Here is a 57,671-nt window from a genome sequence, read left to right on the forward strand (position 1 = left end):
TTGTCATTCCCGCAAAGGCGAGAATCCATAGGCTTAGTTACAATAAGTATTGTCATTCCCGCGAAGGCGGGAATCCATAGGCTTAGTTACAATAAGTATTGTCATTCCCGCGCAGGCGGGAATCCATTCTCAACGTCTGGAAAAACCTCGAAGCATCACGCTGCGCTCGAGCTATAAGGAGTTTTATGTCTATAAAAATAAGCTATTTCATGCCTTATTTAAAATTGCAGAGTCTATTGGATGCCTTGCACGATGCAGGATATTCCTGCGTTGGCCCTCAAGTACGCGATGGAGCCATCGTTTATGATGTGCTCAATAGTGTAGATCAATTACCTTGGGGGATCCGTGATCAGCAAACTCCAGGAGGCTATCAATTAGAAAAAACTCCGGAACATAAGGCATTTGCCTTTGCCAATGGCCCACAAGCAATCAAACCTCTTTTATTTAAGCCTCAGGAAACGGTATGGAAAGTAAAACGGGACACTGAGGGAAAATTATCGTTCCAACCCCATCAACCGGAGGAACAACCAATAGCGATGATTGGTGCACGCTCTTGTGATTTAGCAGCAATGACCATTCAAGACAAAGTATTTATTAAGGGCGCCCATCCCGATCCACGTTATAAAAAACGGCGTGAACAGTTCTTTATTGTTGCAGTCAACTGCTCTTATTCCTCAAACAACTGTTTTTGTGTTTCAGCAGGAACCGGTCCTGAAGTCAAGAATTCGTTTGATATGCTTATGACTGAAATTGATGATGGATTTGTAGTCAAATCAGGCAGTGAACGTGGACAAGCGATTATTGATAGCTTACAGTTATCTGAAGCAAAAGCGATTCAATGCACCAAAGTAAGTAAAATTATAGAACATACCGCAGCCATGCAAACAAAAAGAATCCCTTTAGATAATAAACAAGGTTTACGCGATTTGTTATTTGCCAACTTAAATCACTCAAGATGGGAGGAAGTGGCAGAACGATGTTTATCCTGTGGTAACTGCACCTCAGTGTGTCCAACATGTTTTTGCCATAGTGAAGTAGAAAAACCCAGTCTGGATGGCACTTGTAGCGAGCATCAACGCGAATGGGATTCTTGCTTTACTGCAGGCCACAGCTATTTGAGTGGAAAAGTACTTCGTGAGGATACGCGTAAACGATATAGACAATGGTTGACTCATAAGGTAGGCAGTTGGTTTGATCAGTTTGACACCAGTGGTTGTGTAGGTTGTGGACGATGCGTTACCTGGTGCCCTGTGGGTATTGATATGACTGAAGAATTAGCCGCTGTTTCTGGTGAATCCAACGTGAGGATTAAAGAAAGTGATTAACCCAAAAATTGATCCTTATTTGCCACTTGAGGCTATCATTGTAGAGAAAACCGAAGAATCCCCTACCATTTTTACCTTGCATTTACGTTTTCTTGATCCCGAACATCAGCAACAATTTCGCTTTTACCCCGGGCAATTTAATATGCTTTATCTGTATGGGGTGGGTGAAGTTGCGATTTCCATTGTTTCTGACCCGGAAAAGAAAAATATTCTGACCCACACTATCCGTGCCATAGGTCGAGTAACTAAAGCATTACAAAAACTCCAACCTGGAGACCGCATTGGAGTACGCGGTCCTTATGGACGCGGGTGGCCGCTTGAACACACAATAGGCAAAGATGTTGTAGTACTCACAGGCGGTCTGGGTTGTGCCCCTTCGGTTTCGATTATCGAATATATTTTAGCGCGTAGAGAACAATATGGTCATCTGAGTATCCTGCAAGGCGTAAAACACAGCGATGATTTTATTTTCAGAAAACAATATGCAATTTGGCAAAAATCACCCAATACTGTAATTCATGTTGCCGCAGATCAAGCAGGGCCTAAATGGCCGTGGGCTGTTGGTTATGTTACGGATATGATTGATAAACTCAATCTAAATCCTGAAAATACAGTTGTCATGATGTGTGGACCGGAAATGATGATGAATACTGCGGTCAAGGTACTCCATCAACGAGGAATTTCAGAAGATAATATTTATTTGAGCATGGAACGAAATATGGAGTGTGGTATAGGACAATGCGGACATTGCCAATATGGAGGTGTTTTTATTTGTAAGGATGGTCCTGTTTTTACCTATTCAAAAATCAAAGAATTATTTAATGAGCCAGGATTTTAACAACCATGAAGCCACGTGTAGCGGTACATAAATTTACGTCATGCGATGGATGTCAATTAGCCTTTTTAAATTCAGGAGAGGCCTTACTCACATTATCTGACTTAGTGGATATGGTGCATTTTTCAGAGGCAGGGGCAGTCGAGTTGGATGCACAAGTGGATATCGCATTTGTTGAAGGCAGTATTTCTACCCCAGACGAAGAGCAGCGCATAAAAAAAATTCGCGAAAACAGCAAATTCATTATTACGATTGGCGCCTGTGCTACTGCAGGTGGCGTTCAAGCATTACGCCATTTCGCCAATACCAAAGAATGGGTAAGCAGTATTTATGCTTCTCCAGAATACATCCATAGCTTAAGCACCTCAACTCCAATTGCGTCGCATGTTAAAGTAGATTGGGAATTATGGGGTTGCCCTGTTAATAGCAATCAAGTATTGGAAGCGATTCGTTTTTTATTATCCAATGCAACGCCACGCATCAAACAAGATTCTGAATGTATGGAGTGTAAACGGAAAGGCAATATTTGTGTTTTAGTCACCCAAAAACAACCTTGCATGGGCCCTGTAACCAAATTAGGCTGTGGCTCCCTATGTCCAACAGTAGGACGAGGATGTTATGCATGTTATGGTCCTAAAGAAAATTCCAACCCTCAATCCTTGGGAAAATGGTTTGAACAGCTAGGCCTGACTCGAGAAGCCATTGCACAAAAATTTTTGCATATAAATAATCAAGCACCAGTGTTTAATAAAGCAGGTACTTATTTCAAGGGAATTAAAATCAGCAATGAGTAATACTATATCTATCAACGTTCCCATTTTAGCGCGCGTCGAAGGTGAAGGAGCGCTAGAACTGCACATTCAAGACAATGCAATCACCAAATTGCAATTAAAAATTTATGAACCCCCTAGATTGTTTGAGAAGTTTCTTGAAGGCAGAAGCTACACCGAGGTGTTGGATCTTGTAGCGCGAATCTGTGGAATATGTCCGGTTGCCTACCAAATGAGTGCGACTCAGGCAATTGAGCATTGTTTTGGGATACAACCCTCCCCTTGGGTACGTGAAATGCGCCGTCTCTTTTACTGCGGTGAATGGCTGGAAAGCCATAGCATGCACATACATTTTTTAGCACTACCTGATTTTTTAGGATTTAAATCAGCACCTGAAATGGCGAAACGTTATCCCGAAGAAGTAAGACGCGGCATCCGTTTGCAGGCATTTGGCAATGATTTAATCAAATTATTTGGTGGCCGTTCGGTGCATCCGGTTGGTGCCTGCTTGGGTGGATTTTATAAAGCGCCTAATCATATGGCAATCAACACACTTTTAGAAAACGCAAAAGCGCGCATCGAAGATTGTGACGCATTAATTCGCTGGCTTGCAAAACTGTCATTTCCGGATAACTCTCATGACTTTACTTGTGTCTCGCTGTATCACCCCACGGAATATCCATTCAATGAGGGACGTTTAGTCTCTGATCACGGATTAAATATCAACATTGAGGAATTTGATGCTTATTTCAAAGAGCACCAAGTCCCCTATTCCACTGCCTTGCATTGTTTATTGCAGAATAAGCCTTATCTGGTAGGGCCTCTTGCACGCATCAATAATTGTTTTGGTCATCTTCCGACACCTATTCATCTTCTGCTTCAAGATTTAAAAATAAATTTTCCTTCTCATAATATGTATCACAGCATGATGGCCCGCGCGGTTGAAATCTATTTTTGCGTTTTGGAGTCCATACGCATTATGGAACAGTATGAAATTCCTAAAGAAGCACATCCAGAGATTAAGCCACGTGCCGGAACAGGATTTGGATGTACCGAAGCTCCCAGAGGGACTCTGTGGCAACATATTCAATTAGATGCTCAAGGACAAGTTAAACTTGCCCGTATTGTGCCGCCAACCAGCCAGAATCAGGCGCGTATTGAGCAAGATTTACGTATTTCTTTGGCGCAATATGGCCTTAATCAAGACGAAGAGTCATTACGCGCCTATAGCGAAATGATTATTCGCAATTATGATCCATGTATTTCATGCTCCACTCATTTTTTAACAATTAAAGTGAATCGAGAATGAACCTCATCAAAGTATTAGGCATCGGTTCCCCTTTTGGCGATGATCAAGCAGGTTGGAAGGTAGCCGCAGAGTTAAGACGACAACTTGCAATCCCAACCCCTATGGCACCTTACGTGCTTATTGAGCACCATGATCGCCCGGGTGTTCGGCTGATAGAGTTAATTAGAGGCTTCAACACGATCTTTATCATTGATGCAGTCAAATCAGGTAGTGAAGTTGGGACTATTCATCGGTTTCACAAAGATGCACTTCTTGATTCGGAGCCCACATTCTCAACTCATGGCATCAGTATTCTCCAAGCCCTGCAATTAGCTGGTGCCCTGAATGAATTACCAGCCAATCTTTTATTTTATGGAATCGAAATTGACGCAATTACCCTGGATGAAACACTATCTCCTCAAGTAGAACAAGCAATTGGGGAGGTGACACGTCTCCTATTAAGTGAGATTGTTATAACTTATAGATTTTAGTTTTCCCTGGCATTCGAGGAATAATAAAAAAACAACTCCATTCAAATTAAAGAGAGCTGCTGCTAATTTTCTACCTTACTCTATCCTGCGGCTTGCTCGCAAGGACCAGGCGCCAAAAGAAATATAATTTGCTTTTCCTAGAAAAAGAAATATTCTATTTTCATGTTTTGCACGCTTTGATTAACTCTTAAAGATTAATGGAGACCAAATATGTCACACGTTGCACTTATTACTGGAGCAAGCAGTGGTATCGGGCGAGCATTAGCTTTAGAGCTGGCATCTAAGGACATCACCGTAATTGCTATTGCAAGAAATAACGATGAATTAATTAAACTAAAGGATAAAAACCCGAATAAGATTAAAATAATACCCGCGGATATTACTACGGATAAGGGTTTAAACAAAATTGAAGAAGAACTTAATGGATTAAAAATCAATTACTTGATCCATAGTGCAGGTATTATTTCTCCTCTTGGTTTATTACATGAAGCAAGGCCTTCTGATGTAAAGAAAATAATTGCAACAAATCTTATTGCACCCATACTGCTCACTCAAAAGACACTGCCTTTCTTCTCCAAAAAAGGCGGTCGAATTTTAAACATTACTTCCGTAGCTTCAGAACATGCCGTCCCAGGTGCAGGTGCTTACTGCATCACCAAATCGGCGCTCAATATGTGGACGCAAGTCTTGCAGACTGAATTGCCTCCTGGGATCGTAGCTACTGATGTTATCCCAGGGGAAGTAGATACTGAAATGCAAAAAAATTTGCGCGAATGTCCTATTGAACAATTCCCATTAGCTAGAGAATTTCAAGAAGCGTACCAAGAAAAAACCTTGATTCCACCCTCTGTATGCGCTGACTTTTTAGCGTTCCTCTTATTAAAAACCACACCGGAAGAATTTTCTGCAAAAAGATGGAATATTTATAAACATTATACAAAGAAAATTCCTCTTCCATTGAATAAAGAAAAACTCAATGATGGGCTAAAAAAACAATAGAATAAAAAAATACAGCTGCGGTTTGCAATTGTAATGGCTTAGAACCAACTTCCTAGAGTTATTCAAAAAGCAAAGCCATGAAAATATGATGTTCATATGTTCCATCGATTCGCACCGCATTTTTATGCACCCCTTCTTTTACAAATCCATATTTTTCATACAATGAAATTGCGGCCTGATTGTGTTCACGCACGGTAAGCTCAATGCGGGTTAACCCCTTTTGCTTAGCCATATGCAATGCGGTACTTAATAACTCTTCCCCAATTCCCTGCCCTCGGTACGGTGCAATTACACCAATTCCTAAAGAACCAACATGAGCAAAAACAGGTCGATCAAGCGGACTAATATCACACCATCCAACTAATTTCCCATCACACATTGCGACTACTTGAGGCCAATTATCTTTGATATGTCCTAAAACAAACGCCTTAGTTAATTCGATAGGAGGTCCTTCCAAAAAAGCTAAAAATTTACGTTCGCGAGCAACACTATCTACAGCGGACCAAAACGCTTCAATGTGTTTTTCCTGAATCGGCATAATAGTAAATTGCATAGGAGGCTCTTAAGGTGGGCATCGATGTATAGTAAAAAGAAGATTTATCTTTGAGTCAATAAGCTGTTACTCATTTTCACTGACAAATTAGGTGCTGTTTGCATTTTGCTCGCTTGAACCCTATCTCATTGATTCGTGTTCATTGCAATTTGATTTATTGGAAATTATTAACCCTTAATGATCTTTTAATGCTCATCAAGTATAATAAACAATTAACCATAAGTCCCACATCGTTTTTATTGGAGATATTATGCTACCACTGAATTTCATAACTCAAGGAAGTCTTGTGGTTCCAGCCAATATTTCAGTGCCTTTGGTCTTCCCTGGAGTTAGAGGAAAAATAAAAAAACCAATTCCATTACCTGGGGACCGATCATTAGAAGCGAATAGCTTGGCAATAATCCAGCCACTGAATTTAGATAAGCCAGAAGAAAAACAGCGATTTAGGTTAACTCCTTATGTCCCCATAGGTTCGAGTCGTGATGATTTGCCTGAAAATCAAAGAAATATTTCTATTGATGAGGAAAATAGCTGTGAAGTCGAACTTGATGATCCTACCCAGTATTTAGAATATATCGAACAATATCAACAAACCGAGGCCCCCTTATTTGGTAAGGGCTCTCCATCTATAGACGATGTTAGACAAGCCAGGGTACCCGATTGCTTTTTATTAGCGTCCATAGCAGCTATTTTGAGTCAACCCGACGGAGCCAGCTACATTCGTAGTATGTTGCGACAAAATAATGATGGGACAACGACCGTTCGTTTATTCAACCCTAAAACATTGGAACCAGTTTATGTCCGAGTAGAAAACTCCTACATCGTAGATCAAAAAGGTAGTTTAAATAACCACACTGCGCTATGGGTCGATATACTTGAAAAAGCAGCAGCCTCGGTTCCCGAGTTTTTTGGAAATACGAACCCTTCCATGAGTGGCGCTCTGAAAGGTGGCACAGAATCTAATGCATTGAAAATATTAACGGGTTGCCATTCGAAAGAAAAATATATTAATAATGATAAGTTTTTCGCTTGGGATATAGGTAACTTTTTTGCTAGTGAGCTTGAACAATTGGAGGTATTAACCCAACAGAAAAAGCTCATGCAAGAACTCGGAGGAGAACACCAATCTGGAATAGATAAAATTATTTCAGAAATGCTCTCAGCAAGAATAAGAGTCTTTGAAGAAATTTTTGATGAGGACGCGGAAAAAATCTGTTTGCAATTAATTGATTTTTATATAAAAAATAGAGATGTATGGGGAAAAAAATACAATGAGTATAGTAATAGCCAACAACGTCTTGAAGAAATCATAAAACATTTTTCACAGGATGAGACAAATCAACAAGCAGTTGATATCTTAAAAAAATTATTTAATTACTATCATAAAGATGTAAAACAAAATGTACGAAGAGATAATCAAGAACTATTCAGCGGAATTTATTCACCTGAAGAGCTCCAAGTTTTTAACGACATTACAAATAAACTCGCTGAGGGTGAATCCTTAACAGCCGGAACTCCCCATAGATACGATGAAAAGGTACCCGGCCTAAGAGCGATGCACGCTTATACGATTGTTGATGCTTTTGAAACGCTACGTCCTGTTAATAAAGATGAGGATGTAATGCGTCCGATTAAAATGATACGCATTAGAAATCCGTGGGGATTCACAGGCAGGATTTATTTGCCTAATATGGAAAATCCTGATCAAATTGAGATTAAAGAAGAGCGTGTTGCAGGTACTTTTGATTTAGAACTTAAAGATTTTTGTCGTTATTATGAAAGTTATACCAGCACCCAAAACTTCACCGAGGTTCGAGTACTGGCTGAAAAAAGAAAGCGGTTAGCCTTAAAAATGCAAAATCTCTTAAACGGAGACCATACATTACCGGGGAAAGACACTCAACATGATTTATCGTCAAAAATAGATGCATATTTTGAATGCAAAGCTGATTTAGTGAGCATCCAAATGATTGCTGTTGAATTGTTAAATGAGGATATTCATAAAAAAATCGCGGAAGTGTTTGAAGATAAGCAAAGAAATTACGAAGATGTTATAGATTCATTAAAGGAAATTATTGAAGCCAATAAAATAACTATGATGAATATTTTTCAAACCTCCGATTGTGAGTTAATCGCTGTATCAATTAATTACTGGTGGCAAAATGCGAATCAACAATGTTCTCCAGAGGATGAGAAAAAATATGAACATCAATTAATTGATTCTGTTATGAAAGATAATTTGCTTTGGCAACATTTCGTTGAAAATTATCAAACGAATGCTTCTCTAGCTTTAAAGCCATTGAATAAATCGAGACGATTAATTGATGACTTATTTAAAAGTATTGAGGAATCAAAAGAATCGCTACAATCATTAGACCCACATGATGAGGGTTATGTATCATTTCTAAAAGCACTATTACTCCAAACCGCTTTGCTGAAACAACATATTGGTTATCTTGAAAAAAACGAACAACTTTTGCTACAGTATGATATTAAAATAGATGCCTTTCGCAAAAAAGCGGCACAACTTGATGCTTATATCGAAGAATTAATGCAGAGCAATCCAAGCGCTTATCATGTTAAAATGCAACTCGAACAAGAATTACCGCAACAAAGTGTATCAATAGATGATTTTACCGCTGATACCGAACGACTTTTAAAAAAGAATTTAGCTGAAATGGGCATAGTTTCAAATGAGTATCATGAAAAAGAACAAATCGCTCATGCTTCAAACCAAGAAAATGAAAGTGAGCCACAAAAATCGCGCTACTTGCCTCAATGGTTAATTTCTTTACAGAACTTATTAGAGCGAGTTCTTGAGGCAATTACGAATTGGAATAGCCCTAATCCTATTAATAACGATCAAAGTTCGTCCCGCGCTGGATATAATCTAAAACCGACAGGTGATAAATATTCCAATCATTTTAAGAGATTGGCATTTTTTGTCCCCGTTGTTCCTGATAATGAGACAATGCATACTGTCGCTGATTTCGTCTTCAAATCCTAATCGCTAGATCTCCTTCCATACAGGAGGTCTAAACATTGCGCGTTATCCAGTGCACCCACAGATGGCCAATTACTTCAAATTTTCCTTAAAGTAAACTCTTTAATTAATTGGACAGGATAAAACCCCAAGAACATGTTATAGTTCAAATCAACAGCAACAACACTTAAAAAATATGCAAAAAATTACAATTTATCATAATCCTAGATGCTCCAAATCAAGGAAAACGTTGGAACTTCTTCACTGCCAAGGTTATGAACCTGTTATTGTTGAATATCTTAAAACCCCGCTTAATCTGGAACAAATAAATAGTTTAAGAGCACATTTCGCGCTTAAGGACTTCGTTCGTACAGAGGAGCCTGTTTTTAAAGAGCATGGATTATCCCTGGACAATGAAGTCCAAGTTTTACAAGCAATGCTTAAATACCCCATATTAATGCAACGTCCAATAGTCACCTATAAAGATAAAGCAGTCATAGGACGTCCACCTGAGCATGTTCTGGAGTTATTTAAGTAGTTGTTTCTTGTAGCCTGCGGGAGGTCCCTCGTTACACCGTTACACTCGAGATGACGAAAACTCCCCTCCCAGTTAAGTGTTTCGTATCGCTTAACTGGGCGTGATAATCCTTATGCTCATTGATAGTTAAGTGGCTTTGAAATGCCCTCGTCAACCTTCATCGTTGATTTTGATTGATGAATACCAAAACTTCCTAAAGTAGTTAAAGGTAGAAATCGGGGCTTATTGAGTGCTTGATTCAGTTCAGAGTCCTGATTTTGAACTGCTTCGTTGAGGTCAGCTCCACTCTTCTTAAGGCTTAATACAGCATCGACAATACCTTGAAGGTTTGTACCACTATTCATCCAATATGGATTCAAACTGTTTTTTCCTTCTTGTAAGCACATTATAGTGTCGATGATTTTTTGGCCAACTAGTCCCTGTTTATTTAAAAAATGTATTGCTTGATTACAGTAAACATCCTCGATTGGATGAAAAAATATCTTTGGATTAAAGATGAGTCCCTCTGTTTTTAAACAAATTGCCAACTGTTGTTTCAGCATCGTATATAAATTGTTTAAATCCCGATCGATAAAAGGGAAATGTGTTTTCAATTCATTGAAAAGTGGAGGGGATAAACTTAAAAAATCAGGAAATGGAGTCATAGAGACGGACTTAAAGAGTTCATTTACTTTAATTATAATCTCAGAGATATCCCCTGCATTTTTATTTTTGTTCAAATTGTTAATAATCTCTGCGAAAGAAGATAAAATTCCAATATGCCTAACGAATGCAATCAGGTTATTATCAGCATCTCGAGCACAGACCTCATCATCGCCTATCTTAATCCTGACATCTGGAGATATTGAAGATGAATCAATTAATTTTTCATCTTGATCTTTACTCATATAAGGTTCGAGCGAATTAAGCATTCCAGTGAACAATGGCATCATATCTGAAAGGTAATGGTCCCGATAGAACAATGCGAATATGAGATAGTTATAAGACTTGATTTGCTCTAATAAAGTCTCTAAAGTCACTGAATGAGAATACTCCTTAAATTCCTCTACAAGTTGTTTTTTTTGTTCTTGACTTAAATCATGGTCATCAAATGCATCTAAAAATAGAGCTAAATTAACTTCATTAACTGTTTCAGGCAAAATGAAATGGAAATGCTCGTGTTTCTCCTTTGCTTTATCCTTTATAAGAAACGATAGGTGCTTATTATGAGTATAATGAGCAAAATCATGCATTAGTCCTTCGCCAATAGACAAAACTTTATATTGTGTTAAAAGCTTATTATATTTATCGAGAAACTTTTGGAGTCCAGCTTCAGGGACATAAACGCTAATAAATGGGCCACTTATTTTAATTTTTTTTATAAGTTGATTTTCAGGAAATCGTTTTAGAAACATAATCCACAGTCCTACTGAAGAAATTGAGGACACAGTGTAACGCAATCGGGCATTTATTTTAATAGTAGCTTTTAAATTCACTCATTTAGATGGCGCTATTTGAGTAGTATTTGTTGTTCTTTGTAGCTTGGGTTTAGCGCAGCGAAACCCAGGCTACAATCTTATAATTCAAGCGTCACTACTATTCAGATACTAATTGATTTGGACAACCTGCTTGATGGAATGCTACAAGTGCAGTATAGATGCCTTGATAATCTGCAAATGCATTTCTATTCGCTTTAATATCATCAAAAACCGCGTCTGTTCGACCACAAGTTCCATATTCTGTAATATTTGCATGATCGCCATTGGCTTTTTTATAAGACATAAACGTTTCACCGCAATGCAAATGAGGTCGTTTGGTCTTATCATTCCCTAGATATTCTACATTGCCACAGTACATTTTCTTAAAGTTCACCTTAAACTGAGGTATATTCGCAAATGAATTTACAGAAACTGCAATAATAAAACCAGCTACGGCCATAAGTGATATTTTATTCATCATAACGCTCCAAAATAAATAGAAAGCGCTAAATTTAACACATATCAATACAGCAACCAAGATTCAATACATAAAATACTAATACCTTGAGTTTACCTTATTTTTGCATCACATAGGCTCCAGGCGCAGAGGGTAGCGATGGATCAAGATGCGGTGGTGAAACATGTCTTTGCGAACCAGTGTTGACTAACCACTCGTGCCAGGCAAGCCACCAGGATCCCTCTTTCCTTTTTGCTTTACTTACCCATTTTTTCGGCCCCAGATAAGGCATGTGTTTCTTGCTTTCACGGATATAATAAAAACGTCCTGGATGATTGGGTTCACTAACAATTCCTGCGTTGTGGCCACCATTTGTTAATACAAAGGTAATATCCGAGTGCATCATCAAATGTACTTTATAAACAGATTCCCAAGGAGCAATATGATCATGTTCGGGACTCACGGCAAAAATAGGCACATGAACATTTTTAGGAGCTACTATTTCATCTTCTACACGAAAATGCCCTTCAGCGAATTCATTTTTTAGAAATAGTTTCTCAAGGTATTCCGTATGCATTTTATAAGGCATACGTGTCGCGTCAGCATTCCACGCCAGTAAATCGATCATACCGCGTTTTTTACCTGTCATATAATCATCAACCATCTTTGACCAAATCAAATCATAAGTACGCAACATTTGAAAAGAACCGGCCATATGTTTGGGATCAAGATACCCCTTTTCCCACATCATGTTTTTGAGAAATGCTATTTCACTTTCATTGATAAAGAGCATGAGTTCGCCTGCTTTTGTAAAATCTCCTTGTGCCGCAAGAAGGGAAAGACTTTTAAGACGACTATCTTTATCTCGTGCCATTGCAGCAGCAGTAATCATAGCTAAAGTTCCCCCAAGGCAATATCCCATCAAATGAATTTTTGTCTTAGGCAAAATATCACTTACCGTATCAATTGCGGCCATTGCACCTTGGCGATAATAATCATCCATGCCTAAATCACGGTCGTTCTCGTCTGGATTGCGCCATGAGACAATAAAGACCGTATGTCCTTGTCCCACAAGCCACTTAACTAGAGAATTTCCTGGTGATAAATCCAGAATATAATATTTCATTATCCATGCAGGCAATATTAGAATGGGCTCTTTAAAAACAGTTTCAGTTTGCGGTTCATATTGAATTAATTCTATTAAATGATTAGTAAATACAATCCTCCCTGGAGTAATTGCAACATTCTTGCCTGGTTTGAACTTTCCTGCGCCTGGAGGTGGCATACCGGCTAATCTTCTCTGCGCATGCTCGATTGCAAGTTCGGTACCTTGAATTAAATTGGCGCCACCAGAGCGAATTGTTTCATAAAAAAGATCAGGATTAGTCATGACAAAATTGGAGGGTGATAACGCGTCGAGTAACTGGCGAATAAAAAAAGAAACCGTGCGCTCTGCTCGACCGAAAAGACCAGGAACTTTTCGTGTGGCATATTGCCACCAATCTTCAATCTGAAGAAAAGTTTCAGCATAAAAACGCCAGGGCATCAATTGCCAATTTTCTTTATGAAAACGAACGTCCTTTCCTTCTCCTGGTTGTTTTTCACATAGCAGACGAGCAAGAAACTCATCCAAGTGTATGCCTGGATAACAAGCCAATGCCAATAGATGGCCTGGTGATTGGGCTAATTGCAAAAGCCAGGCCCAATAAGAAGTTCCTATTACTGCAGGACTCATTCCCATTGTAACCTTACCAAGATTTGCCTGATACCATTTATTGAGATAATAAAAAAATTCATCCAACTCCTTGATATATTTTGCATGATGGGAATTGTTGACCATCTCAGATGGAGGCTCAGGTTGTTTCTTTAAGACTAATCTAGATACGACTTTCGTTTGCTCTGTTCCTTTCATGGTCAATTTCCTTTTGATTCCATCCAGCTAATACTTTGTTGGCGATTTAACCGATGTGCTGCTGTAAATTATAGTATTATTTTCAGTATAATGCGTGAGTTATAAAACAGATCAAGAGAATAAAGACATCTTGAGTTGCTTTAATAATGGAGTATGCTTAAAAAAGGATATAAACCAAATCGAACAGAGGGAAACAATGAAAAATCTATTAGTTATTTTACTATGTGTCATTTGTACTTCAGTGCTAGCTGATGATTTGGGAAAAAGCACCTATCAAGTATCGTGTAAATCGTGCCATGCTCCTCAATTTGCAGCCGGGATAAAAGCTCCTGCGGCTTTTGATAAAAAAGCTTGGGATATACGCTTTAAAAATGCTGAACTAGAAGCCAAAAACAATCCTACAGAATATAAAACAGCCATGGATTATTTATTATACAAGATAAAACTTGGCAAAGGGTTAATGCCGCATAGTGGGTTGTGTAAGGAAGCAGATGTACCCAAGAAAAATTGCTCGGATGAAGCATTTATTCAGGCGATTCACTATATGTCTCAAAATTAAGAATCAATGTCAACAATGCATCTAAGCATTAGATGCCTGGTCTCAGCGGCACAGCCATTAAGTTAAGGATTTTTGTCATTCCCGCGAATTCTTAAGTTGGCACTACGCCTTGCTAGAAGTAGGTTCCCGCCTTCGCGGGAACGACAGTTTTTTACTTAACTTATTGAACATGGGTCTCAGCGGAGCCTGGGATATTTGAGTCTCCCAAAAAACATAAGTTCCGCTATGCACGATAATCAAGGTTTATCATGATACAAAACAATCAGCTCCTTACTGGAAGAACAACCTAATACTTCCATTGTCTTAGCCAGAGTACCTTCCACAGTTCGATAGGAAATCTTCATGTCACGCGCAATTTCTTTTGAACTTTTTCCTTGGGCGAGTAATTTAAGACAGACTGCTTGTTGTTCTGATAAGTGTACCGGAATATGTGACACTTTATGAAACAGCACAATATCTTTCTCATTTAATTTGACTGATTTGGATTCTCTTGTTTGCTTTGCGGTGACATGCTCAAACACACTTAATACATGTTCTTCCAATGCATTATCATTTGTATCAAGAGAGATATTCGCTACGTTTTCAAATAATGGATCACGTTCGACATGAAGCCTATCAAAAAAGGTTTTAAGATCAGTAGTTAATAATGGTGAAGGATTACGTGCTATTCGCCCTATTTGCACTTCAGTACTTACTTGCAAAAAAACCACCAACTCCGAAGATAATAAGTGGCGAATTGCCTCATCACAGATAATACTTGCTTCAGTAGCTACTACAATATTCTCTTTAGTTTTCAGTGCATTCAGTAGATTATATTGGCATTGATAAAAATCTTTTTGGCCTTCAGTACCAAAAATCTCATTTAAGGAACGTCCAATATGATACTCAATTCCAAGATCAGCATCGATAAACTGCCAACCCAATTTTTCAGCCAGCTGTTTAGCAAATAAACCTTTACCAGCACCTGGTAGGCCGACAATAAATATACGTTTATATTGATTCATGGTTTTCTCTCCTACCCGCTTTATTAATAAGCACTAATTTTGGAATCTACTGATATTATAAAAAATGGATATAAATAGCATCAATACGTAAAACTACTTATTAAGTAATACAGTATTTGTACAAAAAGGCCTTTTAGCAACTTTTTTCTATTAATAATTTTTTTGCTGTTACCAAATCAAAATATGCTTTTTTCTTATCGGAGGGATTACGTAAAAGATAGGCTGGATGATAACTTACTAAAAAGGGGATATTCTGGTATTGGTGCAGTGTATTACGCAATTGTTTGAGTGGAAGTGGTTTGTTAAGCAAAAACTGCCCTGCAAAACGACCTAACGCCAAGATCAGATGAGGCTGTACAAGCTCAATTTGACGTGCGAGGTACGAACTGCATTGAGCAATTTCATCTTCTTGGGGATCCCGGTTATTCGGTGGTCTACATTTCAAAACATTAGCAATGTAAACATCTTCTTCAACCATTTCAATGCTGTGCAGCATCTGATTTAATAAGCTTCCTGCTTTACCCACAAAAGGTTGGCCTTGTTGATCCTCATAAAAACCTGGGGCTTCGCCAATTATCATCAATTTGGCTTGCGGACTGCCACGAAAAAAAACCGTTTGCGTTCGAGTTTTATGTAAAGCACATCGGGTGCATGCGGCCACCTCTTGGAGCTAATGCAGATAAATCCTGCTCACCAGAAGGATTAGGCTTGCGTAACACCCAGAGATCGATTCCCATAGCCTGTAGGTAATAACGATTTAAAGTGTCTGACATAAAGGACTCATTTCAAAACTGTAACATGCTAGAGAATAGTTGGAGTGTTATTTTCGTTTTTAATTTTTGATAAATCAATGCTTACTTTTATTAAAAATAAAATAGACACGGTGTGGGCGAGGTTATGCTCAATTAAACTGGAAAAAACGGTCGTTCCCGCGAAGGCGGGAACCCATATCTAGAAAGACACGGTGCTTCCATAAGAATAGATTCCCGCCTTCGCAAGAATGACAAAAATTCATAACATTATAATGGGATCGTAGTTAACTATCCTAAAAACTTAATAGCCTCTGCAAGCATTATTTGACGAGAGCGTTCAAATTGCACCTCATTCCAGATATTTTCTACCCGTAATGTTCCATTATCAAGACATTCCTCATAAGCAGCCAATGCAAGCAATATATGAGAAAATTTGATTTTCCTAAACTTGCCTAACGCTTCAAGTAACGTCATGAGTTCAATTGCGGCTCCTGAAATATCATCGCCAAACTCACCATCAATCCCATTAAACTTTGCAGAAAACCAATCTTCTAGAGGAATCCCTCTCATGATGAAACAGTGAGATAGTTGCGAACCACCAAGTACCCGAGTATCCAAATATTGCTGAATATCAACACAAATAGTGTTTCTCTTTATGTACTCAAAAGCTTCAGCAAATAATGGAGTTAATTCAAAAGGTTGTACCTGAACAATAGCACGTAATTCAATAAGCGACTTAAGCATATGCAAATTTTCTACTTGTTCTTCTTGAGTATATTTCTCAGAAAAACCGTGCATATTCTTCTTCGCCACCTCTATTTGGCGATCGAGTTCAGCAACAATCTTTTGTAAGCAAATAGCATTTTTTTGTTTCGTTGAAATTTGTTTCTGCAACCAACTGCGAAGCTCTGAAGACAAAGATTGAGCTTGCTTACTTGAACATGCTTTAGTTAATGCAGCATTAAAATCATCCGGATTTAATTGATCATATAATTCAGCGGCCTTTATATAGAGATTTGCATGTTCCTCTTCTAAATGCTCTTCCAACATTTTGCGTTCCAAAACATCAATTTTGGCAACCTTAGTGATTTCAATCATCCCACCACCAGGCAAAATATAAAATCCATAATGTTGCGCAAACCGAATGCGCCCATGCGCATCAATGTTGATTCTATCTACTGCCTCATTCTCAAGTTTTCCTCCCATTTGAATTTGAATAGGATACAATTGATTCGCAGGAGGATGATAAATATCGAGCTGATCCAGATTAAAAAGATGGGTTTTGTTGGTTTTCTCCAAATGTGCTTTTTGAGCCGTACGAAATTTTTCCCAAATCTCTGGTTTATATTCAGAGAGTGGCTGTTTCAATCTCATTTGACCTGGAGTGGTACCAAACTCAAACCAGAAACTTAATTCTTCATCCATCTCCATACCATAGAAATCTAATAAAACATCAAAATACTGCTGATTTTCTATACGTTGTAACACATCAGCATAGTTAATAAATGTCGCCGCATAAGCTAGTGTTTTATAATGATTTTTTGCTTGATTATTATGGGTAATTTGTCCAGAAAGCATTTTAAGCCCTGCAATTTTATCCTGCATCATGGCTTGTCGGCCTTGAGGAGTTGCTTCTCTATATTGAATCAACATTGGACCGACATCAGTAAATAACTGCACCATGACTTCTCCCCATCAGGCTTAATAAATTTCAATTTACTAGTGAATATTACCAACAACACACAACAAGTTCAGTGATTTATTCAAGTGATCCAGGTATTGCTTCATTAAATCAATTTTATCCAAGTTTTTGTTTCATTATAGTTAATGATTTTGAATTATTTTGCTAAGATAGCTTTTGTTGTCATTTTAGAAGAAAGCTCATGACATTAACGAAGATTCCAAATCCTTATTCTGCGGAAACAGCATTTCATGATGGCAGGCTACGCCAAGCCCAATTGAAGATGCTTGCCATGCTTGAAGTGGTGGATTCTATCTGCCTTAAACATGGTTTGGACTACTGGCTTGATGCAGGAACTCTTTTAGGAGCAGTTCGTCATCAAGGCTTTATCCCCTGGGATGACGATGTGGATATTGCCATGCCGCGTGCCAGTTATGAGCAATTTCTCCGTGTCGCACCAGCAGAAATTCCTGACTGGATGTGGCTGCAAACAATTCATAGCGATCCAGGCTATTTTAATATGGCTACTCCTTTAAAAATCAGAGATCGTACCAGCCGCTTTATCGAAAAACATGAAAAAGGTAATGAACCTTACATTCAAGGTATATTTATTGATGTTTTTGTCTATGACAGCATGCCAATAGATCCAAAACAACGTAAACGATATAAATTTTATGCTAAAAAGCTCTCCCGTTTGTTAAGCACCAAATACAGTAAAGTAAAAATAGGACACTATCCCGTACTGTATAAGGCTATAGCCTCATTTTTGCCCAAAAACTTGCTTGAGTTTTGTTTGCAAAAAATCATTCATCGAGCGAATAGCAGTCAAAGCCCTTACATAGGACGCGGTTATAATTGTGTAGGAAGAAATTTAATTAAAAAAGATGAAGTATATCCTTTGCAACGTGTTGCCTTTGAAACGAAAGAACTTAATATTCCTCAAAATGCAGAAACATTTCTTATTCAACAATATGGTGATTATTTACAATTACCCCCAGAAGAACAAAGAGTCATGAGACATTGCAAAGAACTTATCCCTCATCTGGAAGAAACAATCTAAAATCCCCCTCCTCTGCTGGATTTTCTCGATTGTTGACAGATAATCATGCAATCGGTTACAATTGTACCCAATATCAAACAAGCACATCACCAAAGAGGCTTAAACACATCATGGACATAATCTCTTAAGTACGCCCTAAGCACTGGGCAATGACGGAAAGCAGTCACACAAACTGCCCATTAAACTACTTAAGTGAGTTACATGATGCATCAGCCAATTCAATTTAAACATCTTAGTCTTTCTTTTCCCCATAAAACATGTTTTGTGGACTTTAGCGGTCAAATTTCCTATGGCAATCGCATTGCGATTATTGGACGCAACGGCTCCGGAAAATCAACCCTATTAAAATTGCTTGCGAGATTACTTGAGCCAACTGATGGTGACATCCGTTTTCCTAAAGAATTAAACATCGGCTATGTCCCACAAGTTATTGAAGAATTTGATTCATTAAGTGGAGGTCAACGTTTTCATAAATTATTAACCCAAGCATTAGCATCTGCTCCAGATCTCTTAATGCTCGATGAACCCAGCAACCACCTGGATCGTAACAATCGCCGTTCTTTGATGAGAATGCTTGCTGATTATAGAAAAACCTTGATTATAGTGACTCATGATATTGAATTACTGCAAACCACTGTAGATACAATTTGGCATATCGATCAAGCCGAAGTACATGTTTTTACAGGATGTTATGAGGACTACTTACGAGAAACCACTATTCAGCGTAGTGCAATTGAGGGTGAAATTGCAGAGTTGACTCGTCAGAAAAAACAAATACATGCGGATATGATGAGAGAACAGTCACGAGCCAAAAGCAGTAGAGTTCAAGGAGAAAAACACATTCAGCAGAGGAAATGGCCTACGATTGTTTCGCAGAGCAAAGCAAGAAATGCACAAGAGACTTCAGGCCGCAAAAAAAGTGCTATCAATCACAAAAAACAGGAATTGACTCAGCGTTTATCAGAACTGTACGTCCCTGAAGTCATTTACCCTAAATTTGCTATTCATGCAGTAGATACGAATGAGACTTTAGTCACGGTGAGTAATGGGGCTGTCGGTTATAATGAAAATAATTCGATTCTAAGCGCATTGAGTTTCTCAATAAGAGCTCGGGAACGGATTGCAATTTATGGTGATAATGGATCAGGTAAATCCACCTTACTTAAAGCCATATTGGATAATCAGTCTGTAATAAAAAAAGGAACCTGGATCGTACCTCATCCCCATGAAATCGGCATCCTTGATCAACACTACAACACATTACCTGCAGATAAGTCGGTATGGGAGATTATAAGTTGTTTCTTCAGTGACAAATCCTATACCGAAATCAGGAAGCATCTGAATGATTTTTTATTTCGGAAAAATGAAGAAGTTGATGCGTTGGTTTCTACTTTATCGGGTGGAGAAAAAGCCCGACTGTCCTTGGCGCAAATTGCCGCAATTACGCCCAAGTTACTTATTTTGGATGAAATAACAAATAACCTGGATCGAGAAACACGGGCTCATGTTATTCAGGTACTCAAAGATTATCCAGGTGCAATGATTGTTATTTCGCACGATTCTGATTTTTTGAACGCGATTCAAATAACGTACAGGTATGAAATTAAAAATGGATTATTAAATTTATTATAGTTGTGCCTATAACCGAGTAAAGATATGAATAAAAAAGACATTTTACTAAGCAAATTTTTCCTGAGTCTGCTAAAACCTTACAGCGTTTATGTTATTGGATTATTATTTACCGCTGTGTATTGGGGAATTAATAACACCCTTTCACCTTATGTGCTAAAACTTATTATTGATAAGGTTGCTGCATTCTCAGGCGATAAATCAGCTGTATTTGATGCGATAAAACCCTATGTGATCTTATACATTACTTTGTGGATCCTGATCGCTATTGATATGCGTCTTTCAGATTGGTTCCGCTTAAAATTATTTCCCTACATTCGCTTTGACTTGGTAAATAATATGTTTGCCTATTTGAATCAGCATTCGCATCGCTTTTTCCAAAATAACTTTGCGGGCAGTTTATCTAATAAAATCTCTGATATGACCTCAGGAACTATAGCGATTTTTACAACGATTGATGATGCAGCAGCCCAAGTCGTTGGCCTCATCATTGCGATCATCAGCATGCTGCTTGTACATCCTGTATTTGCCTTGATTTTACTTATTTGGGCTATTGTCTTTTTGGGAATTGCGATGGTTTATTTCAAACCAGTTCAAGACTTGTCTAATTTATTTGCGACCAGTAAAACAACATTGGTAGGAAAAATTGTTGATAGTATAAGCAATATCACCAATATACGATTGTTTTCCAGAGCGGCTTTTGAAAATCAGTTAATTCGCAATACAGCCCAAGAAACCACAGATAAAGATCAGACCATGCAATGGACTATCTTGAAAATGCGTTCTTATTGGGACATAAGCATTATCGTACTGATTGCCACCAATTTATATATGCTGGTAGATATGTACAGTAAAAATCAAGTCTCAATCGGTGATTTTAGTTTTATTATCTCCTTATCAATCAGCATTTTTTATAATTTATGGTATCTTGCAAGTCAATTTGTATTGTTTGCAGAAGAGTTGGGAAAATGCAGGCAAGCCCTAACCTTGATTTCAGAATCACATGAGATTACTGATAAACCCGAGGCACAACCATTAACTGTCACTCAAGGCCGGATTGAATTTAAAAACGTGAGCTTTCACTATGACGAAGGTGCGCATCTTTTTAAAAATAAATCCGTGGTCATTGAGCCAGGACAAAAGATTGGTCTTGTAGGCTTATCTGGATCCGGAAAAAGCACTTTTGTTAATCTGATTCTGCGTTTGTTTGATGTGGAATCAGGACAAATTTTGATTGATGGAAAAAATATTTGCGATGTTACCCAAGAATCATTGCGCGAAAACATTGCTATGATTCCGCAGGATGTGACTTTATTTCATCGCACGCTCATGGAGAATATTCGTTATGGCCACATTGATGCAACGAATGCGGAAGTTATTTCTGCATCAAAAAAAGCACATTGTCATGAATTTATTTCACAACTTCCTGAACAATACAATGCGTTAGTTGGCGAACGTGGGATTAAATTATCAGGTGGGCAACGACAGCGCATTGCCATTGCCAGAGCTATGCTAAAAAATGCACCCATTTTGATTCTGGATGAAGCGACATCCGCTTTGGATTCATTGACAGAGAAATTGATTCAGGATGGTTTGCATTTGTTAATGCAAAATAGAACAACTATTGTCATTGCGCACCGTCTTTCTACCTTATCGGAAATGGATCGCATTCTGGTCTTTGATAAAGGTCGCATTATTGAAGATGGGTCGCATGAGGAACTGATCAAGGTACCAAGTCATTACAGTCACATGTGGCAAATGCAAGCTGGAGGTTTTTTACCAGATAAAATCTAAACTGATAATTTGGCTAAAAGCAAGATCCGTAGCTCAGGAAACCCTGAGCTACGTTTTACAGCACTCAGGCTAGGATATAATGTTTTTACATCGAAACATGTTCAGTAACTGCTTGTTTACTTCGCTCATACTGGATGAACAGTTCAGCAAGCGCATCTGGTGTAGCATCTTTTTTAGCATCAATTGCACGCTCACTCCATTTAGGAATTCGAACTCCCTTAAAAAAATTATCTTCAGCCTGTTCAAAGCGTTTCTCAAAATTAACAGTATAAATCTTGCTAAATCCAGTGATCTCTCCTTTTTCATCGGTCTCCAACTCAAGAACAGCTTTTTGAATCGCCTTTTTAGCATCCAACTTTGCACCCTTGATTCCATCTTCTAAAATCTTTTTAGCACCTTCAAGCGTTTCAGAAAAAACGAGTTCATGGCCTAATGAATAACCACAAACATGTTCATATGCCACTGCGTGAAACGGAGAAATTAGATAAGAAGCCAAATCAGTAAAACTATCACCTGATTTGGTGTAGGCTGGGTTAACAATTGCGTATATTTTGCTCATTTCATTCCCTAAAATTAAAAATATATAAAAATAAAGCCTGTCCGCGGATATGAACTGACTCAAGCTCCATAAATGCATTAACCTGGAAAAAACAGTGGCAACGTATAAAGAGTTCGCATGTTAAATTGACAAGTATTTGTAGCCTGTATCAGCGTTCAAATTACAAATACTTGTCAATTCAGCACAGAAAACACTTGCAGTAAAATTCACCAGTTTTTTCCGGATTAAATATTATCACATTTGTCTTATTTGTATATAAGATAAGCGACTACTATTACTTTGATACAAATCAGTTATAGCAATGCCTACTAAGTTTTATTCGGCGTTGCAAGTTCACTTGGCTTCAGTTACGCACTATTATGTACACTCCTTCGCCTCGTTCACTTGCCCTTAATGGCTAGTGCGGTAGTTGAGGTTTATTTTTAAATAATCTATAAGGCCAATGCAATTTCAGGCCATCACGCGTCAATTGGAATGGGCCTTAGTTTATATTCAAGACCCATCGATTGACTTTGGCTTAACCGACAAATTTGAGTTTGTCACTTATTTCCTGAGAACTGGTGACCGTCAATGCATTGTTTGTGTCATCCTGTTTCTTGACTTTAAATAAGGTATTGGGCTTTTTCACGGTGACAAGAGCAAGATATGGTTTGCTGGCTGCCACATTTTCTCGCTCGGTTCCAATTTTCCGCTCATCCATATACTTTGTAGCCTCTGACCGGTCTTTAAATAAGGTCAAGTTCGATTGAAATGATTTTTTTATGGCTTTAGTACTCGGGGTAATTGTGTAAAAATCAGAGGATTTGAACTTGACACATTGTACGTTTTGACCGACTGCAAACAAACCCTGCATATCTTCGCTAACTATGCCCAATTTTCTTGAAATTTTTTCATCTTTTAAAAGGAGGTTAATTTTTTCTAATTGCTCCTGGGACAAAGTACGTAAATTTAGTACAGATTTTAAATCAAGATAAGATACTATTTCTTTTAGAATTTCCAGGGGTAATATGGCTAAGTCACCATTCAACTTCAATTTTTCCATCGGTTTGTTTTTAGATTTTACCAGTTTACCGAGCAAGTCAAATATTTTCATCTCCACTCCAGTTTGATTAAAATATATACACATAGTATCATAGAAAAATTAAGCTTTTATTAGGCAAGGTCCCTGAAGTTTTTTTAGAAAAGATTTAATCTTGAATTGACCACAGATTTTTCAATTTCACATCGAACAGCCCCCTCTCCCGCGATAGGAACTTTGATAGTATGATGATGCCCTTCGCGGGAGAGGGAAATGGACAAATCTATGCTAAGATAACGAGCCGTAATTTACGGAAGAACTGCACTGATGCTGAGAGACATCTTTGGTACCCTCTTCGAGCGGGTAGACCGTAACTGCTTCTCATTGCATCTTGATGCACTTTTATAATCGACCCATCAAGCATGGGCCATTCGTGATCGCCATCTTTTTTTAATTCCGCCAATATTGCGGCGATATAATCTTTTTTAGATCTGTTGCTATAAGGATTATAAACACTTTTCTAATTGCCATAGTCCTGTGGCAAGTCACGCCATGCAGCACCAGAACGAAGCATCCAACATATTGCCTCCATGAATAACCGATCCTTTTTACCATGTCGCCCTTTAGGCTTTGGAAGTAATTTTTCTAAACGTGGCCACAACTCGTCATCAATGACCATACCTGACAATCCCTCTCTGTCCGATGTGAAATTGAAAAATCTGTACTCATTTCAAGATCAAATCTTGTCTAAAAAAAACTTCATGGACGTTAACTAATTGATTTATTATATAATAATTTTGTTTTTGTGCTGCCTATTGCCTCAATGAAAGGTGTCGCCAAAGGATAAAAAAAATTTGAAAAAAGAATTTATCTCACTTAATATTTCCGTGAGACAGGATCGTAAAAGTATCAGCTCAATCATTATTCACTTATTCGTTAGATAACAAGCAACTTGTTAAGTTTCATGAAGCAAGTTACAGAAGTTATCTCTACTGAATGGAGGACTGGTAAACTTAGTTAACTAAATCAATAAGCATATTTCGTGTTGAGATAGATATTTAAGTTAATCAGTGCTTTTTGTATCTGCTAGCTCAAGTAGCAGAGACATAATACTCATGAATAACCCTCCAGTGGTTGGCATTTCCTATTACTCACCAAGCGTTGTAATTTGAATTATATTTCAGCCATCAATCTTATCTCAATTTAAAATTTAACCAATTAATTTTTCATAAAAGGTATAAAAATGGCTATACGTTATTTATCGTTTGAATTTGATGAGTGTTTATTTAATCACAAGTACATTCAAGAATCCGATTTAGGTCTCGCAAAGCATTTAGGAGATGCGATTCTAATCCACAATAGAGCATATTTAGATCAACTAAAAATTGAAAATACTGCATTTGATACGGTGGTTGTTTTGATCGGATCCAATAGGCAATCCTATGAATATGATTATTCTAATATGGGTTATGGAAACAAATTTAAAGGTTCATGTTGTCCGGCCATTCAAACAGTATGTGCTGATCTGAATGTTACATTTGATCCATTTCTTTTAGCTGATGTGACTGGAAATCTGCCTTATGGAACTTCTTATAAGTTAATCATGCAAGAAATTGCTGACAATACCTATCTCAAGAATCCTCAACAAAACCATGCTACATGTACTATGGATGAAACCAAAAGAACGCTCCTATTTGCACAGATGCAAAAAGCAGCTGCAGATCATCCTAATGAAGAAATTATCTTTGATTTCGTTGACGGCAGGTATGATATTTTAGTTTGTTATTTATACAAATATTTTACAAAACATCCGCATATGATTCCTAAAAATGTAAGCTTACGCCTGCATTTGTATGGAGGCGCTAAGGTTGCTTTAATGGCGTCTATTCAAGGAACTGGCGAACCTTATTTAAATTATCCTGAACATGTTAAGTATATGTTAGGCCATTTGTGGGATCTGGATAAATTCGCTGAGTCCATGAAACTATTTTCAATAGAACATATAGATAATATATTAGAAAACTTTTATAAACTTGAAGAACAAGCTACGGCTTTGGAATCAGCCATACAGAAGGGTGAATACATTACCAAATGTACCGAATCTATTGATAATATTGAAGAACTTGCTACAGAAAAAGAATCTGACATTGATACTTACGACTTTAGTGTTACGTCTGATGAATCCTCAGATGAGGACAGTGATCTTGCGTTTCTTGAAGACAATGGTCCAGAAAAAGAGGTTGACGCTGGCAAACAAACTCTTGCTACTGAAACTTCCACTATTCACCCGCGCCCAGAGGCAGAACCGGCTAATCAACAAGGCAATCTGGGACGTAATCAGCATGTGTTCCATAAACCAGTTGCAGTTAATAGAGTAAACAGATCCCCTATGGCATTACCCGATGATACGTTTTGCAGCGCCAGTAGTTCTTGTTTAATATCCTAAAAATTTACTCTTTATCGCCTCGATTAATGATGTTTCACCTCATTGTGAAACATCATTAAAATCCCACCAGGAAAAATCATCAAACAAATATCAGCTCTCTCCAATATACACCGGGTTACCCATAATGTATGGTTGCTTTAATATTAGCTTCAGATCCCAAAACCATCACAATAAAATCAGCTTATTACCGGGCTTAAATGTGCCAATTTTGTCATCAAATTATTATTTTTTACTCAAAATATGGATTATCATCTGTCTTATAACGACGTGAACGTATAAATTTTATGGTTTTTTGTCACCCATCCCCCCTTTACGCCAAGTAGCTCGCATTTCTGTCCAGCTACTAAAAATATCGATCATCGAAATAGACCACACAAAATCACCCATTAGCGGCATGCCAGAGTATCTGCTTCCATAAAACCAACTTGGCTCGTGTCTCAATAGTTTGTACTAATCTTAATATATTTTCTTAAAGGACTTCCTAACTTCGTTTCATTTGAGCCTCTTCCATAGCAGAATTTATAGAGTCTTAGTAAATGATCAATCATTGCCAGCAATTTCGCTGATACTTCGTCTAATGAACCCTCTTAATATTTGTAATATTTCGGGAACCAGGGAGGCAGAGTTTTTTTTAAACGCATAAAGCACATCTTAGCAGTAGCAAGCCAAATCATTTAAGCGACTCCAATAATAAAGTTAGCTCATAAGCTTTTCTTTTTACCCCGTTTATTAAGCTTTTTATTGGAAATGGGCAACAGATAATTTGAGGCAATTCGTTGAAAAAAAAATTTTTTCTTATTTAATATTGCCTTAAGAAAAGTTCATTAAAATATCAGATTAATCATTATTCAATTATTCATCAGATAACAAGCAATTTTTTGACTTTCATGAAGCAAATTACAGCAGTTGTCTGTACTGAATGGAGGACTGGTAAACTTAGTTAACTAAATCAATAAGCAGATTTCATGTTGAGATAGATATTTAAGTTAATCAGTGCTTTTTGTATCGGCTACCCCCAAGTAGCAGCGGCATAAAAACTCATGAATGACATTCCAGTGGTATCGACATCCTAGTACTAACCAAGCGTTGTAATTTGGATTATAAAGGGACCATCAAATCCTATCTCAATTGAAATTTAACTAATTAATTTTTATAAAAGGTTTTAAAATGAAAATACGTTATTTATCGTTTGACTTTGATGGGTGTTTATTTAATCCAAGTTACGCTCAAGCAGAACATTTCGAGTTCACTAAGCATTTAGGAGATGCCGTTCTAGTCCACAATAGAAGATTTTTAGAGCAAATCAAAAGAGAAAATGCAGCATTTGATAATGTGGTTGCATTGATCGGCTCCAATAGGCAATCCTATGAGACTGATCAATTGAACATGGGTCCTCAAAAAGCATTTAAAGGTTCATGTTGTCCTGCGATTAAAACAGTATGTGCTGATCTGAATATTACATTTGATCCGTTTCTTTTGGCTGATGTGACTGGAAATCTTCCTTTCGGAACTTCTTATAATTTAATTATGCAAGAAATTGAGGCCGGTAACTTTATGCAAGATACAACTCAATATGAGCATGCTACATGTCCTGGCGAAGAATATAAAGTATCGCTGCTATTCGCACAAATGCAAAAAGCAGCAGCAGATCATCCTAATGAAGAAATTATCTTTGATTTCTTTGACGACAGGTACGAGATCTTAATGGGTCGTGCAAAGGAGTTTTTTACAAAATATCCGCATATGATCCCTAAAAACGTCACCTTACGCATGAATAGGTATGCAGGTGATGATGTTACTTTAATGGCATCTATCGAAGGAACTGGCGAACCTTATTCTAATTATCCTGAACATGTTAATAATATGTTAAACGATTTGTGGGCTCACGATGAAATCGCTAATTCCTTGAAACCAATTTCAAATGAACAACATACAGATATTGTGTTAGAAAATAATTATAAGTTCGAAGAACAAGTTAAGGCTTTAGAAACAGCAATCCAAACAGGCGAATACATTGCCCTCAATTTAGCAGCACGGGAAATTGATCACATTGTAGAATATACGGAAGCAGTTGACACGAACGAAGAACTCTCTACAGAAAAAGAATTAGAATCCAGCAACAATTTGTCTCCACTTAGCTATTTTACTGATAACTCTAGTGGTGAACCCAGAGCCAAGCTTGCTTTTGCCAAAAAGAATCATAGTCATAATGAAATAAATCGATGGTTTCAAGGATATCAACAACCCGAGTATATTGAGGATGGCGATCGCATTATACTGTTCATTAATGTTCATCCTGATTCCCCCTATAAAGATCCATCTTTATTTGAAGCAATAGAAATTTTACGCCAACAACACATTGAACTCAGTGATAATGCCATAGAAACATTACAACAAGAATTTAATTCTGTACTACCTGTATTAGAACAAGCAAAATCAATTGCAATGACATATGATGTTGACTTCAAGCAGTTTCTTGATGGGTATACTAATGCTTTTAGTGATATGCCAGTTGATTACTTGGTTAAATACAAAAATCATGAGCTTGTTGAAAACGATGGCCGAGAAAAAGAAGCTAACATTGGTAATCTTAACTTTAGTGATAGATCTGATGAATCTTCGGATGAAGAAAGTGCTCTTGAGCTTGTTGAAGACGATAGTCGAGAAAAAGAGCTTGACGCGAGTACTGATGACTTTAGCGATAGTGATTCATCTGTTGACGCCTCGGATGAAGAAAGTGATCTTAAGCCTTTTGAAGACAATAGTCCAGAAAAAGAGGTTGAGGTTGATGTTGACAAACAAACTCTTGCTACTGAAACGCCCGCTATTCACGCGCGCTCAGAGGCCGAGCCCACTAATCAACAAGGAAATCCAGCTGGCAATCCAGGGCGAAACCAGTATGCGTTCCATAAGCCAGCTGCAGCTCCTAGAACAAACAGGGCACCTATCGCATTGCCCGAGGATAAGTTATGCAGCGGCAGTAGTTCTTGTTTAATATCCTAAAAATTTACTCTTTATCACCTCGATTAATGATGTTTCACTTCATTGTGAAACATCATTAAAATCTCACCAGAAAAAATCATCAAGCGAGTAAAGCAAATATCAACATCCCCCAATGTACGCCGGCTTACCCATAATGTAGGTTGCTTTAATATTATCTTCAGATCCCAAAGCCATCAAAATAAACAACAACTCGAAAATATCATTGACTCGTTCACGGCGATATTTCAGATAGGTTGTAGCATCAGGATCAATCACAATGAAATCAGCTTCCTTGCCGGGCTTGAATGTACCAATTTTATCATCCAATTGTAATGCTTTTGCAGCTCCCAAAGTCGCCATATACCAACGCATCATACTAGGTAATTTCACACTATTTAACATGGAAACCTTATACGCATCATCTAAAACAGCAAACATTGAAAGACAATTTCCAGCCCCCCAATCAGTCCCTAAAGTGATTTTATTGGTATATCTGAAGGCTCTTGCAAAGTTGAATAAGCCACTACCTAAAAAGTTATTACTCAAAGGACACCAGGAAATAATCGCTCCCGATTTTTTAAACAGCTCCAGCTCTTCATCTGTTGTATGAATGCAATGACCAAATACACTTCGGTCCGTTACCAAACCAAAATGGTCATAAACATCCAGATAATGTTTGCTCCAGGGATAAATTTTTTTTACTGCAGCAATTTCATTCAGATTCTCATCCAGGTGCGTTTGAATATAACAATCAGGATGTGCTTTTTTAAGTGAACCACACAACTCCAGCATTTGCTCAGAACACGCTAAAGCAAACCGCGGCGAAATACAGTAGGATAAACGGCCTTTATTATGCCATTTTTCGATCAAACGAACACAATTATCATAATTCTCCTGTGTTGTTAATCTCAGTTTATCAGGAGCATTTTCATCCATCAAAATATTGCCGGTTACAAAACGCATGTTTCTTTTTTGTAACTCTGCAAAAAATATATCAGTTGCCTCATAAAATAATGGTCCGTAAGATACAGCCGTTGTAGTTCCATTTCTTAAAAGATAATCAAGAAAGAAATTTAAATCTTTTGTTGCACTCGCCCTATCACTATAAACACTCTCCGCAGGAAATACATAGTCTTCCAACCACTCCAACAGTTTTTCACCATAGGCGGCAACAATTGCGCTTTGCGTAGCATGTTGATGAGTATCAATAAATCCAGGAGTAATTATCTTATTTTTATAATCAACCAGTTTTACCCCATCTATTTTATTCTTTAAAACATCATAACTCCCCACATCAACAATCTTCCCTGCTTCAACAACCAATATGCCATCCTCGATGTAAACATATTGACACTCTTGCTCTGATTGTTTTTCTTTCTTATTATCAGGAAGATTTTCAATGGTAGCCGTGTCTTTAAAATAAAAAATTGCACCTCTATAAGCTGTTTTATCACTCATAAAAATCTCCATGTTATTCAGGGTTCGTGTCCTTAATAAAATAAATCAGCAAAATTGAGGACAGTGTACAAAATGGTAATATCCACAAATAGGTAAAAAAGTCTTTGGATGCAGCAGTAACAAATAAATAAGGGATGAACAATAAAAGGGTGTTAAATAGAAAAACTGCCGTATTTAATACGCTAATGGCCACACCACGGGTACTGTCTGATGAAATTTCACTGACCATCGTATAAAAAAGCATAGAGCCTGAAAGTAAAAAGCCAATCAGAAATGAAACTATTTTAGTAATGATAAATGAATTGGTGCCATAGTGAGGAAGATAAATTCCCAGTAATAAGGCCATGGTTCCAGTGACTAAAGTAATGTGTATTACCATAATTCTTGATTTGACTGTATTGGAAAACCAACCCATTAATGGGGTGCCAATACCAATCCCTGCAAAAATCAATCCGCTAATCATAATTGATTGCAGAATATCGACTGAATAGTAGTTTTGAATTTGCATGAACCATAAACTCGCATAAGCAAGTAAAACACCAAACGACATTGCTGCAGTAACGGAACACAGTACAATTTGTTTGTTTTTAAAAACAACCGCTAATGATTTTTTTAATGAAATCGAACTATCTCTTACGAAACCAGGAGGGGAACGAACAAGGATAGAAGATAAAATAAATAAAATCAGACCAAAAATCGAGAGCCATTGATACAGTTCACTCCATGTATGCGATATCAACTCTACTTTAAAATAATAATGAAGAACCCCAGCTAAAATACATGAAAGTGTTTGGGTCAAACCAAATAATACAGGAAAAAACTGTGCGGAAAACCATTGAGAAATCAAAACTGCCGCGGCAACAAATGCAAAAGAAGCACCTATTCCTTGAATGAAATTTGCAAATGTAAAAATTGTCAAGCTACCCGCAATAGAGATAAAAATATTCCCTAAGGCCAGTAATAAAATTCCCCCGCTGACTACAATTCTTGGATTAAATTTATCAAGCAAATAACCAGCGGGAATTTGCATGCAAGCAAAGCCTAAAATAAATGCGCCGGTTGCAATGGATACGCCATAATCGCTAGCACTTAGTGTGTTTTTTATTGGTTCTGAAAATACTGCTGCCGCAGTGTTCAAACAAAAAGAATAAACAACAAACAAGGTTGCAATCAACCAAACAATAGTCCCATATAATTTTTGCATGAATTATCCTTTTTTCCAGGTGAGTGTCTTTTTTATGCCCTTTATGAAAAAAAGTATAGCAAATAAACAATTGTATTTTGGATCACATCACTTTGAAAAATTCAAACCAAAAGAATGAACATGGAGAATAATTTTCATCCACTCATCTATACTCAAAATAACCCAGTCACAATTTTTATCTTGCAGGATGCAATACTGGGCTGACTAAAAAGGAGTTTTTTTATGAAAGTTAATTACTTGGTTGTTCCTCTCATTTTAATACCACTATCCGTTTTCAGCCAAACCAATGATGATGTTATCACATTGACCATTTCACAAAATCCGGATAATAAAAACAGTCAGGTCATCACATACTCTAATGAAACAGACCATTTAAAACAAAATAAGTCGTTCTCTCGCAGCATTGATTATCCGACTCAAATTATTCGTATGGAAAAAAATATAGAAAATCAGCAACTCTCCTGTGATGAGGTGAACAATCAAATTGATAAAATATTAGTACAACATATAGCGAATGAACAATTCACTTATGCAATTTATATTAGTTGTTATTATAATCCTGAAACTAAATTAGCAACTCAATTCGTCATCAGTAGTTATTTTGATCCGGTAAGTGATGAAGCCGTTCGTTACTTAGAATCCTACCTCAACAAATACAACGGTACTAATTTGTTAGGTGCACAATACACAATTGAGTCTGCAAAAGGTCTCATCATTTCCTTAGATATTGCCGCTGGAATGAAAAAAAGACCTAATAGACCTCCTTTTACAGAATATCGAAAGGACCATAGCAGCTTCTATTTCAAAAGCAATTATGAAATGAAAAACAAACTGTTTAGTGATATCTATCAAAATTTTTTCACCACTGATCCAAATAAAATATTTCCTTTTTTAGATAAATGGGTTTCTTCTCATGCAAGCTCTATTTATAAAGCGGTTTTAAGAGATTCAAATTATGTTGAGTTACAACCCGAAAAAATTTTTCTCATGGAAAATGAGGAAATATATGTTTCGAACTTTAAACAATATTTTGCACACTTTTGCGAGCCCTATGAAAATCATAGATGCTTGAATCCAGCAGAAAAAATTGACAATGAAGAAGACAATTCAAAAATAGCTTCGTAAATTAACGAACCCGGAGTTTTTAGTTTGTACCCCAGGTGCAGCGCTGCGAAACCCGGGTTTTCTTGAATGGGTGTCCCGGGTTACGCTGCGCTTCACCCAGGATACAGTGATTATAAAATTTACTATTAACCTAACTCAGGCTCATATGCAGGTACCTTTGTGGCTTTTAATTCAACTTGCTCCTCGGCAATTGCTTTATCATTCACAATTTTGGTCACACACGCATCAGACCAAACATTTAAAGCAGTTTCCAGCATATCAATTAAACCATAAAAGGGTAAAATAACGCCCATAAGGACGATAGGAACATTCATACTTGATAACAGACTGATGCTTAGAAAGAAACATCCCATGGGCACGCCGGCATTTCCAATAGCAGCTACAGTAGCAACAAATATCCATAAAACCATTGTGCCGTAAGAAGTCGGCATTCCATGATTTTGCATTAAATAAATGACCGTAGCAAAAATAAAAGCGGCACAACCGTTCATATTTATGCTAGTGCATAAAGGTAAAACAAAACGACTTACGGATGGTTTTACTTGTAAATTATTTTCTATAGTATTCATCGTGACAGGCAATGTCCCGACCGAAGACTTGGAGAAAAATGCTACTGATAAGGCAGGAAGCATGGAGCGCATTGCTGAAAAAGGCTGAATCTTATTCCTTTTTAACCATAAAGGTAAGACGACAAAACCTTGAATTACATTCGCTAAAACAACAATTAATAAATACTCACCTATTCCTTTAATATCCATCCCTGAGCGCAACTGAACAACCGTTGAGGTAATAAAACCAAACAATCCCAAAGGAATAATCGTAATAATCCAACGGGTCATCACTAAAAACATGCCATGTGCGCCACGAAAAAACCGCGTAAGCGTATCGCGAGACTCTTCATCAGGGATTTGACGCACAGCAATGCCGATAATAATGCTTAAAAACAGTACTCCTATTACTTGCTGCTCCAGAAAAGGAGATAATAAATTGGTAGGTATAATATTTGCCAGGTATCCCAAGTAACCTAAACTACTCGCTGATTTGACTGTTTGCGCATCCAAATTAACCTGAACGGAGCTGGGTTGGATTAAAATGTAAAGCAAACAACTAATCGTTGCGGCCACTACGGTCGTAGAAAAAGTATACTTAAGTGTTCGCTGCCAAATTTTTTTCATGAATCCATCGGTCTTGTAGTTAGCCAGAGTAACAATGATGGATAAAGAAATAATGGGCAAACTAATGCATTTAAACAGCTTAATAAATAAATCGGAGATTAATAACCCTATCTCCTTGAAAAAAACAATATTTGACATCCCACTGACGATACCTAAACCAATCATTAAAGCATATAGCACGGGGGTGCTGAGAATTAGTTTTTTTTGTTGATGCGCGGCACACATGTTAATAATCCTTAAAATCAAAAAAGTAAAAATGAGAAGATTAAATTAACAGCAACAACAAGAAACGAGTTTAAAATGAGCGAGAGTTGAGCGATGATTCGTTTGTGTCGAGTGAGCTACCATAAAAACCTTTTATTTTTTGATCAAATTTTGCACAATTAGAGATATTCTAACACATTGCGCATGTTCGTCAAGAGATTTTAAAATCTGCAGATCCATCAGTCAATCAATTCAAGACAATTGATCTGTTGCTTTAAACGGATGATTCGACGATAAGCTTCCTCTATACGTTTTTGATTTATTCTTTGCTCAAATACCAAACGCTCAATCATCTTAATCACTTCTGGCGCCGTAATTTTGGCTAATTGATTTGCAAAAATGAGCATATCAGCACCCGCATTGATTGTCAGGGATAAAGCATCCTCAAGTGAATAATGATCGGTAATTGCTTGCATTTGTAAGTCATCTGCAATAATTACTCCATCATAGCCCATGGTCTTACGCAATAAGCCGGTTAAAATATCGTGGGATAAAGTTGCAGGTAACCCCTGATTATCCAACTGTTTATTCACCACATGCGCTGTCATGATGAGAGTTGGTTGATGAGTATCTCGCACGAGTTGATAATAAGGAACCAACTCATCCTTATGGAAGGCATTGGTCACATCGACAAACCCTTTATGGGTATCACCTAATGCACTACCATGACCTGGAAAATGCTTATAGCAGCATGCAATACCCTGGTGTTGGAAAACATCCACAAATGCTCTGGCCAATCGAACTACTTCATTAGGGTCAGCGGAAAAACTACGTTGTACACTTCCTATAATTCCTTGCTGATCTTGCAAATGTAAATCAACAACCGGAGCAAAATTAAGATTAAAACCCAATGACTTTAATGTTAATGCCATTTGTGTCAACTCAGCCTGCAAAGCATCAGGGGATAATTGTGCCATGTTATATGCATTCATAGTCGGCATACATCCCTCGATCCGAGACAAACGATCGATACTTCCGCCTTCATAGTCTATGGCAATTAACAAGGGCAAATCGTTATTTTTGAAATTTACTTCTGCAGAATGGTAATAATAATTGAGTTGATGAGTTAACCGTTTGATTTGTGCCTGGTTTTTTAAATTCTTACCATATAAATTCGTAGAAACATCATGGTCGAATAACAAAACACCGCCTAATCCATCTGAAGACAGCCATTCCGCTATAGGGCTTTTGTCATGTATATCGCAACCATCAAACCCCATAACTAACATTTGACCAATTTTATTTCTAAGAGTAATCATCAGCCGCTCCGTCAACAAGATAAGAAAAAAAATTTCCTAAAAAATAGTTGATGTTGTACTGAGAATCATACACAAAGATAAAAAATAATGCCATTTATATCTTTTTTGGCGGTATTGCTGGAATATCATCAAAATTACAACTGCAATTACCTGGTGCATTAGGAGGAAGAGGGACTAATGAAAAATCACTGGCATAGCAAACAGTCACGTTCCAGGCTGAATCTCCAGGATTGATTGTATTAGGTAAAGACCAATAATTTTTAGCAGTATACGTTTTACCTTCATCACTTTGCCAAAAAATAGGAGAAAATCGAGCTCGATACATTAATTTTTGACCCGGTTGACAAGGGAAAGTCTGACGTGTCCACGATTTTCCAATAGGCACAGTAACTGTTGTTAAAGTTTTGGCACTTATGGCATCCATTATATCTACAGATACATCATATTTGGTCCAACAATTATCTTTAACTAAAGTGTAATAACAAGTAATCTCTGCCCAAAGGGGGCTTGAAGAAATCAAACTGAATATGAAAATAAAAGTTCGTATTATCATAATTTAATCCCTTTATTCACAAAACGTGCTCACGATTTTTTGTTTCTAAAGTAGAAACAATATCTAACTAAATAGTAACTATATTTAGATCTTATTTATTCATAGTATATACAATAACGATCATAAGTTACGAATAAGTTATAAATTTAGATCAATACAGGGTTGATTTTATTATCCGACCTGTATAAGCTTGCCCGAATTGGAGAGATGGCCGAGCGGTCGAAGGCGCACGCCTGGAAAGTGTGTATACGGCAACGTATCGAGGGTTCGAATCCCTCTCTCTCCGCCAAATTTGATAAAAAGGCGGTCAACTCGTAATAGAAGTGCTTGCCGTTTTTTTATGTTTAATATTCCCATAGGTGCTTTTGCAGTGATGGAACTGAAAATCCTGATTGAGGGTACGCAAAGGTATGATTATGAACAATTCATTAGGGATATGGCATATGAAATTAATTGTAATAGGAATTTTATTATCATTTAATGCGATAGCTGGCGATTATTTCCCTAAACTAACATCACAAGATCAACCTTGGTCTGTTACTGCAAGTGCTGGTACAGGTACTTATGAGTTAACATCCTCAAGAGATAAAAATGTTCCAATAGGACGTTTAGCGCTGGCCAATGAAATGATGCTTGCTGGCAATATAGCTTTGGGCTTGGAATTAGGGCTGCAAACCGGTACCCGAATAAAACTCAATATGCCCCAAGAAGCTTTTCATGCTCTGAAAAAATGGATTCCTATGCAAACTACCCTTGCCCCAACATTGGATTTATTAATTACATCCAAGAGCGATCCACTGGGCAATAGTTCTTTTTTTGCGCAACTGAAAGGTGGGCTTGCCTACAGACATTGGCGGGATGATCGGGTTCCTCTTAATGACATTTCTCAATTAGCCGGCGAGATACAAGCAGGCTTTGGCTATCCAATTACTGCTTTGGCCAACCTAAACTTATTATATCAAGGAATATTCAGTGGCAATGGACCCAATTTTCATTTTGAAACCTATTCTAAAAGAGGACAATTATCCAATATTCCAACCCTACATGCTGTACTTTTAGGTTTGTCTGTAAATCTATAAAAATGTTCCCCTAGATTTTCAATTTGTGACTAAGAGACAGATGCAGCGAAGCTACAATAGACTATAATGTAATCTAAACGGATCTACTTCTCTATTGAACAGTAGCAGGGAGTACTATCATGAAAGAACAACATTACGCCTATAAAATAACTCACGGCGCATCCAGTTTAAATTGTCCTCATTCTGCCTTAGTAAACGATAAAATGCTGGACTTATTAAAAGAAATAGAAAACCAACATAGTGATGGAATTTTCTGGGTATTTAAACAGTTTGGTGATCAACCTCAAGAACCACTCTGCATCATAGACTGTTCAAAAAAACGAATTTACTTTCATTACTCCGGCGAGGTCGAAGACTTAAAGGATGCTATAGCAAATTTGAGTCACTAATTCGCTCTCAAAAGAGAAAAGAAATTTTTCAAATCAAATGGATTATTATTTTTTTATTTTGGTCTTATCTGATACAAATAAACTCTAGACAAATGACAGTTTTTTAGTCACTATTCCACTCGATTTTTATTTTCATGCAAAGAGAATACTTATGTCTTTAAAAGCCAAAATAGTTATTTTAAGTTTGATTGTTTTTAACTTATTGCCCAATGCTTATGCCGCTTCTTCAGCTAACCATGTTGAAAGCGATACCGCCATCCAAAATGCTGTTTTATTTTATATTAACAAATACCGGCAGCAACATGGCTTATCCAAGCTTACAATGGACAACAATATTGTAATTCAAGCCAAACAACACTCTCAAGATATGGCCAATCATCGTATGCCTTTTGGTCATCAAGATTTTGGAAAACGTATTGCTAAACTGCGTTCACAGATTAAAAATACAGGTGGTGGTGCTGAGAATGTTGCATACAACTACAAAACAGCTGAAATTGTAGTCAGTCAATGGGTCAAAAGCCCAGGCCACAGAAGAAATATTGTAGGAAATTATAACTTGACTGGCATAGGGGTTGCCCGTGACAAGCAAGGCAAACTTTACTATACCCAAATATTCCTGCAAACAGGAAAAAGTCCTCGAAGCTACACGGCGAGAAGACCCTACATTGGCGTTCCCTTTTTCGGTATTAAAAGACAAAGCTAAGCAAGAACTTAAAGACATGTAGCCTGAGGCGCACCGCGACTAAACCCAGGTTTCGCTGCTCTGCCCCCAGACTACATGATTATTAATAAACGCCGAACTTCATTTTCTTCATTAATTCAATAACCTAATTAAACTGCTTTTAATTTTAACGAAATCTTTGCAAAAAACCTGCTAAATCATGTGGCATTAATAATCAGAGTGGCCTATCATAAAACCATAGACAGTACACATTGTTCAGCCAACATTATTACTTTGGGAGCCAGATTGAGAGTGCGGTGAGCAAGCTTAGCAAGTACTAAGAAGCCTTAAACACTCCAGAGGAGTCCACCTTGGTAAAAAAGGACTGTACTCAATCTTACTGTCTATCCCAAATTCCATAAAAGGGCGTATTAAATATAATACGCCCTTTTTATTTGCTGCTATAATTCTATAAATCAATAGCGTTACCTAATCACTCATTATCGGTTTGACTATTTTTTTTTATGCATAATCTTTATAATCAACAATTAAAGCTTCAGTTAGTATTATAATTACAGACACACTTATAAACTGGACTTGGCTCAAATGGATCTTTTACTAATTCTGCTTGTCCTATTCTTTTTCAGCTTGTCCTTTGGACTAATCAGATTCTATGATTATTTATCAAGGAGTGAATCATGAGCTTGTATTTAAGCTGTGGAATAATCGCATTCGGTTTATTAGTCTTTTTGTTAGTTGTATTATTCAAACCCGAATTATTTTAAGCCATAGATTTAATTTAAATGTGGGATGGACCCCTTATGACAAAACCTGGTTTTCTACAAATCGCATTTTATCTGTTCTTTTTGTTGCTTCTTGTAAAACCGTTAGGTTGGTACATGGCACGAGTGTATCAAGGCCGTCCTTGTTTCCTGGACATTATATTAAGACCCTTCGAACACCTAATCTATAAGATTTGCGGGATCCATACTCAAGAAGAAATGGGATGGAAAACCTATCTATCAGCCATGCTCTTCTTAAACTTGGCTGGATTACTGGTTGTTTATCTTATACAACGTCTCCAATTCTATTTGCCATTGAACCCTCAAGAATTTCCCTCCCCATCACCCGCTCTTGCATTTAATACCGCAATAAGCTTTAGTACTAATACCAATTGGCAAGCTTATAGTGGTGAAACAACAATGAGTTATTTAACTCAAATGCTTGCGTTAACGGTACAAAACTTTATTTCGGCAGCAACGGGCATGTCTTTATTAATTGCGTTGATACGCGGACTCATAAAACATGAAAGTAACAGTTTGGGGAATTTCTGGGTAGATACAGTACGCGGAATACTCTATATTTTATTGCCTTTGTCACTGATTTTTGCACTTATTCTGTGCTCACAGGGTGTCATTCAGAATTTTAAACCTTTTCAAAAAATTAACCTCACCCACCCATTTACCTACCAACAACCTGTAAAAGATGTTACAGGCCGAACTGTATTAGATAACCAGGGTAATCCTAAAACAACGCCTGTAACAATAACAGAACAGGTCATTCCCATGGGACCGGTCGCATCGCAAATTGCCATCAAACAACTGGGTACAAATGGCGGTGGTTTTTTTAATACGAATTCGGCACATCCATTTGAAAACCCCACTCCATTGACCAATTTTCTGGAAATGATAGCGATCTTGCTTATTCCTGCAGCTTTTTGTTTTATGTTTGGCACCATGGTTCGTGATAAAAGACAAGGTTGGGCGATATTAATAACCATGTCCATTTTATTTGTTCCATGCTTAATATTTGAAGTTGTTGTCGAACAAGCAGGCAATCCAGCATTTCACCAAATGGGGATTGATACCACAGCTCAATCTGAATTTTACCCTGCCGGTAACATGGAGGGCAAAGAAACTCGTTTTGGCATTGTCAACTCTGCAATTTGGGCAACAGCTACGACCGCTTCCTCTAGCGGTTCAGTCAACTCCATGCTGGATTCATATACTCCTCTAGGTGGGATAGTTCCTTTATGGATGATGCATTTAGGTGAAGTCAGTTTTGGAGGTATTGGCTCAGGATTATCCGGGATGATAATGCAGATCATTCTCACGGTATTTGTTGCAGGGCTTATGGTTGGTAGAACTCCAGAATACCTAGGCAAAAAAATTGAGCCTTATGAAATGAAAATGGCCTCCATTGCTGTGTTAATTATGCCTTTGATTGTACTCATAGCTACTGCCTATGCTACGGTAACCCACATTGGGGTAAGCTCCATAGCCAATCCTGGTGCCCATGGTTTTACAGAAATGCTTTATGCATTTACTTCGATGGGGAATAATAATGGTAGTGCTTTTGCAGGCTTAAATGCCAATACACCTTTTTATAATATTGTCGGTGGCGTGATGATGTTGATTAGCCGGTATTGGCTTGCTATTCCTATTCTTGCGATTGCTGGTTCACTTGTTAAGAAAAAGCGGATTCCAAACAGTTCAGGTACATTAGCCACTCATACACCATTTTTTATGACCTTATTAGTTTATATTGCCATGATTCAGGGAGCGTTGTCCTTTTTACCAGCCCTTGCTCTTGGTCCTATCGTGGAGCATTTGATGCTTTGGGGGAAATATGGGTACTAAACCTCATTCTATTTGGGATTTTAACATTATAAAAGGTGCTGTAATTGACGCATTTTTCAAATTATCACCTCATATTCAAATAAAAAACCCAGTGATGTTTACTGTTTATATAAGTTCAATTATCACCACGATTCTTTTTATACAAGCATGTCTAGGAAAACCTGAAGCACCACCATTTTTTATTCTTGCTATTAGTTTGTGGCTTTGGTTTACACTCTTATTTGCCAATTTTGCGGAAGCAATGGCAGAAGGTCGCGGCAAAGCTCAAGCTCAAGAGCTACGACGAGCGCGTCGTGAAATTCAAGCTAAAAAATTGGCGAAGGCATCTAAAAATGCAAAATTCTCCATCATTCCATCCGTACAATTACGTGCAGGAGATCTGGTCTTGGTTGAAGCTGGTGATTTCATACCAAGTGATGGTGAGATTGTAGAAGGAATTGCTTCAGTTAATGAAAGCGCTATAACAGGGGAAAGCGCGCCTGTTATTCGTGAAAGTGGAGGAGATCGTAGTGCAGTAACTGGAGGCACTCAGGTCATTTCTGATTGGCTTATTATTCGCATCACATCTAATCCGGGCGAAACATTTCTAGATCGGATGATTACTCTAGTAGAAGGGGCAAAAAGAAAAAAAACACCTAATGAGCTTGCATTAACTATTTTACTCGCTGCATTAACTATTGTGTTTTTGGTAGTCTGTAGCACCTTGCTCTCTTTTTCGATTTACAGTGTTTCTGCAACTAAATCGGGTTCAGCCATTTCAATCACGGTTCTAGTCGCTCTTTTTGTTTGTCTTGCCCCAACAACTATTGGTGGGCTACTTTCTGCAATTGGTATTTCTGGTATGGATCGAATGATTCAAGCCAATGTCATTGCTTTATCAGGACGTGCCGTTGAGGCGGCAGGTGACATCGACATTTTAATACTTGATAAAACAGGAACGATTACTCTAGGTAATCGACAGGCAACAGAATTTGTTCCGGCAGAAGGTGTCGATATCAAAGATTTAGCCGATGCAGCTCAATTAGCTTCTCTTGCGGATGAAACGCCTGAAGGTCGAAGCATTGTCATTCTTGCCAAAATAAAATATAAGTTACGTGGCAGAACTCTTGCCCCATTACAGGCAACATTCATTCCATTCACAGCACAAACACGTATGAGTGGCGCAAATCTTGGCAATCGACAAATTCGTAAAGGTTCATCTGAAGCAATTGAAGAATACATCAATCAGTTAGGAGGGCATGTTCCTAAAAATGTGAAAAATAATGTTGAAATTATCTCACGCCAGGGAGGAACTGCACTGGTTGTTGCAGAAGGTCCCAAAGTACTGGGCATCATTCGTCTTAAAGATGTTATTAAAGGGGGTATTCGAGAGCGCTTTGCACAACTAAGGCAAATGGGCATTAAAACCATTATGGTAACTGGAGATAATCCTCTAACTGCAGCTTCAATTGCTGGTGAGGCTGGAGTAGATGATTTTCTAGCCAATGCCAAACCCGAAGACAAACTTAAATTGATTCGTGATCTACAAGCTCAAGGTCATTTAGTCGCAATGACTGGTGATGGAACAAATGATGCGCCGGCACTTGCTCAAGCAGATGTTGCTGTTGCAATGAATTCAGGAACACAAGCAGCAAAAGAAGCAGGTAATTTGGTCGATCTGGATTCAAACCCAACTAAATTAATTGAAGTAGTAGAAATAGGTAAGCAGTTATTGATGACACGCGGAGCCCTGACTACGTTTAGTATGGCCAATGATATCGCTAAATATTTTGCCATTTTACCTGCCGCATTTGTGAGCACTTATCCTGCTCTAAATGTATTCAATATCATGCACCTGGCAACCCCACAAACGGCAGTGCTGTCCACAGTAATTTTTAATGCAATTGTTATTGTTCTTCTTATACCTTTAGCTTTACGTGGGATTAAATATAGACGCCTTCCTGCAGCAGAACTCCTACGAAATAACGTCATAATTTATGGATTAGGTGGATTTATAATCCCTTTTATTGGCATCAAAATGATCGATATGCTCTTAATCACCTTAGGTTTAACAGGATAAAAAAATGGTTATAGAAGCTCTAAAACAAATAAAAACGGCACTAATGTTCCTGCTCGTTTTTTCTTTATTAACAGGCTTAATTTATCCTGCTGTAGTTACTGCTTTAGCTCAAATTTTTTTTCCTTATCAAGCAAATGGCAGTTTATTACGCCTTAACAACGAACCCATTGGTTCAGCATTAATTGGACAATACTTTGATGCACCCAACTACTTCTGGGGACGCCCTTCTGCCACAGCTCCATTTCCTTATAATGCAGCTCATTCTTCCGGTTCGAATATGGGGCCTTCTAACCCTGACTTTTTGTCAATTGTAAAACAACGAATTGATAGACTGCGTCAATTCAACTTGGAAGATCAAAATAAAATGGTCAAGCAACTCATTCCCGTTGATTTAGTTACTGCATCCGCCAGTGGTCTGGATCCGGAAATAAGCCCGCTGGCAGCCTACTACCAGATACCGCGTATTGCCAAAGCGCGTCATATTGCAGAACAAGAAATTCAAGAATTAGTGAATCAGTTAATAAAAAAACGTACCTTGCATCTTTTAGGAGAACCACGAATTAGTGTATTGGAGCTAAATTTAGCTCTCGATCAGATAAGGACTAATCAATGACAGACAAACGCCCCGATCCCAATGCATTATTACAACAAGTTATTAAAGAAGAGCAACAAAACCAACGTGGCAAACTCAAAATCTACCTCGGCGCTGCCCCAGGAGTAGGAAAAACTTATTCCATGCTTCATGAAGCAATGGGAGAGCAAGCTAAAGGATTAGATGTAGTAGTAGGCATTGTCGAATCTCATGGTCGCATTGAAATTGAAGAAATACTTAAAAACTTCGTAGTTTTGCCCAAAATCACAATTGAATATCACGGTAAACAGTTACAAGAATTTGATCTGGATGCATCATTAAAAAGAAATCCAGGATTAATTCTCATTGATGAAATGGCACATACAAATGTGACCGGCGTCCGGCATAAAAAACGCTGGCAAGATATTAAAGAATTGCTCGACCGTGGTATTAATGTCTATACCACTCTTAATGTTCAACATATAGAAAGTCTCAATGATGACGTCTCACAAATCATTCATGCGCCAGTTCAAGAAACAATTCCTGATGCCATGATAGAACGAGCGAACACTATCGAATTAGTCGATTTAGCTCCTGAAGATTTATTAAAACGTCTGTCCGAGGGCAAAGTATACGTCCCCAAACAAGCCCGACTTGCTGCTGAATTTTATTTCCGTAAAGGCAATTTAATGGCATTACGTGAGTTGACATTACGAACTCTGGCAAAACGGGTAAATACCCAGGTACTTTTATACAGGCAAGGCCAAGGTATTAAACATATTTGGCCAAGCATGGAGAAGATACTCGTTTGCGTTGGCCCAGGTCCGGAATCACATAAATTGATTCGAGCAGCCAAAAAAATGGCTACCAGTTTACAAGCAGATTGGATTGCAGTATATGTAGATTCTACGCGGACTCATCTATCGACAACGCAGCGGGATCAAGCCATAAAAAATTTATTTTTTGCAGAGCAATTGGGGGCTGAAACTCATATTTTAATAGGGTATGACCTTGTCAAAGAAATTATTAATTTTTCCCGAGAGCAAAATGTCACCCTGATTATGATCTGCAAACAGATTCGTACTCGTTGGAGAAATTTTTTCTTTCGCAGCCTGGCAGACGAAATTTTGCGTTACAGTGGTGAAATTGATGTTTATACTATGACCGAGGGAGCCAAGAAATCAACAAAAAAATTACTTGCCAAACCCATGACTCCCTGGCTCTATTACTTTTTATCAACAAGTATCGTTGCAGTCACAACACTCATTAATTATTTAATTTATCCTTTAGTCAATGATACAAGTTTAACCCTAACTTATTTAATAGGAATGACCTGCATTGCTTTATTAGGACGCACAGGCCCTGCAGTTTCAGGAATTTTTCTTAGTATTTTTGCGTATATTTATTTCTTTATTCCGCCCTATTATAGTTTCTTTATTCCCCAGTCAGATTATTTTTTTACCCTTGTTATGATGCTTATTATGGCATTAATTATTTGTCAATTAACCTTGGTAACTCGTCGTCAATCAGAAATTGCACGCCTTACAGAATATCAAACTTCAGCCTTATATACTTTGAGTCGCAGGTTATCCAGAACACGGGGAATAGTCAGATTGCTTCGCACAGGCATTAATTATATTTCAGAAACTCTTCACTGCGAGATCATTGCCCTACTACCGAAAAATGGGCATCTTGTTGTCCGTGCAAGAGCCAAATCACATCAAGATTTGGATGAAAAGGAATACAGTATTGCACAGTGGGTATTCGAGTTAGGGCAAAAAGCAGGATGGGGAACTGATACTCTCTCATTTTCTAATGCGCTGTTTATTCCATTACTGGGTGCACGAAGAACCATGGGCGTTTTAAGAGTACAACCGTCTAAAAAGAACGATTTCATTACGCCCGAGAAAATACAGCTTTTAGAATCTTGTGCCAATCAAATTGCATTGGCTTTGGAAGTAGACAGTTTGCAAGAGGAACAAAATAAACCAACTAATCCCTCCACGTAAGGTCACAATATTACAATATCTACGCTACACATATTACTCTGGAAAATCATTCTAAATTACAATAGGATAATGAATACTTAGGTAAAAAGGATTTGCCCATGATGATCGCAACTTTACTGGCGCCCGACAATGAAACCCGGGTAGCCATTACTCCTGGCTCAGCAAAGCACTTTATCAAATTAGGCTTTGATGTCGCTATAGAAAAAAACGCAGGACTTGCTGCAAGTTTCAATGATCGGGATTACGAACAAGTCGGTGTCCAAATTCGTGATAAAAAAAACATACTCGAGACTGCCAATATTCTTCTTTGTATTAATGAACCAGCTCCCCAAGACTTGGAAGGCTTGCCTCAAGGTGCCTTGGTAATAGGTCATATCGATAATGACCCACAAAGCAAATTAATTACCTGGTGCAAGGAAAAGCAAGTTACCCTGATTTCAATGAATCTTATACCGCGGATCAGTCGTGCGCAAAGCATGGATAGTCTATCTTCACAAGCAAATTTGGCCGGTTATAGAGCTGTGTTAGAAGCTTGCTCTGAATTTCATCGAGCCATTCCCATGATGATGACCGCAGCAGGGATGATTCAACCAGCGAAGGTACTCGTTCTTGGCGCTGGTGTTGCGGGTTTACAGGCGATCGCAACAGCTAAACGTTTAGGTGCTGTGGTTTATGCATTCGATGTAAGGCGAGCAGCCAAAGAGCAGGTCGAAAGTTTAGGTGCCGAATTTATTGAGGTAAGCCAAGATCAAGATAGTGAAACTAAAGGAGGCTATGCTTCAGAAGTTAGTGAAGAATATAAAAAACTTCAAGCAGAACTTATTGATCAATATGCCAAATTATCAGATATCGTCATTTCCACGGCCTTAATCCCTGGCCGAAAAGCTCCGATTTTAGTGTATAAAAAAACTGTAGAACAAATGAAACCTGGATCAGTTGTTGTTGATCTCGCAACTGCCCGAGGAGGAAATTGTGAAGTCAGCGTTCTTGATAAAACTATAAAACATGAGGAAGTTACCATAGTCGGCCTAAGTAACCTGGCAGGGCTAGTTCCAGCTACTGCGAGTGAACTATACGCCAATAATCTAGTCCATCTTATTAATCTTTTGGCGCCGACTCCTCCAGAAATCACATTAAATCCCAACGATGAAATTATTCAACAAGCAGTGCTTTGTCATCAAAATCAATATCTACCATTTCAGGCAATAAAGGAGACTCAAAATGCATGAGATTAACACCTTAGGTGATCCATACATTACCATACTCACTATTTTCGTTTTGGCCTGCTTTGTTGGGTATTATGTAGTGTGGAAGGTCACACCCGCCTTACATACCCCATTAATGTCCGTAACCAATGCAATATCCAGTATTATTGTTTTAGGGGCACTTATTGCTGCTGGAAGCCAGTTTATTGGCGACATCACCTGGATCGGCGGTTTAGCTATATTCATTGCCTCAATTAATATTTTTGGTGGTTTTGTGGTAACCCAACGCATGTTGCGTATGTATAAAAAATAGGTAATAGCTCATCAACGTGGCAGCTAGGAAATTCTATCCAGAGTGGAACTAAATCTGGAACTTTTGCAGCTAAATGCTGGATCTCAGACTGCAATTTCCTAAGTTGGCTCAATAGAGTCATTACACAAAATAAAATAGTTAGGGTCTGCTTGCTTTCGCTAGGTTGAGCCAAAATGATCTGATTTTCGAGCACAAAACTCAGAATATCAGGACAGATTGGCCAAGATAGAAGAATTATTAATAGGCCCTACGAAATTAAGGATGATTTTTCATGACAACCCTGGTTCCTTTATTTTATCTCTTATCTGCTGTGTGTTTCATACTGGCGCTAAAAGGCTTGGCAAGCCCTGCGTCTGCAAGACGAGGAAATCTGTTAGGAATTGCCGGTATGATCCTTGCGGTAGGTTCAACCTTGATGATGTCAACGACTTATCATCAGCCCTTACTCATTAGCTTAATGATTGCAGGAGGCATCATTGGAACTTATATTGCCTTAAAAATTAATATGACTGCAATCCCACAACTTGTCGCGGCATTTCACTCATTGGTAGGGATGGCAGCAGTTTTAGTTGCTTTTTGTGCTTTTCTCTCCCCTACTTCATTTCATATTGGCGTCCCAGGCGCAATTGCTAAAGCAAGCCTTATCGAAATGAGTCTTGGCTTGATTATAGGAGCCATTACTTTTTCAGGTTCCGTGATCGCCTTTCTCAAATTGCAAGGAATTATGTCGGGCAAACCTATCAAACTCATAGGCCATAATGCAATTAATCTTATTATGGCATTAGCAATCCTTGTTTTATTGGTTTTGTTTTTTATTAACCAAACCCTCATGCTTTTTAGTATCATGGCCAGTTTTGCTTTTATAATTGGCGTATTGCTCATTATTCCTATTGGTGGCGCAGACATGCCAGTAGTTATATCAATGCTTAACTCGTATTCTGGATGGGCTGCAGCAGGTATCGGGTTTACACTCAGTAATCATTTACTTGTTATTACAGGTGCGCTGGTGGGTGCGAGTGGGGCTATTCTGAGCTACATCATGTGTGTTGGAATGAACCGTTCCATTTTTAATGTAATTTTTGGCGGTATCCAATCATCAGCAGCTAATTCGCAAACTAACACAACAAATGAGTCACGTACTGTACGTCAAGGTAATGGTGAAGATGCAGCATTCCTCTTAAGTAATGCTAAAGATGTCATCATTGTTCCTGGATATGGAATGGCAGTAGCGCATGCGCAACATGCAGTCAAAGAATTGGTTGATGCTCTAGAACACCGCAATATAAAAGTTCGCTTTGCAATTCATCCTGTCGCCGGTCGCATGCCTGGCCACATGAATGTATTACTTGCAGAAGCCAATATTCCCTATGATAGAGTTTTTGAACAAAGCGAAATTAACCGTGATTTTGCAAGCTGTGACGTTGCTTATGTAATTGGGGCAAATGATATAACGAACCCTGCAGCAAAAACAGATCCTGGCTCACCAATTTATGGTATGCCCGTTTTAGAAGTAGAAAAAGCCAGAAACGTATTGTTTGTTAAACGAAGTTTGGCACCAGGCTATGCCGGTGTGGAAAATGAACTGTTTTATCATGATAATACGTACATGCTTTTTGGCGATGCAAAAGCAATGACTGAATCCATTGCTAAAGCCCTGGAAACCTTATAAACCACATATAAAATAATAACCTGGGGGGGCAAACGTAGACTTAGCCCCCCTCCTTTCATGCCCCGGTTCTCAGCCACTCCCTTGTGCCTCAACAAGATATTAATTTGCCATACCAATAAAATAAATGTATCTTAACTCGGTTATTATCATTGTGGAGTTATATAATGTTACGAAAATTTGGACTTGGCTTACTGTGTATTGCCGCATCTATAAGTACAAGCGCGTATTCTACGGAAAGTCATTTGCTCCAACGAGGAGTTACGATTGAATATGAATTACCTAGCAATGATCCGCAAATATTTCTTAATTACCTTTTCTGGCCAGTAGAAGCCAATTGTAAAATCGCTACCGAAGATGAAGGGAATGAACTTTTAGTTGTAGCATTAGCTAAAAAAGGAAAAGTTAATGACATCAGCTTGTCTGCAGGAGAATCGTTACGAATCACTGTTCATCCAGGTGAAAATCTTAAGTTAAGCGCTGAATCTGGAGCAAAAGTTGAAATTACCAATTTCGGTGCGCACACTGTAAAAGCAACGTGCACTGCTTAATAAACCTCTATTTTAGAAATAGCATTTTAAATTTGCTCTATCTTGCCTCGGTGCAGCGAAGCGAAATCCGAAAATTTTGATCGCTGCAAAGCCGAGTTTTTCTTCGTTGCACCAGGCTACAATAATATTAGCTGCTCTCTAATGTTCCCGCGTTGCATGGAATTTAATTTTGGGATATCGCTCTTCAGCCATGGTCAAATTAACACGCGTCGGAGCAAGATACATTAAGGCATCACTTCCATCCAAAGCCAAATAGTCATATGCTTTTGTTCGAAATTCACTCATTGCCTTATCATCATCAGAATAAACCCAACGAGCACAGGAAACATTTACTGTTTCATAAATACAATCTACTTTATATTCATGTTTCAAACGATGCGCTACGACATCAAACTGTAACACACCAACCGCACCCAAGATTAATTGGTTGCTATTTAATGGCCTGAATACCTGAGTCGCGCCTTCTTCAGATAATTCAATTAAACCTTTTAATAAAGCCTTACTCTTTAATGGATCTTTTAAGCGTACCAATCGAAACAACTCAGGAGCAAAATTGGGAATACCCGTAAATTTTAATTGTTCACCTTGAGTAAAAGTGTCCCCTATTCGAATTGTTCCATGATTATGTAAACCAATAATATCGCCAGATAAAGCAATTTCTGTGTGTGAACGATCACCAGCCATAAAGGTTAACGCATTAGAAATTTGCACTTCTTTGCCAATACGCAGGTGGTTGATTTTCATTCCTTTCCTGTAGGCTCCTGAACAGATGCGCAAAAAAGCAATCCGGTCTCTATGCTTTGGATCCATATTAGCCTGGATTTTAAACACAAACCCAGTAAAGTTCTCCTCATCTGCTGATACAGTCCTCTCTTGAGCTGTTCGAGGTTGTGGACCTGGAGCATAACGCACATAATCATCCAGTAACTCTTTGATTCCAAAATTATTAATTGCAGAACCAAAATAAACCGGTGTCATTTTTCCCGCTAAATAATCCTGCAAATTAAATTCATGGGAAGCGCCCTTAACTAACTCAATTTCATCGCGCAACTCCTGAGCACTATCACCTAATAGTTCATCCAGTTGCGGATTATCCAGTCCTTTAATTTGCATCGCATCTTGCTTTTGTGCATTCTTACCAGGCTGATATAAATAAACTGTATCTTCATAACGATGATAAATACCTTTAAAGCGCTTTCCCATACCTACAGGCCAGGTAACCGGAGCACATTGAATGCCTAAAACTGATTCAACCTCATCAAGTAAATCAATGGGGTCACGGCCTTCACGATCCAGCTTATTAATAAAGGTCATAATTGGCGTATCACGCAGACGACATACTTCCATCAATTTAACGGTTCGATCTTCTACTCCTTTAGCAACGTCAATAACCATTAACGCCGAATCCACTGCCGTCAAGGTACGATAGGTGTCTTCAGAAAAGTCCTCATGCCCTGGGGTATCTAACAAATTCATGACATGCTGATTATGAACAAACTGCATCACTGAAGTAGTAATAGAAATACCGCGTTCTTTTTCCATTTCCATCCAATCTGAAGTCGCATGTCGATCGGCTTTACGTCCTTTAACAGTTCCTGCCAATTGAATTGCACCTCCGAATAACAGTAATTTCTCGGTTACGGTTGTTTTACCTGCGTCAGGGTGAGAAATAATCGCGAAGGTTCGTCTTGTATTAAAATCCTGATAAAAATCGGACATGAAGCTCTCTAAATAAATATAAAGTTATCGTATGTAGTGAATTTTAAGACATTCCCGAACAAATACAAGACGAAGCCATTGTTTATCAGGCAAACAATGGCTCAAAAGCTGATTAAAATAGTCTTTATATCTCAAAAACGTTATGATTAAAAAAAGAATTTATAAAAAATCAGCGTAACTGCACTAAATACAGATCGTAGAGGAGAAATTGCTCATTATGAAACGTTGTACGTGGGTTGGAATTGGTAAACCTCATTATGAACAGTACCATGATATGGAATGGGGTATTCCTGTACATGATGATCATAAGCACTTCGAAATGCTCTTACTGGAAGGAGCACAAGCAGGATTGAGCTGGGAGACAATACTCAAACGTCGTGAGGGCTACCGCAAGGCATTCAAACAATTTGATCCAAATGCTGTTGCAAAGATGGCTGATGAGGAATTAAATACCTTGCTGACTGATTCAGGAATTATTCGTAATCGTCTTAAGATATTCTCAGCTCGCAAAAATGCCTTAGTATTTCTAAAAATTGCACAGGAATTTGGATCCTTTGACAATTATGTCTGGGGATTTGTGAATGGAACTCCTAAAATAAATTATCCTAAAACGCTCCAAGAAGTCCCTGCGAGTACAACAGAATCAGATGCCTTATCTAAAGATTTGAAAAAAAGAGGAATGAGTTTTGTCGGTTCAACAATCATGTATGCTTATATGCAAGCAGTTGGTATGGTCGATGATCATTTAGTGGATTGTTTTTGTAAAAACAGAACATGAAATGCCTAACCTAGATTCCGCTGCGTAGGCTTGGGATTTCAGATATACCTCACATCTGTTACGGAACTTAGGCTAATCATTTATTTATTAGAGACTGCTATCCCGAACGATTAAGCAGTTTCTTGCTTCTTAAGTTCTGTGTAAAAATCCTCTGCCTTTTGTTCAATATATTTTTTGCAGCCCTCGGGATCAACAAAGGGATTTTTTTTACCTTTTCGCAATAATGTATATTTTTTCTTCAGCTCAAACATTCCGGCATGGGCTCCCAGAAAAATATCACAACGCAGTGATTCCAGTACCTTTATGGAGTGCTTATAATCATCGGCAATTTTTGGATAAGTTATATTATCAACCAGTTTATACCCAGGATTTACGCCAATACTTCCTATAATTACAGCCTGATATTGCTTGCCATGATCTTTTAGTTTCATTGTCCAGGTGGTACAGCCTTTAGTGTGTCCAGGAGTCAGATGAGCGGTTAATACAGTCCCTCCTAATTCCACCCCTTCTCCGTCGTGAAGAACCTTATCCACAGTACTTTGAGTAAAATAAGTGCTGGAATCATTGGCATAATGAAAATCAGATTTACCGCCAGACAGGATCACAGAAACATCCTCGTCCATGACCATATATTTTGCTTTTGTTTGTTGCTTAATTAATTCGCTACCGGCAGCATGATCAAAATGAGCATGACTAATCAGCAAAATTTTAGTATCACTGAATTTAAAACCTAGTTTTTCTATACTGGCTTTAATCATGGGAACATTAGCCTCAAGATCACTATTGATCAAAATGTTCCCTCTCGGTGTGACAATCAAGTAACTTGCCAGATCATCAGTACCTACATAGTACAAGTTTCCCGCAATACGAAATGGAGGAAACGGATTTGGCAGTGGATATGCAAAGCTTGAATGGTTCAATACCATCATCAATGCGGTTAGACATAATACTTTTTTCATGATACTAAAACCTAATGAGAATCCAGCAAGACACCTGGCAAGATAATACTTCATTACGAAGAAACAGGATACGCTCATCAAGGGCCTCAGTTGACAAGTAATTTTTAATTAGTTTAGACTTTTCCGGAAGTAACTTTCCCAGAATATTAATCTAAAATTTAATAATTATATCAAAAACTTAATTCGTTATTAAAAGGACTTAAATGAAAAAAATTATATGCTTTGTGGCGTTGTTTGCTTCATATTCTTCTTTTGTCTATGCAAATTATTTAGGAAATCTCAATAATTCAGCTATAGTTATTAATTCTTGCAGGTACACTAAAACCAATCATCCTTTAGACGTTTCAATACTCAACAAAGGTTACTTTGTGCTAAAACGCGGAAAAGGAAATGATCTGTATTATACCCGATATGGTTCTTTTGTTCTTGATTCAGAAGCCTATTTGGTTACTCAAACTGGAGAATATGTACAAGGCATTGATCCGGAGAGTCCTTTCGGTTCTTTAAGTAAAATTCAAGTCAATATGGAAGATTCGCGTGTTCATGCAACTGATATGATCCAAGTACAATTGAACCTTGATGCATCAAGCTCAATAAACCAAGACTATTATATCTCCGCCTCTGCTTATGACTCTATTGGCAGCTCACATGAGTTAAAAGCACATCTTAGAAAGTTAGATTTTAATTCGTGGCAAACGGATGTCACCATAGATACGATGAATATCGCAACTGGCAAATTAATTTTCAATCCCGAAGGTAAACTCATTGAGCAAGCGGGCCTTAAGGATATGGAATGGATTACGGAACAAGGGATGCAAAAAATTACCATTGATTTTGAAGGCTCTACACAACATGCAACTCCTTTTCAAGTTAGCTCATTATATGGAAATGGATACCCTCCAGGCTATATTACCAGTATCTATATTACTCCTGATGGTAATCTTTATGTAATTTATTCAAACGGCTTCCAAAACAAATTACCTCTAAATATCGCTATCGCACTATTTGATAATCCTAAAAAGCTGGATGAAATTATAGATAATTTATTTGTTGCAACGAAGTACTCTGGCCCTGGTGATATTCAACCTGCCTATGGATATGGCGCATTTTTAAATGGATATCTCGAAGAAGAAAGTTGTCTGTTTAAAAATTAAAGAAGGAGTTGAATACATCATTTTTCTAACTAAAAACTGCGCTCAGCTTATAACAAAACATTTTCATGCAGAAGTGTTTTTGCTCCATACACTTCTGCACATGAATTCATTAATGACGTTCATACAATTTTGATGCGTGAAAATTTAAATGATCCTCGATAAAACTTGCGATAAAATAATAACTATGATCATATCCTTCATGCATACGCAAATTAAGCGCAACCTGAGCTTGCGAACATGCTGCCTGAAATAATTCAGGTTTGAGTTGCTCTTTCAAATAAGGATCCTGAATACCTTGATCGATTAAAATGCACTGATGAGGCCATCCCCTCTCCATGATGAGTTCGCAAGCATCATACTCCTTCCATTGTTTCTTGTCTGTCCCCAAATAACCAGTAAACACTTTTTGCCCCCATTGGCATTGAGATGGCGCACAAATAGGTGAAAATGCAGAAACAGAGCGATATTGCTCGGGATTTTTCAATGCCAAAGTAAGCGCCCCATGCCCTCCCATTGAATGGCCAAAGATACCGCAAGCGTGATGATTCAGCGGAGCATGTTGCAAAAGCAAATCTGGCAATTCCTCATGTACATAAGTGGCCATATTATAATACTTTGACCAGGGTGCTTGCGTGGCATCCAGGTAGAATCCAGCACCAATACCAAAATCATAACTATCCCGATCCCCTGGCAAATTAATTCCTCGAGGGCTCGTATCGGGTACAACAAGTGCTATACCTAAATGAGCAGCGATGCGTTGTGCCCCAGCTTTAGTAATAAAATTTTGCTCCGTGCAGGTTAATCCTGAAAGCCAATATAGGACAGGGACGCTTTGTTGCTGCGCGTGAGGAGGCAAAAAAAGGCCAAAACGCATAGTACAATGGGTTACTTTGGATTGGTGGGTGTATACTCGTTGAATACCATCAAAACAATAATGTTCTTCAATAAGTTCAAGAGTCATATAGTTTTATCCCTCATAAGTCAGCACTGTACGAATTGATTGTCCTTGCTTCATTAGGTTAAAGGAGTGATTTATCTGTTCAAAAGGCAGAACATGAGTAATTAAATCATCAATATTGATTTTCCCATCCATATACCAATCAACAATTTTTGGTACATCAGTACGCCCACGTGCTCCGCCAAATGCCGAGCCCTTCCAAACTCGACCAGTGACCAATTGGAATGGTCTGGTGGATATCTCCTTTCCTGCACCTGCAACACCAACTATGGTACAAACGCCCCATCCTTTATGACAACATTCCAATGCCTGACGCATTAATTTTACATCACCAACACATTCAAAACTGTAATCGGCTCCTCCTTTGGTCAGTCCAACAAGATATGCGACCAAGTCATTATCCACTTCCAGAGGATTAACAAAGTCAGTCATTCCCATTTTTTCAGCCAAAGCTCGTCGATCTGGATTAATATCGACACCTACGATCTGATCTGCACCAACCATACGAGCAGCCTGTATTACATTAAGACCTATGCCGCCTAAGCCAAAAACAACAACACGGGAACCTGGGGTTACTTTTGCAGTATAAATTACCGCCCCTACACCTGTAGTAACGCCACAGCCGATATAACATACTTTTTCAAAAGGAGCATCCTCACGAATTTTCGCAACAGCAATTTCAGGTAATACAATATAATTAGCAAAAGTTGATGTCCCCATATAATGGAAAATCTTTTCCCCATTAAGGCTGAAACGACTTGTTCCATCAGGCATCACCCCCTGACCTTGTGTTGCTCGAATTGCCTGACAAAGATTAGTTTTCTGGGAAAGACAATAGTCACACTGACGACATTCTGGTGTATACAAAGGAATTACATGATCACCTGGTTTGAGTGAGGTTACTTCTGGGCCAACATCGACAACAATACCAGCACCTTCATGTCCTAAAATAACTGGGAACATACCTTCAGGATCATCGCCAGATAATGTAAATGAATCTGTATGACAAACCCCTGTGGCCTTAATTTCAACAAGTACTTCTCCTTTTTTGGGGCCTTCCAAATCAACTGTTTCTATCACTAACGGCTTCCCAGCCTCATATGCTATTGCTGCCTTGACTTGCATCAAATCTCCCTTTATAGAAAACTCACCTTCAAAGATCGTAATTACTGAATCTATTGAAAAAATGCTCCCTGAATAAGATAATTTAAATGCAGATGACTACTTTAGCAATGAAAATTCAACATAAACTACACTTTAGTACTCATTTATTTCTTTCTAGTGTTATTTTATACTCATAGGTTAAACTAAAATTAAAAAGATTAAATAAAATTCAATTAATAGGTAACAGAGCATGATCATTCATAGTGAATTTAAGCCGCTTTGGTGGCTTACCAATAATCATGGACAGACTCTGTATCGAACTTTAACTCATCGAACAAATACCTCTATTGACTCTTATGAACGTATGGAGTTACCTGATGGTGATTTTATTGATTTAGCCTGGAAAACTAATGGATTAGGCAACAATACTCCTTTAATTATCCTACTTCACGGATTAGGCGGTAATATCAATTCGGCTTATGTTTCGACTTTATTCGATGCATTCAATAAATCAGGTTATCGAGCAGTATTAATGAATTTTCGTGGCGCAAGTGGTGAACCCAATCGTCTACCACGCGCCTACTACGGAGGCGATACCGCAGATTTGGCTTATTTTCTCAATGTACTGAACGTTAGAGAACACTCAACCAAAAAAGCTGTAGTAGGTATTTCATTAGGCGGCAATATACTCCTCAAATGGTTAGGAGAAATCGGCTCTCAATCTCTAATTGACGCAGCTGTTGCGGTTTCTGTACCCTTTCAATTGGAGACGGTGGTTCAAAAGATAAATAAAGGATTTTCTCGTGTGTATCAAGCCAGTTTGTTAGAAAGATTACGTACTGTATTTTTACAAAAATTGGATGTTATCAATTGCCAATTACCACTTTCCAAACAAAAATTGTATTCAATAAAAACCCTGCATGAATTTGACGAGCAAATAACTGCTCCATTACATGGATTTGCTAATGCAAAAGAGTATTATCAAAAATCCAATTCGAGACAGTACTTATCTCAAATCGCCACACCTACTTTAATTATTCATGCATTGGATGATCCTTTTATGACACCGGACGCCGTTCCAAAAGTTGATGAGTTATCTCCAGATATACTTTTAGAATTGAGCAAGCATGGAGGTCATGTAGGATTTATTGCTGAGAAAAAACAATTTTGGTTGGAGCAACGCATCCCTAATTTCTTAATGGATTATTTGGTAACGCCTTCTAATATACCTCAGTTCGCACAAATTAATTTATAACGACAACCGTAAACTCTAGGTATGCTTGGATTACTTAAAAAGAGAAACCAATGTTTTTTTAAACGAGTTAAGTACGGCTAATTTCCCTATATCCACTATTTGCCGCATCACTTTACCACTCCATTGTTTTCGCTCAGCTCTCCAGCCTATAAAAAACGCGGAAATCAGCAGTATCAGGGGTGTTAGGTGATAGCGAGTTATCGCACTGTCTGTAAAATATTTTTGGTGTTCAATCACCTTGCTTTTCTGAGACTTTAGCGTCTTACTCATTAATTCAATTTGCGCTATTATCTGCTTTCTCGAGTTTTTCATGTTCAACACTCTTTTGCGAAAAATATTCTCTTGTTTTTGGAAAGCTCATACTATTTAAGTTAAAGGAAAGGTACTTAAGTAATCCTAGTAATAATCCTCCATTAAGCAGAAAAACAAGAGAAATAGAGACCAGAAGACGATGAGAAGCCAAAAGAACCCA

50 protein-coding genes, 1 tRNA gene, 1 other RNA gene and 1 pseudogene (1 of these 53 running past the window's edge) are annotated in these 57,671 nt (G+C 38.0%); 32 read left to right on the forward strand and 21 right to left on the reverse strand.

What is annotated here, in order from left to right; genetic code table 11:
- The first annotated feature begins 209 nt into the window (after positions 1–209).
- The 6 genes from DGG96_RS12780 to DGG96_RS12805 all read left to right on the forward strand — a co-directional run bounded on the left by DGG96_RS12780 (position 210) and on the right by DGG96_RS12805 (position 5,708).
- Positions 210–1,325, forward strand: a complete 1,116-nt coding sequence (locus DGG96_RS12780) for a 4Fe-4S dicluster domain-containing protein (protein ID WP_407656308.1) — start codon at positions 210–212, stop codon at positions 1,323–1,325.
- On the forward strand, positions 1,318–2,163 hold the full coding sequence (locus tag DGG96_RS12785) for an FAD/NAD(P)-binding protein (protein WP_110143050.1): 846 nt from the start codon (positions 1,318–1,320) through the stop codon (positions 2,161–2,163). The genes DGG96_RS12780 and DGG96_RS12785 overlap by 8 nt, the downstream gene beginning before the upstream one ends.
- Before the next feature lie 5 nt (positions 2,164–2,168).
- The gene (locus DGG96_RS12790) at positions 2,169–2,954 is read left to right on the forward strand and encodes an NADH-quinone oxidoreductase subunit B family protein (protein ID WP_110143051.1); all 786 of its coding nucleotides are present in this window, start codon (positions 2,169–2,171) and stop codon (positions 2,952–2,954) included.
- Complete coding sequence (locus DGG96_RS12795) at positions 2,947–4,239, forward strand: Ni/Fe hydrogenase subunit alpha (RefSeq protein ID WP_110143052.1); 1,293 nt, start codon at positions 2,947–2,949, stop codon at positions 4,237–4,239. The genes DGG96_RS12790 and DGG96_RS12795 overlap by 8 nt, the downstream gene beginning before the upstream one ends.
- Positions 4,236–4,709, forward strand: a complete 474-nt coding sequence (locus DGG96_RS12800; RefSeq protein ID WP_110143053.1) for a hydrogenase maturation protease — start codon at positions 4,236–4,238, stop codon at positions 4,707–4,709. The genes DGG96_RS12795 and DGG96_RS12800 overlap by 4 nt, the downstream gene beginning before the upstream one ends.
- A gap of 210 nt (positions 4,710–4,919) precedes the next feature.
- Entirely contained in the window at positions 4,920–5,708 is a 789-nt protein-coding gene (locus DGG96_RS12805) for an SDR family NAD(P)-dependent oxidoreductase (RefSeq protein ID WP_110143054.1), read from the forward strand.
- A 58-nt stretch (positions 5,709–5,766) separates the two neighbouring features.
- On the opposite strand, the gene DGG96_RS12810 is transcribed toward DGG96_RS12805, so the two are convergent.
- A complete protein-coding gene (locus DGG96_RS12810; RefSeq protein WP_110143055.1) occupies positions 5,767–6,261 on the reverse strand; it encodes a GNAT family N-acetyltransferase in 495 nt (164 codons plus the stop codon).
- 250 nt (positions 6,262–6,511) lie between these two features.
- On the opposite strand from DGG96_RS12810, the gene DGG96_RS12815 reads away from it, so the two are divergent.
- Both DGG96_RS12815 and arsC read left to right on the forward strand, forming a co-directional pair.
- Positions 6,512–9,268: a C2 family cysteine protease gene (locus DGG96_RS12815; protein WP_110143056.1), complete on the forward strand. Its 2,757-nt coding sequence runs from the start codon at positions 6,512–6,514 to the stop codon at positions 9,266–9,268.
- A gap of 172 nt (positions 9,269–9,440) precedes the next feature.
- Positions 9,441–9,782 (forward strand): arsenate reductase (glutaredoxin), encoded by a 342-nt coding sequence (arsC, locus tag DGG96_RS12820; protein WP_110143057.1) that lies wholly within the window; start codon positions 9,441–9,443, stop codon positions 9,780–9,782.
- A 116-nt stretch (positions 9,783–9,898) separates the two neighbouring features.
- Here arsC and DGG96_RS12825 read toward each other — a convergent pair whose 3' ends face one another.
- The 3 genes from DGG96_RS12825 to DGG96_RS12835 all read right to left on the reverse strand — a co-directional run bounded on the left by DGG96_RS12825 (position 9,899) and on the right by DGG96_RS12835 (position 13,608).
- Positions 9,899–11,176: a hypothetical protein gene (locus DGG96_RS12825; RefSeq protein ID WP_110143058.1), complete on the reverse strand. Its 1,278-nt coding sequence runs from the start codon at positions 11,174–11,176 to the stop codon at positions 9,899–9,901.
- Positions 11,177–11,357: 181 nt separating this feature from the next.
- Positions 11,358–11,720, reverse strand: coding sequence for a hypothetical protein (locus DGG96_RS12830; RefSeq protein ID WP_233590479.1), 363 nt, complete (start codon positions 11,718–11,720; stop codon positions 11,358–11,360).
- Positions 11,721–11,814: 94 nt separating this feature from the next.
- Positions 11,815–13,608: a PHA/PHB synthase family protein gene (locus DGG96_RS12835; protein ID WP_110143060.1), complete on the reverse strand. Its 1,794-nt coding sequence runs from the start codon at positions 13,606–13,608 to the stop codon at positions 11,815–11,817.
- 196 nt (positions 13,609–13,804) lie between these two features.
- Here DGG96_RS12835 and DGG96_RS12840 point away from each other — a divergent pair, with 196 nt between their 5' ends.
- Positions 13,805–14,167 carry a c-type cytochrome gene (locus DGG96_RS12840; RefSeq protein ID WP_110143061.1) on the forward strand — a complete coding sequence of 121 codons (363 nt, stop codon included), beginning with the start codon at positions 13,805–13,807 and terminating at the stop codon, positions 14,165–14,167.
- Between the two features lie 236 nt (positions 14,168–14,403).
- Here the strand turns inward: DGG96_RS12840 and DGG96_RS12845 are convergent, their stop codons facing one another.
- The 3 genes and pseudogenes from DGG96_RS12845 to DGG96_RS12855 all read right to left on the reverse strand — a co-directional run bounded on the left by DGG96_RS12845 (position 14,404) and on the right by DGG96_RS12855 (position 17,606).
- Entirely contained in the window at positions 14,404–15,171 is a 768-nt protein-coding gene (locus DGG96_RS12845) for a shikimate kinase (RefSeq protein WP_110143062.1), read from the reverse strand.
- 133 nt (positions 15,172–15,304) lie between these two features.
- Positions 15,305–15,944 (reverse strand): annotated as a pseudogene (locus DGG96_RS12850) (uracil-DNA glycosylase).
- A gap of 267 nt (positions 15,945–16,211) precedes the next feature.
- Positions 16,212–17,606: a protein kinase family protein gene (locus tag DGG96_RS12855; protein WP_110143063.1), complete on the reverse strand. Its 1,395-nt coding sequence runs from the start codon at positions 17,604–17,606 to the stop codon at positions 16,212–16,214.
- 200 nt (positions 17,607–17,806) lie between these two features.
- Here DGG96_RS12855 and DGG96_RS12860 point away from each other — a divergent pair, with 200 nt between their 5' ends.
- The 3 genes from DGG96_RS12860 to DGG96_RS12870 all read left to right on the forward strand — a co-directional run bounded on the left by DGG96_RS12860 (position 17,807) and on the right by DGG96_RS12870 (position 22,087).
- Complete coding sequence (locus DGG96_RS12860) at positions 17,807–18,664, forward strand: LicD family protein (protein WP_110143064.1); 858 nt, start codon at positions 17,807–17,809, stop codon at positions 18,662–18,664.
- Positions 18,665–18,865: 201 nt separating this feature from the next.
- Positions 18,866–20,296, forward strand: a complete 1,431-nt coding sequence (locus tag DGG96_RS12865; protein ID WP_199739186.1) for an ATP-binding cassette domain-containing protein — start codon at positions 18,866–18,868, stop codon at positions 20,294–20,296.
- A gap of 24 nt (positions 20,297–20,320) precedes the next feature.
- Complete coding sequence (locus tag DGG96_RS12870) at positions 20,321–22,087, forward strand: ABC transporter ATP-binding protein (RefSeq protein ID WP_110143065.1); 1,767 nt, start codon at positions 20,321–20,323, stop codon at positions 22,085–22,087.
- A gap of 85 nt (positions 22,088–22,172) precedes the next feature.
- Here the strand turns inward: DGG96_RS12870 and DGG96_RS12875 are convergent, their stop codons facing one another.
- The 3 genes from DGG96_RS12875 to DGG96_RS12890 all read right to left on the reverse strand — a co-directional run bounded on the left by DGG96_RS12875 (position 22,173) and on the right by DGG96_RS12890 (position 24,343).
- Positions 22,173–22,646, reverse strand: coding sequence for a hypothetical protein (locus DGG96_RS12875; protein ID WP_110143066.1), 474 nt, complete (start codon positions 22,644–22,646; stop codon positions 22,173–22,175).
- Positions 22,647–23,163: 517 nt separating this feature from the next.
- Positions 23,164–23,739, reverse strand: a complete 576-nt coding sequence (locus tag DGG96_RS12880; RefSeq protein WP_158618857.1) for an F-box protein — start codon at positions 23,737–23,739, stop codon at positions 23,164–23,166.
- Positions 23,740–24,184: 445 nt separating this feature from the next.
- A complete protein-coding gene (locus DGG96_RS12890) occupies positions 24,185–24,343 on the reverse strand; it encodes a transposase (RefSeq protein ID WP_110143068.1) in 159 nt (52 codons plus the stop codon).
- A gap of 564 nt (positions 24,344–24,907) precedes the next feature.
- On the opposite strand from DGG96_RS12890, the gene DGG96_RS12895 reads away from it, so the two are divergent.
- Together DGG96_RS12895 and DGG96_RS12900 are read left to right on the forward strand one after the other, a co-directional pair.
- Positions 24,908–26,110, forward strand: a complete 1,203-nt coding sequence (locus DGG96_RS12895) for a hypothetical protein (RefSeq protein WP_110143069.1) — start codon at positions 24,908–24,910, stop codon at positions 26,108–26,110.
- 1,167 nt (positions 26,111–27,277) lie between these two features.
- Positions 27,278–29,113: a hypothetical protein gene (locus tag DGG96_RS12900; protein WP_110143070.1), complete on the forward strand. Its 1,836-nt coding sequence runs from the start codon at positions 27,278–27,280 to the stop codon at positions 29,111–29,113.
- A 99-nt stretch (positions 29,114–29,212) separates the two neighbouring features.
- Here DGG96_RS12900 and guaD read toward each other — a convergent pair whose 3' ends face one another.
- Positions 29,213–30,550, reverse strand: coding sequence for a guanine deaminase (gene guaD, locus DGG96_RS12905; protein ID WP_158618856.1), 1,338 nt, complete (start codon positions 30,548–30,550; stop codon positions 29,213–29,215).
- A 13-nt stretch (positions 30,551–30,563) separates the two neighbouring features.
- Positions 30,564–31,754, reverse strand: a complete 1,191-nt coding sequence (locus DGG96_RS12910) for an MFS transporter (protein ID WP_110143072.1) — start codon at positions 31,752–31,754, stop codon at positions 30,564–30,566.
- Positions 31,755–31,976: 222 nt separating this feature from the next.
- Between DGG96_RS12910 and DGG96_RS12915 the strand changes: the two genes are divergently transcribed.
- Positions 31,977–32,879, forward strand: a complete 903-nt coding sequence (locus DGG96_RS12915; protein ID WP_110143073.1) for an Lpg0189 family type II secretion system effector — start codon at positions 31,977–31,979, stop codon at positions 32,877–32,879.
- 125 nt (positions 32,880–33,004) lie between these two features.
- Here DGG96_RS12915 and DGG96_RS12920 read toward each other — a convergent pair whose 3' ends face one another.
- The 3 genes from DGG96_RS12920 to DGG96_RS12930 form a co-directional block, all read right to left on the reverse strand.
- The gene (locus tag DGG96_RS12920; RefSeq protein WP_110143074.1) at positions 33,005–34,279 is read right to left on the reverse strand and encodes a dicarboxylate/amino acid:cation symporter; all 1,275 of its coding nucleotides are present in this window, start codon (positions 34,277–34,279) and stop codon (positions 33,005–33,007) included.
- Positions 34,280–34,497: 218 nt separating this feature from the next.
- Positions 34,498–35,577, reverse strand: a complete 1,080-nt coding sequence (locus DGG96_RS12925; protein ID WP_110143075.1) for a glycoside hydrolase family 3 protein — start codon at positions 35,575–35,577, stop codon at positions 34,498–34,500.
- Between the two features lie 94 nt (positions 35,578–35,671).
- The gene (locus tag DGG96_RS12930) at positions 35,672–36,130 is read right to left on the reverse strand and encodes a hypothetical protein (protein ID WP_110143076.1); all 459 of its coding nucleotides are present in this window, start codon (positions 36,128–36,130) and stop codon (positions 35,672–35,674) included.
- Between the two features lie 201 nt (positions 36,131–36,331).
- Here DGG96_RS12930 and DGG96_RS12935 point away from each other — a divergent pair.
- From DGG96_RS12935 to DGG96_RS13000, 14 genes are all read left to right on the forward strand, one after another.
- Positions 36,332–36,419: transfer RNA gene (locus DGG96_RS12935), tRNA-Ser, on the forward strand.
- A 154-nt stretch (positions 36,420–36,573) separates the two neighbouring features.
- On the forward strand, positions 36,574–37,209 hold the full coding sequence (locus DGG96_RS12940; protein WP_110143077.1) for a hypothetical protein: 636 nt from the start codon (positions 36,574–36,576) through the stop codon (positions 37,207–37,209).
- A 119-nt stretch (positions 37,210–37,328) separates the two neighbouring features.
- Positions 37,329–37,598, forward strand: a complete 270-nt coding sequence (locus DGG96_RS12945; RefSeq protein WP_110143078.1) for a hypothetical protein — start codon at positions 37,329–37,331, stop codon at positions 37,596–37,598.
- Between the two features lie 151 nt (positions 37,599–37,749).
- On the forward strand, positions 37,750–38,301 hold the full coding sequence (locus DGG96_RS12950; protein ID WP_110143079.1) for a CAP domain-containing protein: 552 nt from the start codon (positions 37,750–37,752) through the stop codon (positions 38,299–38,301).
- 215 nt (positions 38,302–38,516) lie between these two features.
- A non-coding RNA gene (ssrS, locus tag DGG96_RS12955) (6S RNA) lies at positions 38,517–38,669 on the forward strand.
- 288 nt (positions 38,670–38,957) lie between these two features.
- The gene (locus DGG96_RS21425; protein ID WP_199739192.1) at positions 38,958–39,044 is read left to right on the forward strand and encodes a potassium-transporting ATPase subunit F; all 87 of its coding nucleotides are present in this window, start codon (positions 38,958–38,960) and stop codon (positions 39,042–39,044) included.
- Positions 39,045–39,080: 36 nt separating this feature from the next.
- Positions 39,081–40,898, forward strand: a complete 1,818-nt coding sequence (gene kdpA / locus DGG96_RS12965; protein WP_110143238.1) for a potassium-transporting ATPase subunit KdpA — start codon at positions 39,081–39,083, stop codon at positions 40,896–40,898.
- Positions 40,888–42,957, forward strand: a complete 2,070-nt coding sequence (gene kdpB / locus DGG96_RS12970) for a potassium-transporting ATPase subunit KdpB (RefSeq protein WP_110143081.1) — start codon at positions 40,888–40,890, stop codon at positions 42,955–42,957. Before kdpA ends, kdpB begins: the two co-directional genes overlap by 11 nt.
- A gap of 4 nt (positions 42,958–42,961) precedes the next feature.
- Positions 42,962–43,570, forward strand: a complete 609-nt coding sequence (gene kdpC / locus DGG96_RS12975; RefSeq protein ID WP_110143082.1) for a potassium-transporting ATPase subunit KdpC — start codon at positions 42,962–42,964, stop codon at positions 43,568–43,570.
- Positions 43,567–45,537: a DUF4118 domain-containing protein gene (locus tag DGG96_RS12980; protein ID WP_110143083.1), complete on the forward strand. Its 1,971-nt coding sequence runs from the start codon at positions 43,567–43,569 to the stop codon at positions 45,535–45,537. Before kdpC ends, DGG96_RS12980 begins: the two co-directional genes overlap by 4 nt.
- 98 nt (positions 45,538–45,635) lie before the next feature.
- Positions 45,636–46,766 (forward strand): Re/Si-specific NAD(P)(+) transhydrogenase subunit alpha, encoded by a 1,131-nt coding sequence (locus DGG96_RS12985; RefSeq protein ID WP_110143084.1) that lies wholly within the window; start codon positions 45,636–45,638, stop codon positions 46,764–46,766.
- Entirely contained in the window at positions 46,759–47,055 is a 297-nt protein-coding gene (locus DGG96_RS12990) for a proton-translocating transhydrogenase family protein (RefSeq protein ID WP_058468961.1), read from the forward strand. The genes DGG96_RS12985 and DGG96_RS12990 overlap by 8 nt, the downstream gene beginning before the upstream one ends.
- Before the next feature lie 271 nt (positions 47,056–47,326).
- On the forward strand, positions 47,327–48,724 hold the full coding sequence (locus DGG96_RS12995) for an NAD(P)(+) transhydrogenase (Re/Si-specific) subunit beta (RefSeq protein WP_110143085.1): 1,398 nt from the start codon (positions 47,327–47,329) through the stop codon (positions 48,722–48,724).
- Positions 48,725–48,888: 164 nt separating this feature from the next.
- Complete coding sequence (locus tag DGG96_RS13000) at positions 48,889–49,272, forward strand: hypothetical protein (protein ID WP_110143086.1); 384 nt, start codon at positions 48,889–48,891, stop codon at positions 49,270–49,272.
- Between the two features lie 138 nt (positions 49,273–49,410).
- On the opposite strand, the gene DGG96_RS13005 is transcribed toward DGG96_RS13000, so the two are convergent.
- Complete coding sequence (locus DGG96_RS13005) at positions 49,411–50,991, reverse strand: peptide chain release factor 3 (RefSeq protein WP_110143087.1); 1,581 nt, start codon at positions 50,989–50,991, stop codon at positions 49,411–49,413.
- 217 nt (positions 50,992–51,208) lie between these two features.
- Here DGG96_RS13005 and DGG96_RS13010 point away from each other — a divergent pair, with 217 nt between their 5' ends.
- Positions 51,209–51,769, forward strand: coding sequence for a DNA-3-methyladenine glycosylase I (locus tag DGG96_RS13010; protein ID WP_110143088.1), 561 nt, complete (start codon positions 51,209–51,211; stop codon positions 51,767–51,769).
- 110 nt (positions 51,770–51,879) lie between these two features.
- Here the strand turns inward: DGG96_RS13010 and blaFEZ are convergent, their stop codons facing one another.
- Complete coding sequence (gene blaFEZ / locus DGG96_RS13015) at positions 51,880–52,728, reverse strand: FEZ family subclass B3 metallo-beta-lactamase (protein WP_110143089.1); 849 nt, start codon at positions 52,726–52,728, stop codon at positions 51,880–51,882.
- A gap of 203 nt (positions 52,729–52,931) precedes the next feature.
- On the opposite strand from blaFEZ, the gene DGG96_RS13020 reads away from it, so the two are divergent.
- Positions 52,932–53,882: a flagellar hook-basal body complex protein gene (locus tag DGG96_RS13020; protein WP_110143090.1), complete on the forward strand. Its 951-nt coding sequence runs from the start codon at positions 52,932–52,934 to the stop codon at positions 53,880–53,882.
- 109 nt (positions 53,883–53,991) lie between these two features.
- Here the strand turns inward: DGG96_RS13020 and fghA are convergent, their stop codons facing one another.
- Both fghA and DGG96_RS13030 read right to left on the reverse strand, forming a co-directional pair.
- Entirely contained in the window at positions 53,992–54,843 is an 852-nt protein-coding gene (gene fghA / locus DGG96_RS13025) for an S-formylglutathione hydrolase (RefSeq protein WP_110143091.1), read from the reverse strand.
- Between the two features lie 6 nt (positions 54,844–54,849).
- Positions 54,850–55,965, reverse strand: coding sequence for an S-(hydroxymethyl)glutathione dehydrogenase/class III alcohol dehydrogenase (locus DGG96_RS13030; protein WP_110143092.1), 1,116 nt, complete (start codon positions 55,963–55,965; stop codon positions 54,850–54,852).
- A 229-nt stretch (positions 55,966–56,194) separates the two neighbouring features.
- On the opposite strand from DGG96_RS13030, the gene DGG96_RS13035 reads away from it, so the two are divergent.
- Positions 56,195–57,199 carry a hydrolase gene (locus DGG96_RS13035; RefSeq protein WP_110143093.1) on the forward strand — a complete coding sequence of 335 codons (1,005 nt, stop codon included), beginning with the start codon at positions 56,195–56,197 and terminating at the stop codon, positions 57,197–57,199.
- Between the two features lie 30 nt (positions 57,200–57,229).
- Here the strand turns inward: DGG96_RS13035 and DGG96_RS13040 are convergent, their stop codons facing one another.
- Both DGG96_RS13040 and DGG96_RS13045 read right to left on the reverse strand, forming a co-directional pair.
- Positions 57,230–57,511: a hypothetical protein gene (locus tag DGG96_RS13040; RefSeq protein WP_110143094.1), complete on the reverse strand. Its 282-nt coding sequence runs from the start codon at positions 57,509–57,511 to the stop codon at positions 57,230–57,232.
- Positions 57,474–57,671 carry the 3' portion of a hypothetical protein gene (locus DGG96_RS13045; RefSeq protein WP_110143095.1) on the reverse strand. 213 nt of this gene lie beyond the right edge of the window, so only the last 198 of its 411 coding nucleotides appear in the window; its start codon lies off the right edge, out of view — the gene reads right to left on this strand; the stop codon is at positions 57,474–57,476. Before DGG96_RS13045 ends, DGG96_RS13040 begins: the two co-directional genes overlap by 38 nt.

It is taken from the genome of Legionella qingyii (assembly GCF_003184185.1).

Bases quoted from the DNA above. Each gene is read 5' to 3' on its own strand.
- DGG96_RS12780 (WP_407656308.1), top strand. From the start codon at position 210: ATGCCTTATTTAAAATTGCAGAGTCTATTGGATGCCTTGCACGATGCA.
- DGG96_RS12790 (WP_110143051.1), top strand. From the start codon at position 2,169: ATGAAGCCACGTGTAGCGGTACATAAATTTACGTCATGCGATGGATGT.
- DGG96_RS12795 (WP_110143052.1), top strand. From the start codon at position 2,947: ATGAGTAATACTATATCTATCAACGTTCCCATTTTAGCGCGCGTCGAA.
- DGG96_RS12800 (WP_110143053.1), top strand. From the start codon at position 4,236: ATGAACCTCATCAAAGTATTAGGCATCGGTTCCCCTTTTGGCGATGAT.
- DGG96_RS12805 (WP_110143054.1), top strand. From the start codon at position 4,920: ATGTCACACGTTGCACTTATTACTGGAGCAAGCAGTGGTATCGGGCGA.
- DGG96_RS12810 (WP_110143055.1), bottom strand. From the start codon at position 6,261: ATGCAATTTACTATTATGCCGATTCAGGAAAAACACATTGAAGCGTTT.
- DGG96_RS12815 (WP_110143056.1), top strand. From the start codon at position 6,512: ATGCTACCACTGAATTTCATAACTCAAGGAAGTCTTGTGGTTCCAGCC.
- arsC (WP_110143057.1), top strand. From the start codon at position 9,441: ATGCAAAAAATTACAATTTATCATAATCCTAGATGCTCCAAATCAAGG.
- DGG96_RS12825 (WP_110143058.1), bottom strand. From the start codon at position 11,176: ATGTTTCTAAAACGATTTCCTGAAAATCAACTTATAAAAAAAATTAAA.
- DGG96_RS12830 (WP_233590479.1), bottom strand. From the start codon at position 11,720: ATGATGAATAAAATATCACTTATGGCCGTAGCTGGTTTTATTATTGCA.
- DGG96_RS12835 (WP_110143060.1), bottom strand. From the start codon at position 13,608: ATGAAAGGAACAGAGCAAACGAAAGTCGTATCTAGATTAGTCTTAAAG.
- DGG96_RS12840 (WP_110143061.1), top strand. From the start codon at position 13,805: ATGAAAAATCTATTAGTTATTTTACTATGTGTCATTTGTACTTCAGTG.
- DGG96_RS12845 (WP_110143062.1), bottom strand. From the start codon at position 15,171: ATGAATCAATATAAACGTATATTTATTGTCGGCCTACCAGGTGCTGGT.
- DGG96_RS12855 (WP_110143063.1), bottom strand. From the start codon at position 17,606: ATGGTGCAGTTATTTACTGATGTCGGTCCAATGTTGATTCAATATAGA.
- DGG96_RS12860 (WP_110143064.1), top strand. From the start codon at position 17,807: ATGACATTAACGAAGATTCCAAATCCTTATTCTGCGGAAACAGCATTT.
- DGG96_RS12865 (WP_199739186.1), top strand. From the start codon at position 18,866: ATGATGCATCAGCCAATTCAATTTAAACATCTTAGTCTTTCTTTTCCC.
- DGG96_RS12870 (WP_110143065.1), top strand. From the start codon at position 20,321: ATGAATAAAAAAGACATTTTACTAAGCAAATTTTTCCTGAGTCTGCTA.
- DGG96_RS12875 (WP_110143066.1), bottom strand. From the start codon at position 22,646: ATGAGCAAAATATACGCAATTGTTAACCCAGCCTACACCAAATCAGGT.
- DGG96_RS12880 (WP_158618857.1), bottom strand. From the start codon at position 23,739: ATGAAAATATTTGACTTGCTCGGTAAACTGGTAAAATCTAAAAACAAA.
- DGG96_RS12890 (WP_110143068.1), bottom strand. From the start codon at position 24,343: ATGGTCATTGATGACGAGTTGTGGCCACGTTTAGAAAAATTACTTCCA.
- DGG96_RS12895 (WP_110143069.1), top strand. From the start codon at position 24,908: ATGGCTATACGTTATTTATCGTTTGAATTTGATGAGTGTTTATTTAAT.
- DGG96_RS12900 (WP_110143070.1), top strand. From the start codon at position 27,278: ATGAAAATACGTTATTTATCGTTTGACTTTGATGGGTGTTTATTTAAT.
- guaD (WP_158618856.1), bottom strand. From the start codon at position 30,550: ATGAGTGATAAAACAGCTTATAGAGGTGCAATTTTTTATTTTAAAGAC.
- DGG96_RS12910 (WP_110143072.1), bottom strand. From the start codon at position 31,754: ATGCAAAAATTATATGGGACTATTGTTTGGTTGATTGCAACCTTGTTT.
- DGG96_RS12915 (WP_110143073.1), top strand. From the start codon at position 31,977: ATGAAAGTTAATTACTTGGTTGTTCCTCTCATTTTAATACCACTATCC.
- DGG96_RS12920 (WP_110143074.1), bottom strand. From the start codon at position 34,279: ATGTGTGCCGCGCATCAACAAAAAAAACTAATTCTCAGCACCCCCGTG.
- DGG96_RS12925 (WP_110143075.1), bottom strand. From the start codon at position 35,577: ATGATTACTCTTAGAAATAAAATTGGTCAAATGTTAGTTATGGGGTTT.
- DGG96_RS12930 (WP_110143076.1), bottom strand. From the start codon at position 36,130: ATGATAATACGAACTTTTATTTTCATATTCAGTTTGATTTCTTCAAGC.
- DGG96_RS12940 (WP_110143077.1), top strand. From the start codon at position 36,574: ATGAAATTAATTGTAATAGGAATTTTATTATCATTTAATGCGATAGCT.
- DGG96_RS12945 (WP_110143078.1), top strand. From the start codon at position 37,329: ATGAAAGAACAACATTACGCCTATAAAATAACTCACGGCGCATCCAGT.
- DGG96_RS12950 (WP_110143079.1), top strand. From the start codon at position 37,750: ATGTCTTTAAAAGCCAAAATAGTTATTTTAAGTTTGATTGTTTTTAAC.
- DGG96_RS21425 (WP_199739192.1), top strand. From the start codon at position 38,958: ATGAGCTTGTATTTAAGCTGTGGAATAATCGCATTCGGTTTATTAGTC.
- kdpA (WP_110143238.1), top strand. From the start codon at position 39,081: ATGACAAAACCTGGTTTTCTACAAATCGCATTTTATCTGTTCTTTTTG.
- kdpB (WP_110143081.1), top strand. From the start codon at position 40,888: ATGGGTACTAAACCTCATTCTATTTGGGATTTTAACATTATAAAAGGT.
- kdpC (WP_110143082.1), top strand. From the start codon at position 42,962: ATGGTTATAGAAGCTCTAAAACAAATAAAAACGGCACTAATGTTCCTG.
- DGG96_RS12980 (WP_110143083.1), top strand. From the start codon at position 43,567: ATGACAGACAAACGCCCCGATCCCAATGCATTATTACAACAAGTTATT.
- DGG96_RS12985 (WP_110143084.1), top strand. From the start codon at position 45,636: ATGATGATCGCAACTTTACTGGCGCCCGACAATGAAACCCGGGTAGCC.
- DGG96_RS12990 (WP_058468961.1), top strand. From the start codon at position 46,759: ATGCATGAGATTAACACCTTAGGTGATCCATACATTACCATACTCACT.
- DGG96_RS12995 (WP_110143085.1), top strand. From the start codon at position 47,327: ATGACAACCCTGGTTCCTTTATTTTATCTCTTATCTGCTGTGTGTTTC.
- DGG96_RS13000 (WP_110143086.1), top strand. From the start codon at position 48,889: ATGTTACGAAAATTTGGACTTGGCTTACTGTGTATTGCCGCATCTATA.
- DGG96_RS13005 (WP_110143087.1), bottom strand. From the start codon at position 50,991: ATGTCCGATTTTTATCAGGATTTTAATACAAGACGAACCTTCGCGATT.
- DGG96_RS13010 (WP_110143088.1), top strand. From the start codon at position 51,209: ATGAAACGTTGTACGTGGGTTGGAATTGGTAAACCTCATTATGAACAG.
- blaFEZ (WP_110143089.1), bottom strand. From the start codon at position 52,728: ATGAAAAAAGTATTATGTCTAACCGCATTGATGATGGTATTGAACCAT.
- DGG96_RS13020 (WP_110143090.1), top strand. From the start codon at position 52,932: ATGAAAAAAATTATATGCTTTGTGGCGTTGTTTGCTTCATATTCTTCT.
- fghA (WP_110143091.1), bottom strand. From the start codon at position 54,843: ATGACTCTTGAACTTATTGAAGAACATTATTGTTTTGATGGTATTCAA.
- DGG96_RS13030 (WP_110143092.1), bottom strand. From the start codon at position 55,965: ATGCAAGTCAAGGCAGCAATAGCATATGAGGCTGGGAAGCCGTTAGTG.
- DGG96_RS13035 (WP_110143093.1), top strand. From the start codon at position 56,195: ATGATCATTCATAGTGAATTTAAGCCGCTTTGGTGGCTTACCAATAAT.
- DGG96_RS13040 (WP_110143094.1), bottom strand. From the start codon at position 57,511: ATGAAAAACTCGAGAAAGCAGATAATAGCGCAAATTGAATTAATGAGT.